This is a genomic window from Agathobaculum butyriciproducens (assembly GCA_003096535.1).
GTDB classification, from domain to species: Bacteria; Bacillota; Clostridia; order Oscillospirales; family Butyricicoccaceae; genus Agathobaculum; species Agathobaculum butyriciproducens.
This window is the reverse complement of sequence record QEKJ01000012.1, coordinates 1-57,671: the sequence shown is the minus strand read 5'-3', so window position 1 is coordinate 57,671 and position 57,671 is coordinate 1. Positions and strand designations below refer to the sequence as shown.

The following is a 57,671-nucleotide window of genomic DNA, read 5'->3' as shown; positions in this document are numbered from 1 at the left end:
CGTTAATTTCATAAAAATACCTCCTGTTATCGAATCAGATACCGTTTGCAGCTGGACCAGCCGATCATGCCCGAGGCAAATCCGGACAGACCGCACGGGAACAGCAGCACATACGGCAGAGAAAGCGGGAAAAACAGCACTGCAGGAATCAGCAGCAGCGCATTTACGCCCAGCCCCAGCACGGTCATGCCGGGACGGAGCAGACACAGCAGCCACGCATTTTTCGCCGCTGCCGCAAACGGGATGTCCACCGCCGCCTGTACTGCCCAGAAATTCTGGAAAAACGCAGCCGTGACGCAGAGCTGCAGCATGCCCAGCAGCGCCGGGAAAAATCCGTCCGCCGTTACCAGCATCACGCCCATCCACAGCAGCGCAAGCTCGGCCAGACCGCACAAAAGATTGCGCACCGTATCCTGCCGCAGCGCCGCACGGAAATCGGTCCACACGTCGTTCGGCACATCACGCGCCATATTGACCGTACAGCGCGCCATGGCGGCTCGAGCCGCACCGAAGGTCACGACCGGCAGACAGCACAGCAGAAACAGTACATTCAGCTTGACGAGCTGCCAGAACTCCCGCGCAAGGGTCTCTCCGACCCATGCGGCGCCGGTTTTTTCCGGTGCATCCTTGGCAACGCCCGGACCTTCCTTCAAATAGGATGGACGAAACACAGATTTTCCTCCTGTCAGAACGCGATCGCGCGTTCGGTCTGCTTATCGAACAAATGGATGCGGCTCATATCCACAGCCGCGGTGATGGTGTCGCCCGCATGAATCGGCTCACCGGACGGCGTACGCACGGTAACGGACGTACCGTCACAGGTGCAGTGCGCGTAAATCTCCGCGCCCATCAGCTCGGCAATATCCACATGCATGGTGAGCGTATGCGCCGTATTCTGCGTAAACTTTTCACCCGAGGTGTGCAGATTCTCCGGACGGATGCCGAACACGACCGTCTTTCCGACGTACTCACTCAGCGCATCGCTGCCCGCAAAGTGCAGGCTCTGGTCCGCAAAGGTCAGCTTGTAGCCGTCCGCATCGCGTCCCAGCTCGGCGTCCATGAAATTCATCTGCGGCGAGCCGATAAAGCCCGCTACGAACAGATTGCACGGATGGTCATACAGCGTCTGCGGTGTGTCCGCCTGCTGAATCTCGCCGCCCTTCATAACAACAATACGGTCGCCCATGGTCATGGCCTCGGTCTGGTCATGCGTAACGTAAACAAAGGTCGTATCCAGCTTCTGATGCAGCTTGATGATCTCGGTGCGCATCTGGGTGCGCAGCTTGGCATCCAGATTGGACAGCGGCTCATCGAGCAGGAATACCGCCGGGTCGCGCACCATCGCACGTCCGAGTGCGACACGCTGCCGCTGGCCGCCGGAAAGCTGCTTGGGCTTGCGGTTGAGCAGATGCTCGATGTCCAGCACCTTAGCCGCCTCGTGCACTTTGCGGTCGATTTCGTCCTTAGGTGTTTTTCGCAGCTTGAGCGCGAATGCCATGTTCTTGTAAACCGTCATATGCGGATAGAGCGCGTAGTTCTGGAAAACCATCGCGATATCGCGGTCCTTCGGCGCTACATCGTTCACCTTGCGGTCACCGATGTACATTTCGCCGTCCGAAATCTCCTCCAGACCCGCGATCATGCGCAGTGTGGTCGATTTACCGCAGCCGGACGGTCCGACCAGTACGACGAACTCCTTATCCTTGATCTGCAGGTTCAGGTCGGAGATAACCTCGATATCACCGGGGTACACCTTCTTGATGTGATTCAAACTAATGCTTGCCATGTAATTTCACCTCGTTTATTCTTTGACCGAACCCGCGGTCAGGCTGGAAACGACCTGCTCCTGGAAGATCGCAAACACGATGATCGAAGGAATGACCGCAATGGTAACTGCGGCAAACAGCGCCGTGTAGTTAAAGCTGAACTGGCTGGTAAAGTAGCTGAGCGACAACGGCAGCGTGCGGGCACTCTCGCTGCTGGTCAGGATCAGGGAGAACGTAAATTCGTTCCATGTATTGAGGAAGCACAGCACAGCTGCGCTCGTAAGACCGCCCTTGGCGCACGGCATCATGATCTGGAAGAACGTGCGCAGGAAGCCCGCACCGTCGATGTAGGCGGCCTCCTCAATGGCCTTGGGGATAGACTGGAAGGCGCCGCGCAGGATGAGCAGGCTCATCGGCATATTCAGTGCGGTGTTGACCAGAATCAGACCCGCCTTGGTATCATACAGACCCAGATTGTTGACCACGCTGTACACCGGCTGCAGCAGTGCCGTCATCGGAATGACGAGCGACAGGCTGAGCAGCATGTACAGCAGCTTATCGCACGGAAAGCGGAACCGCGCAAACGCGTAGCCTGCCATAGCGAAGACGAGCACATTGAGTACCGTCGCGCAGCAGGTGACGATCACGCTGTTGCCGAAGAACTTGAAGATCGGCGCCATATCCAGTGCGGATTTATAGCCGTCAAACCCGAAGTGCGTCGGCAGCGAAATGCCGTTCGACAGGATCTCCGCATTCGTCTTGAACGAGGACAGGATGACCCATATGATCGGGAACAGCGCAACGACCACGCACAGCGCCATAAACAGATATTTGAGCACAAAGCACAGGCGTTCTCTGCCGGTCATTGCACCGAAGCTGGTTTTCATTTGTCGAACGCCTCCTTAGTAGTCTTCTTCGTTGACGCGCATCGCTTTGTTGATGAGCGTCATGCAAACGACACCCGCGATGACGATGCAAACGCCGATTGCATTCGAGTAGCCGTAGTTGTTTTCGTTCTTGTACACGCTGTACAGCATGAGCGGCAGGTTCATGGTAGCCGAGCCGGGGCCGCCCTTGGTGGTGATGTAGATCAGGTCGAACATCTGCAGCATATAGGTTGCCGCCATGACCATGGTCGTGCCGATGATCTTGCGCAGCAGCGGCAGCACAACGAACATATCGGTCTGGAACGAGGTCGCACCGTCCACTCGGGCCGCTTCGAGCACCGAATCGTCAATGGTCAGCGCCTCGGCGAGCACGAGCGTCGTGGTGTAGCCCGCAAACAGCAGCCACGTCATGGTGACGGACGGGAACGCCGTTGTGGTATCCATCAGCCAGTTATGCGTCAGGTTTTCCAGACCAACAGCCTTGAGGATGGAGTTTACAACACCGTACTGCGGGTTGAAAATATTGAGGAAGATCATGCCCATTGCGGCGTTGGAGATGATATTCGGGATCATATATGCCGTACGGACAAATTTCCAGCCGCGCGGCTTCTTGTACAGCACGAGCGCCAGGATAACGCCGATGGAGACATGAATAATACAGTGGATCAGAATCCAGACGACCGTGTGGCCGCACGCCTGCCGGAAGGTCGCATCGCTGAACAGCTGTGTATAGTTCTGCAGACCGATGAATGTCATCGAGTCGCCCGTCAGCCGGTAATCAAACAGCGAGGAAACAAACACGATCACCAACGGAACAGCATAGATCAGCAGGAACAATGCGACAGCCGGAAGCAGGAACACCGGCAGCCAGCCCTTTTTACGTTTCATAAAGCGGTTTCCTTTCTTGTTGAGGAGAAAAACAGGGACCCGTTTTTGACGGGTCCCTGCGGTAAACAGTTTACTGGTTCTTCGCTGCAGCATCCGTCAGCGTCTGGCAGAAGCCCTTTGCGTCCAGCTCACCCGAAGCGAGCAGCGGGAGCTGCTGGCTCATAACGTCGAGCAGGTTGGAGTACATCGTAGCCTGCAGAGTATCCGAGCGCTTTTCACCCTCAGTGGTTGCAAGGTCAAGGAACTCAGCAAGCAGCGGGTACTTGTCCTTTGCGGTGTCGGTCAGCTCTACCGTGTTGGAGGCCGGAACCATGCCCTGCATCTCCATTGCAGTCTGCTGTGCCTCAGCCGAGGTAAAGAACTTGACCATCTCAATGGCAGCCTCTTCTACCTTCGGGTCGTCCTGCTTGGTAACGATGTAGCCCTGAATCGGTGCATCGTATACGAAGTTGCCCGGGAACAGCGCTACGCCGACCTTATCAGCGAAGCCTTCCTCTGCCATGGAGGTATCGGAGAAATCACCGATCATCCACGGGCCGTTCGCCAGCATTGCGGTCTGGCCGGACAGGAAGTTGTTTGCAGCATTCTCATACTTGCCGCCGATTGCATCCTGCGTGGTGTAGTTCTGGTACATCTTCTGGATTTTCTCGGCTGCTGCGATCATTTCCGGCGTGTTGTAGTCGGTCGGGTTCATGGTATTCATGAACTCCAGGCCTGCGTCGGACTCGGTGCCAACCATAGCGCCCATCCACAGCTGGGTTACCCACGCAGAATCTGCGGTATCCATGGACAGCGGGGTGATGCCGGCTGCCTTCAGCTTGTCGCACTGCTGGAAGAACTCGTCCCAGGTCTTAGCCGGCTCGGTGATGCCTGCCTGCTTGAACAGATCCTTGTTGTAGAAGTAACCGATAACCTGACCTTCCATCGAGGAAGCGTAGATCTTGCCGTCGCGGCTGTTGGTAGCCAGCGCGGTATCCGAATACAGTGCCTTCCAGTCTGCATCAGAATTTACCGCATCGGTCAGGTCAACTGCCAGATCCTTGGCAACGACCATATCAAGCAGATTGTAGCCGCCGCCGTAAATAACCGGCGGGAGATCGCCCGTGCCAAGCTGTACCTTGATCTTGTCGATGTAGTTCTGATCGCCCGGAACGTCTTCCTTCTTGATCTCGTACTTGCCTGCGTACTTCTCATTGAATTCCTTGATCAGTTCATCGCATACCGGAGCGGACGTATTCGTGCCGCACTGGGCCGTCGGATAGTTGATGGTGATCACACCGGAGCTGTCACCGCTCTGTGCAGAATCATCCTTCTTGCTGCCGCAGCCGGTCAGTGCACCGGTCAGCAGCGCACCTGCCATCAGCAGGGAGAGGATACGCTTTGTTTTCATGTGGGGTTCCTCCTCTTTCTCTCCTTACGGCATTTGTTTCATTCAAATACCGCTCTGTGTTTTGTTGTATTTATTATACCCGAGGAGCAGTCTGCCCTCAATGCAGTAAACCGGTCAAAACATATGACGATTTTGCTTTTCGTTCACACGCTCTGCACTCCTCTTTGAAAACATAGGATTATTTTGCGCCAAAACAGGATATTTTTTTCTAATGTCGCTTCTCCCCTTCCGGATGGTACACAAAGCGGTCGAATTGTGGTATATTTAGGGTAACTCCGCAGCTCCATTGTATGGTGCTGCCCTTGTTTGATTCGCAGAATCTCCCGTGAGGTGTATTGTATGGCAAAACGCAAGATCTCTCTTATCGGGCTGGTCGTTGTGATGATATGTGTTCTGGTATTCGCACCTGTTGTCACCGCCGGCATCTATTTTATCCATACCGTATCCGGTCAACTGCAGCATACCGCCAGTGAGACAGTTTCCATGTATCTGAACGAATTCACTGACCGCACCGACCGCATGATGGAGACCCTGCGGGATGGTGTGTACTACCTGACCTCGGACAGCGCCGCCCAGCAGATGATGAGCAGCAGCGAACCGCTCACCCAGATCCAGATTCTCCGGCTGGAGCAGAATTTCAGCCGCGCATTCTCGCTCGGCGATTCGCTCAACCCCGATGTGGTCAGCGCCATCTACCTGATCAAAAATGATCAATATGTGCCGGTCTACGGCGGCAACTACTATTTGAATACCTCGTGGCGCGTCCGGCAGATGTACCAGACGCACGAGGACTGCAACTCCGCACGCACGCTGTACACGCACTACACCATCATTGGATACGCATATATGATCGTCGATTTTGTTGACCTCAACACCATGCAGCCGCTTGGCAAAATCATCGTGGAGCTGAACATCGACAAGCTGCTCTCCACGCTGTCGCTGAACCAGCTTTACCCTTCCACTGTCGTCATTTTCAGCGGTGCTCAGGGCAAACGCATCGGCTCTCTGCAGACCGACCTGTTCCGCGAGAACGTGGATATGAACAAGTGGTATCATGCGTCCAGCTCACTCCGAAAAAGCCGTGAGCGCGTGGATATCTATATTCCAAACGCCGAAATCCTCGCCGGTGTGCGCCAGAGTACGCGTGTGTATTTTCTCGTCTGTGCTGCCATCCTGATCCTGGCCCTGCTGCTGGCCGCCACCTGTCTCATCCTGCTGCTGCGTCCTCTGCGGCAGATGCTGCACACCATCGGCAGTATCGGCAGTGGTGATTTTTCCGTGCGCATGGATGAAACACCATACACCGAAACAACCGCTATCTCGCATGCCTTCAACGACATGGCCGACCGGCTGGACACCCTGTTTCAGGAGGTCTATCAGCGCGGTCTGCTGCTGCGCGATGCAGAGATTCATCAGCTGGAGAGCCAGATTCAGCCGCACTTCATCTTTAATATTCTCGAGCTGATCAATGTCCGCTGCATGGTAGCCGGTCAGCCGGCCATCTGCACCACGGTGCAGAATCTGGCGCAGCTGCTGCGGGCAAGCGTTGTCAACCATGGCAAGCAGATTATCACCCTGCAGGAGGAGCTGGATTCGGTAAAATACTATCTTGCCCTGCAAAAGGAACGCTTTGAGGAAAAGCTGCAGTATACCGTCGATGTGGAGGACGACAAGCTGCTCGGCTGCTACCTGCCTAAGCTGACCATTCAGCCGCTGGTAGAAAACAGTATCGTACACGGACTCGAACCCAAGCGTCACGGCGGCTGGGTGCGCGTCAGCATCTGGGAAGAGGAGGACGCCGTGTACATCCGCGTGTACGATGACGGCGTAGGCTTTGACCCGTCCGCCATCCCCCAGCCCGGCAGCGACGACAAGCACCACACACATGTTGCGCTGCACAACATCGAGCGCCGTTTTCAGCTGCTGTACGGCGAGCCCTACGGCATGTCGATCAAATCCGAACCCGGACACGGCACGAGCATCGTGCTGACGCTCCCCATCATCACCGCACCGCCCGAAAAGGAGAAAGACCTATGCTGAAAGTTATGATCGTTGACAATGAATCCGCCATCCGCAAGGGTCTGGTACACTGCATCCACTGGGGCGACCTCGGCTGTGAGATTGCCGCACAGGCAGACGACGGCATGATGGCGCTCGAGCAGATTCCGGTCATTCAGCCGAATATCGTTATCAGCGATATCCGCATGCCCGGTATGGACGGTCTTGAGCTTGCCGAGATCATCGCCCGCGACCATCCCGGCATCAAAGTCATCATTTTGACCGGCTATCCGGATTTTGCCTACGCGCAGCGTGCCATCCAGTATCATGTGGTGGATTTTGTACTCAAGCCGATGACGGTAGAAAACCTGACCAATGCCATCGAAAAAGCCAAGGCCGCCATAGCGGAAGACCGCAGCAGTCAGGATCTGCAGGAGAAGCTCTCCACGACCTCGGCGCGCAACATAGAGCTGCAGAAGAGCATGCTGCTGCATGACCTCATCCACCGTGTTGCATGCTCGCAGCTGTATGTGCTCAACCGCCTGGCTCAGCTGAAAATGGACCTGCGCAGCTATTTTGTACTCAAGCTGCATATTACCTCGCTGTCCGAGGAAGCGCTGACCGAGGAAGAATACAACGAGTATCTCAATCAGTCGCAGGAGATTCTGTCTGACTGTCTATCCTCCTACCAGCATTACTACATTGCCCGCGGCACGCAGGACTGCTTTGTGGTCATCTGTGCCGCCGGGGAAGCGCCCATTACCGCATTATGCAGGGAAGCGGTGAATATTGTCGGCAGTCTGGCACATTTTCTGCTGTTTATCGGTATTTCCAACTGCAATGACAATCCCATCTGTCTTGCCGACGCCGCCGATGAAGCCGCACAGGCGGTGCGCTTCACCGTCTTCACGCCCGACCATCCGGTGACGCACTTCGCTGAGCTCAGCTCGTTCCCGCAGCAGCTGACCGACGAAATCTTTGAAATGCTCTCTGCCCTTAAATCTGCGATGGAGCTGCGCAATCCCGCCGACACAGAGCAGCTGCTCGACTGCATTTTCGCCTATGCGGACAGCAACAAGCTGCCGCCGGATACCGTGCGCAATATCTGCGTATATATTCACCAGTTCGGCATGGAGCTGCAGTTTCCCGGAATGGCCGGACATTCGCTCGAGGGCGGCAGCATTTCCTCGCTCAAGCGCATTATGGAGACCAACTCCATCGCCGAGATGGAATCCTGCACCCGCGCACTCGTGCAGCAAACGCAGGACATGGCGCAGAGCAGCGCCGCCAGCGCAGACCATATCGTTTCCTCGGTGCAGGCCTATATCAGCGCACACTACGGTGAGCAGCTTTCGCTCGACCAGCTTGCCCAGCAGTTCTATCTCAGCTCAAGCTATCTCTCGCGCCTGTTTAAGCGCGAGACCGGCACAACGCTGACAACTTATCTGCAGAACGTGCGCATCGAAGCCGCAAAAAATCTGCTGCGCACTACGGCGCTCAAAAGCTATGAAGTTGCCGAGCGGGTCGGCATTAACGATCCCGTGTATTTCTCACGCATATTTAAGAAGATCACCGGTCTCAAGCCGAAGGATTACCGTCACAGCGTGCAGAACGAATCATCCGTATAAACGGAAAGAAGCGAAAACCGCTCCGGCACGCATCCCATCAGAACCTTTTCCGCAATTCTCAAAATGATCTGCGTGCCAGCAAATCGGTTGCATTTTCCGTACCTTTACTGTATAATATATAATCAAATATATTTAATTATCAATAAAATTCATGGCAATACCGCATGATCGAACAAGCGTGATCTGCGAGCAAATTCCACAGCCGGATCCGTCGCGGTACTGCCTGTATAAAGGTAATCAGGAAGATGAATACAACTTGGGAAACACACAAATTTGAGCACTACATATTCAGCCTTTTGCTGGCAGTGGAAGTCATTATGTCCTTTACATTTTTAGGATATGTGCACATTCCGCCGATTTCCATTACCACGGCGTATATCCCTATCATCATTACCGCCTGCCTGTTTGGCCCGGCCGAGGCTTCCCTCGCGGGACTGCTGTTCGGTCTTGGCAGTCTGTATAAGGCTTCCGCGACCTATGTCATGCCTGCAGATGCGGTCTTTTCTCCGTTTCGGAGTGATTTTCCCATTGGAAGCATACTGCTGAGTGTCGGCACGCGTGTGCTGTTCGGTTTTCTGCTCGGCTGTCTGTTTCAGCTGACACGCAAAAGCAAACGAAAGAATCTGTGCAAGCTGCTCATCACAATCGCGGCACCTAAGCTGCACGCGCTTTTAGTTTATACTGCGATGGGGTTGTTCTTCCCCTCTCTCGGTTTTAATTTTTCATCAATCTTTATGCTTGAAAAAAGCGACCTCATCATCCTGCTGTTCTGTGTTGCGGTCGTTCTGGCGATTGACAAGCTGTATCACAGTTCCTTTATCCAGACCTATAAAAAAGCGGTCAATGAATACGAAAACACCCCGTACTGGTCTCCGAAGATTGGTTTCGTGCTGGGGGCCGTAAGTACGTTTATCTTCTGTATGGCGGTCCTCTCGACCGTCTACTTCTCCAGCCGTATGTACTACATGCTCGGGCAGCACGGCATAGATGTCACACAGGACATCCATCGGGATATTCTCCACCTGCAGGTGCAGTTTTTGACTGCCATGCTGGCGCTCAACTTCATTCTGCTCATCCTCATCCTGATGGTCTATCGCTACATGAAATTTCGTGAGTACACCGGCGAGCTGGACTTCCTGACCGGCATTATGGGCCGCAGGCTGTTCCTGCACACCTGTCTCCGCAGCCAGAAGTCCCACGCCGGATCAGCCGGCTGGTTTCTGGTCTGTGATCTGGATTATTTCAAGCACATCAACGACAAATACGGCCATTCTGTCGGTGATGAGGTCCTCAAGCAGTTCGCCGAGCATCTGCAGAACACCTTTCGTTTCTGCGGCTCTGTCGGCCGTATCGGCGGTGACGAGTTTGCCGTAATGCTCGATATAAATCTGTCGCCGGACCAGCTAGAGCATCTGCTGACGCAGTTCCTGCGCGATATTTCCGGTATTCTCGAGCAGGTCACGGTCAGCTGCAGCATCGGCGCGTACCGCTTTGTTTTTCCGCAGGAGATCAAGCACCTGCTTACCGAAACCGACCGCGTGCTCTATCAGGCCAAGGAGAACGGCCGAGCGTGCTTCGTGATAGAGGATTCGACTGAAAAGTAAATTACAAAAGCCCGCACAGCGTAAAGCAGCTGTGCGGGTTTTTGTGTCTGTTCGATGAAAAATACATGTAAATTCATGCAGCTGCACTCCGTTCTGTCAAAAACGTGCTGCAATGGGTCAAATGAAAACGACAGCATTTGTCGTTGTTGGATGCTTCGCACGAGCAGATTGCCCGCATGGACGGCCTGATCAAAAACCTGGTCGAACCGGCACGCAGTGAGGAAGATCTGCCCGCGTCCGCCGTGGCCGAGGTGCCGCTGAGTGAAATCGTGCAGACCTGCGTACAAACCTTTATCCCGCTTGCAGAATCGAAAAACAAAGTATGAAAAACGAGGTACATGCCCTCGGTTTTCATGCATTTGTGCCGTACATGCTATTTCATGCGCGCTGCCGCGCGGCAGCGTCAGCATCGTGAAAACGGACTTTCTTAACAAGCTGAAACGGAGTGCAAACGCACTCCGTTTTACTTTCGATTTTAGAAAGGCTGTGTATAACTCCAGGTGCCGATACCGAGCGGCGAGAACGCAAGGTAAACCGCTGCAACACAAATGAGAATCAGTGCGGTGGCAACCCAGCGATACTTCCACGGGGTAAGATCGACAGCGCCGATGTCCTTCTGCACCCATACCTCCGGATGCTTTGCCTTGTTTCGCTGATTGAAAATGAACATGACCAGCAGCTCAACCGGCAGCAGAACAAAGACAGCGTACAGATAATGGAGCTTGCTGTTGAGGAACAGCAGGAACGAGCCGTAGCAGACCACATGCAGCACCAGAATGACCTTTGCGCTGTATTTCGGCAGGTGTTTGAAGAAGAAGCCGCCGAATACGGCCGTCAGAACCGGCAGTGCAATCAGCATTACGAGGGAATCCAGGAAGGTTTTCAAGCCTGCCGGGAAGAAGTAGATCAGCGGACCGACGATGGTGGTCAGTACCGCGAAGATAATGCCGACATTCTTGCCGACCTTGACGAGTTTTTCCTCGGAAGCGTCCTTGTCGATGAATTCCTTGTAAATGTCCATGGTAAACATGGTATCTACCGAGTTCAGCACCGAGTTGAACGAGGACAGGATCGCACCGAGCATTACGGCTGCGAAGAAGCCCATCAGCGGAGCCGGAACAACCTGCGAAACCAGCTGCGGGTACGCTTCGTCCATCATGGATACCTGATCGCCCTGCAGCTCAAACAGCGCATACGCGATAACGCCCGGCAGCGCAAGGTACATAAAACCGATAATTTTAAGAAACGCGCAGTAGAGAGCACCCTTCTGCGCTTCCTTGAGGTTCTTTGCAGCAAGTACACGCTGGATGAACGACTGGTGCGTACACCAGGACTGCAGACCGAGGAAGAACAGACCGGTAAATACGGTCGGCCACGGAACCGCAGGCGGCAGAGAATCCGCCGGAGCGATGGAGTTGAGCATGTCCGAATGGTTTTCGATCAGGAAACGCATACCGTCGATAACCGACAGACCGTCACCGCCTGCCGTTTTGCCGAGCACGCTCAGTGCGAAGAACGGGATCATGAAGCCGCCGATCAGCAGTCCGATGCCGTTTACGGTATCCGATACGGCTACGGCTTTCAGTCCGCCGAAGATCGCGTAAATCGAGCCGATGACACTGATGATGATACACAGAATGATGACTGCCTGAAACTTGGTTACGCCCAGAATGCCGGATACGTTGAAGATATTCTCAAATACCAGCGAACCGGAGTACAGGATAACCGGAATCTGTACCACAATGTACAGCAGAATATACGCGATGGAGAACCACAGCTTCGTGCTGCGGTCATAGCGCAGACCGATCAGCTCCGGAATGGTGGTAATGCCGCTTTTCAGATAACGCGGCGCCGCAAACAGCGCCAGCACGATACAGCACGGAGCTGCTACGATCTCGAACGCCATCGGGCTCATGCCCACGCTCCAAGTCTGGCCGTTTGTGCCGACCAGCTGCTCTGCCGACAGGTTGGTCAGCAGCAGCGAACCTGCGATAACAAAGCCCGGCAGTCCGCGTCCGGCCAGAAAATAGCCGTCTGCGGTGCTCTGGTCATCGCCCTTTGTTTTTACATACGAAATGACTGCAACAAGTATCGTGAAACCGATAAACGTCGCCATAGTCCAAACCATTGGAATCCCCTCTTTCACACGGTCCCTCCACCGCTCTAATTTTCCATATTTGTAATTTAATTCTCAAGGCAACACCGCACAATTAAGACTGCGGTGCTTTGCGGAAATTTTGTGTCCTGACTTTGTTGCAGTTTCACGGTAATACATCAAGTATTACCGCCAAACTGTGTCTCGTCAGTACGCAAAATTTACTCGCAAATCACTCTTGTTCAATTATGCGGTATTGCCTCAAAAATGCGCATAGTTAGGGCGGGCGCATGTGTCGAACTCTGCGTCCGCCCTGTCTATAAACTGTTTATGCTGTCAAATGTGTGTTTGAATTACTCCCACAGGCCCTTGGACTTCATGTCGGAGACGTACTCGTCGATATTGGAGGAGTCGATAACCTTGGAGCCGGAGTCGATGAAGGATTCAACAGAGCCGCCCTCAAGTACGGTAACTGCTGCTTCAACAGCCTTGTAGCCCATGTCGTAGCCCATCTGAGCGATGTCGATGGTCAGAGAGCCGTCCATAACTGCCTCGATGGCAGACTGGTTGCCGTCAAAACCGCACAGAACGGTATCTGCGTAATTGGTGTTGCCGGAATCCTTGATAACCTTTGCAGCTGCAAGCGCCATGTCATCCGCGATGGACAGAACTGCGTCTACGCCGTTCGGGTACTTCTGGATAACCGCCTCCATAGCGGCTGCTGCCTTGTCCGGCATGGTGTCGGTGTACTGCACTTCGAGCACCTGACCGCCTGCGGCTTCGATCGCATCGCGGTAGCCGCGCAGTCGTGCTTCATGGGTCTCGTCGCCCTGTACGCCTGCAATGATAACCGCCGTCGGCTTGTCCTTGCCGAGTGCCTTGCAGGCCTCAGCAACCGCCTTGCCGCCGTTCAGCGCTGCGTCCTCGTTGCCGGTGCCAACGAAGCATGCCTTCTTATCCGAGGTGAAGTCGGTATCGAGTGCTACGACCGGCTTGGTCGCGGTATCTACCAGCGTTGCGGTAGAGGTGGACTGCTGCGGAGCGATAACAACGGCGTCAATGCCCGGGTTGCCGAGTGCAGTCTCGATCATGTTGACCTGCTCATCATACGAGGTAGCCGAGGTCGGAGACTGGATTTCGACGTTTACATTGTCGTGCTCGCTGCCGTAAGCGCGCGCACCGGCAATAACCTTGTTGAAGTGACCGTCCGTATGCTTTACGATAACGGTTACGTTGTAGGCATCATCGGAAGCGGTGGAGCCGCTGTCGCCCGTGCTGCCAGTCGATGCGGACGAACCGCAGCCTGCCAGCATGCCGGCACACAGAGCACTCGCTAACGTCATTGCTAAAAGCTTCTTTTTCATAGTTCAAACACTGCCCTTTCTCTTCTTCTCATATTGATTTTCTTTCTTCTCTACAGAGGGTGGTGCTGGAATTGCGAAAATGCTATGGACTTAAGGCAACACCGGACAATTTGGTAGGAGCAATTGTTCGGTGATGCCGCACCAATTACTGGCTGATGGTCTGGCGCAGCGCGTCGATCGAGGTGTTGACACCTGCATCAACGGTCATGGTCAGGTCTTCCATCTCGAGGGAAACGTCGCCGTCGTAGCCCATCATGTGGCAAACGGAGAAGAATTCCTTCCACCACTGCAAATCCTTGCCGCAGCCGACCGCAACGTAGTTCCAAACGCGGTCAGCGGACTCGGTAACCGGACGTGGCTCCAGAATGCCGTCGGTGTCAGCCAGACCACGCTCGATACGGGCATCCTTGCCGTGAACGTGGAAGATGCAGCCCTTCAGAGCGCGTGCAGCCGCGATCGGGTCCGCACCCAGAACCATCATGTGGGACGGGTCGAGGTTGATGCCGAGCATCGGGTCGGTAGCTTCACGCAGCTTGAGCAGGGTCGAAGCAGACCAAACCATCGTGCCCGGGAACTCCTCGATCGCGATGTGCTCGATGCCGCACTTCTTGCAGTGTGCGATGAACTCGTTCCAGAACTCGATCGTTACCTTCCACTGGTACTCATACGCCGGAGCCATAAAGTCCGGCCACGAAACGGTAGAGGTGATCCAGTTCGGGGTGGTGTCGGTTTCGCTGCCTGCCGGCAGGCCAGCCATAGCAACGATCTTCTTAACGCCCAGCAGACCTGCCAGAGTAGCGCAGTCGTACATGGACTTCTTGTATTCCTCGCCGGTCTTGCTCGGCCAGAGCGGGTTGCAGGACGTGTTCAGTGCAGAAATACGCATGCCGCGCTTCTCGAGCTCGCCCATGAATTTCTTGCGCTTGCCTTCGTCAGCAAGCAGCTCCGCGGTGTTGCAGTGCTTGCGGGCACCCCAGCCGCCTGCGGTCATCTCAACTGCGTCGATACCGAGAGACTTTACCTTATCGAGCATGTCCGTGTAGGACAGATCAGCAAAAACATCAGTGCAAATTGCGAGTTTCATATAAAAAACCTCACTTTTCTTCCTTTTTTATTGTAGTAGAAATCGTTGGAGCGATTTTTAGAGAGAGAATTTCAAGAGTATGTTATATAGGAGGGAATTTTTAAGCACCTTAAAAGGTTACCGCTGCCCGCCTTACGGAAGGCAGCGGTACAGAGAAAAGAAATGAGAGAGTATCTTAGTTTAGATGGAAATCGGGAGACTTACTTGAAATCTACCCATACGCCGCCCTTGTCAGCGGACTCTACGCACTTGGTTACCCAGCGGATGCCGTCGATGCCGTGCTCCAGATCCGGGTAAACCAGATTCTTGAGGGTTTCCTCATCGCCACGGTTCTTTGCATCCATTGCGATAGCAAAACGGGTGTACAGGTTGCTCCAGGACTCGATCAGGCCGGTGTAGTGCAGAGCACCCAGGCGCTCGTACTCGAGAGCTTCCGGATTCAGGTAATCCATTGCACGAACCAGCGTCTGACGCGGCTGACCCTGTACTTCGTAGTACAGCTCATCCGGATGCATGTCGTTCCACTCGAGGGAAGCCTTGGTGCCGACAATGCGGATGTGCTGGCTGCTCATGTCGCCTGCGTTAACCGCAGATGCCCACATACGGCCAACTGCGCCGTTCTCGTAACGCATCAGGACGTAAGCATTGTCCTCCAGCGGTGCGCGGGACTTGATGAAGCTCTGGCGGTCGCACAGCAGCTGCTTCAGCTTCAGCTGCGGGCAGATCAGCTCGGACATGTAGAAGGTGTGAGTGGACAGGTCGCCGAGTACGAAGGACGGGCCGGACTTTGCCGGATCAACACGCCACTTCTGACCCTCAGCCTGCTTGTCGCCGGTCGGGTCGCAGGCGAAGCCGTGTGCGTAGCGGAGGTCTACCATAGTAACCTCACCGATGTCACCGTTCAGGACCATGGAGCGCATCTGGCTCAGCAGGTCGAAACCGGAGAAGCCATAGGTTACGCAAACGATCTTGCCCTTTTCCTCAGCTAGCTTCTTGATCTCCTCGCCTTCCTCAACCTTGAAGAACAGCGGCTTCTCGCAGATTACATGCAGGCCGGCTTCCAGAGCTGCCTTGCAGACCTCAAAGTGCTGGAAGTTCGGGGTTGCAATATCAACAGCCTCGATGCCGTCCTCGCGCTTTGCTTCCTCAGCGAACATGGTCTTGTAATCCGGATAGAGGCGTTCCTCATCCATGTTCAGGTTCTTGCCGAAGTCTACGCAGCGGGCGAAGTCCAGGTCGAACGCTGCAGCCTTGAGTACGAACGAGGTGTTGTCTCGCATAGCACCCAGACGATGCTTGTAGCCAACGCCGGAAGTGCGGCCGCCGCCTACGATACCCCAACGGAACGGACGATCAATTTTCTTTTCACCGATAAACATAATGTTTTCCTTCTTTCTTTGATTTGCAAAAAAGTGTTTGATTCTGTTTTTGTACTGCTAATTTTGATGTTTTGTGAAATACATACAATAAATTCGATTTATCTTTGTTTATTGTATCTATTCCCTAACTTCTGCCCTAAGTATAAAATGTTTTATGGATATATTCAATAAGCGTTTCTGCCGTAAAGTTCATCAATCCTGCTTTCTGTGAGAAAACACAGAAAACCAGTTCATCAATCCTGCTATTTCGTTCACGGATTCTATGAGGGCAAAATAAGGAAGGAGAAGAGTATATGCAAAGTGTTGATCCCGGCATCCGAAGTGAGTCGGTTTGTTTTCCGTTTACGCCGTCGCAGACCGCGAGAGAGCTGCTGTTTTACCCGACATGGTGCGGTCACTACTACTGCACCGCCAACTATTTTATGAAGCGCGACAGTTATCCGCCGCTGCTCATCGCCTACATCCGCAAGGGACGCTTCCGCGTGGAGTACCACGGTGAATTCCATGTCGCCGAGGCCGGTGACATACTGCTGCTCGACTGCATCGAGCCGCACTACTACCACGCCGAGGACGGACTGGAGTTCGTTTACATGCACTTTGAAGGCTCGAACGCGCGTGAGCTGTGCCGCCGCATCACCGACCGGCACGGCTGGCTCATCCGCCGCGATAACAACACGCTGATCGGCAATCTGCTGTACGACATGGTGCGCTTTTACGATGAGAACGGTGTAGAGACCGACATGCAGCGCTCGGCACGCATCTACCGCATGTTTGACCTGCTGCTCTCGCCGAGTGCCGCCGAGCAGTCAGCAGATACGCCGGTCGAGCAGGCCATCCAGTACATTCGCTCGCATATCGGTCAGCCGATTTCCGTGGAGGAGCTGGCGTCTACCGTGTGCCTGAGCGCATCCTATTTCGCGCATATGTTCAAGCGCCGCACCGGCTTCTCCCCTGCCGATTATGTAATCAACTCGCGTATTGAGCGTGCAAAAGTCCTGCTTGTGCGCACGCAGAAGCCGATTGCGGAAATCGCCGAGGAGGTTGGCTACTCGACCAGCGGCAGCCTGATCAACCTGTTTGTTAAGAAGGTCGGTACGTCACCGCGGCAGTACCGTATCCGGCATATGTCCAAAGCGATTGATGCGGTATGCAAAACCGATGTGCCGTTCATAGATACAGATGTACCGGAGCTGTAACCGTGCAAATATGCAAAAAGACGCACATCGCAAGATGTGCGTCTCAGTCTGTCAAAAAGGTCCTATTCCTGCAATTTAAATAATTCGCACGCCAGTGCGCGTTAAAAGGTTCACGGTCTGTTAAGACAACACCGCATAACGAGAACCACAGCTTCTTGCGCAGACTCCGGTCGCGCTGCTGCGGCGCTTTGCTGAAATTCCGCGCCCTGACTTTGCTGCGCTTTCATAGTAATACATCAAGTATTACTGCAAAACCGAGCCTCGTCAGCACGCAAAACCTGCTCGCAAATCGCCTTTTGTCTCATTATGCGGTGTTGCCTGAAAGGATGAAATGCAATAGATTTGTTCTGTTTTACAGTTCCTCGACCGACACGATGCCTTTACGCTTGCCGACCAGTGTCATCAAACGGTTTACCGTACAGCTGCGCGGCAGGCGCAGTGTGAAGATGGCGCAGGCATTGTGCTCCTCGTTTTCCGCCGCACGGGTGATCTGGATATTCAACACCTTGACATTGCAGCCGCGGTAGAGTTGGAGCACATCGTCCAGACACGTTTTATCCTCGTATTCCATATACACATTGATCTCGGGAACGTGCTCCAGCACACGGTACTCCAGCCGCGAGAACACCTGCTCTGCCAGCATGATAAAGCCGGTGGCCAGAATGCCGCCCTCATAAAAGCCGCCGCCGAACGCCAGACCGATGATGGCCGAGGTCCACAGTCCGGCCGCCGTTGTCAATCCCTTCACATTCTGCCGCTTGGTAACGATGATCGTACCGGCGCCAATGAAGCCGATGCCGGCAACAACCTGCGCGCCCAGACGCGCCATATCAGTAAAATAATGCATATTCAGATACAGATACTGACTGGTCAGCGTGGTGATCGCTGCACCGATGCAGATGAGGATATGGGTGCGGAAGCCTGCCGGACGACGCTTGTACGAGCGCTCGATGCCGATGATGCCGCCGCAGATAAATGCACAGGCGAGACGCACAAACACAGAGAGTGTGGTAACGCTGCGCAGACCGTCAAAAACAGATAACATATTGCCTTCCTCCCGTTACAGCTCTTCGATCGCGCACAGGCAATCCAGCCCGGCCAGTTCGGACAGCAGCTGCGTATGCGGTATTTTTTCATTCAGACGGATCGAAAAGATCGAGCTTGGATGCAGCTGCTCACCGCTCCGGTTGCGCTCGATGTCGATGTCATAGATCTGCACATTCTGCGCCTTCAGCTGATTGATGATCGTGCTGACATCATCCATCGAGTTAAACTCCAGATACAGATTGATGTCGCGCGCGTTTTCCTGAATGTATGCATCCACGATTGGGAACAGGCGGATGCTCAGAAAGATCATAGCAAACGCGATCAGTACGCATTCGTAAAATCCCGCGCCGACCGCAAGGCCGGTGCACGCTGAAGCCCACAATCCGGCGGCGGTAGTCAGTCCCTTGACCTGCTGACGACCGGTGACCAGAATCGTGCCTGCGCCGAGAAAGCCGATGCCGTTGATGACCTGTGCGCCGAAGCGGGAAACGTCGGTTTTCATACCGAGCTCGGCTGCAAGCGCCGACCACGGGCCGGTTACCAGCGTATACTCATACAGACTGAGCAGCACGGTCAGCGCCGCACCCAGACACACCAGCATATAAGTGCGGAAGCCCGCCGGACGGCGTTTTCGTTCCCGCTCCAGACCGATGCAGCCGCCGAGCAGCATCGCAAGGGCGAGCCGCAGCACGACCGATGCAAAATGAAATTCGCGAAGATATGCAATCGTTTCTGTCATGTTCTGCTCCTCCTCATTTCCTGCGGAAACCGTTACGCACACGTTTGCGCTGATGGTCGGTTTACACACCGTACTCCTTGGTATATATACAGTATAACACCGAATCAGGCAAAGTTTCATCCCTCACATTGTAAGAAGTATTTTGTTTATTTTTGTGTAATTTGTACATTCGCAAACGTTTGTGTATTTAATTATCACCGTATTATTATATATTAAGTTCTAAATATCTGCATTTGTGAAAATTTTTATTTTGATACGGCCTCTCCGAACTGTTTTTTCCCTTCCGCAGAGCGCAAATACCCCCATTCTGCACAGATTGTGCAGGACGGGGGTATTCGTTCCGTATCGCACGAACTGCGCCTGCACGCAGCACAAGGCGCTTCCGCCTTACATGGTCCCTTCCTCCTCCATTGCGCTGAGCAGCGGCGTTACCATCTGCTTTTTGCGGCTGACTACACCCGGCAGCACGACCGAATGCTCCCCGCATTCCTTGCGGAACGCGGTATGCACCAGATTCTTTGCGCCCCTGCCGACATAGAGCAGTTCGGTCTTTTCCTCGATGATATCGGTCAGCATGACAAACTGCATGGACAGTCCGCTCGTCTTGAGATAGTCCTCCATATAGTCCAGCATTTTATCCCGTATGCCGTTCAGCTCATTCTCGCTGACACTCGTGATCTGCGAAATGGCGATTTTTTTATTCTGTACCTGAAAGTACTTGAAATCCATGTGGAACAGCTCATCCATCGAACGGTCGCGCAGGCGCGAGCTGGAGCGAAACATCTCCGTTGCATACTCTCTGATGTCCAGACCTGCGATCTGCGCCAGCTCCTCTGCGGCGGCGCGATCGAGCGGCGTACAGGTCGGAGAACGGAACATCAGTGTATCCGATAGAATCGCAGAGCACAGCAGACCCGCGATTTTCGGTTCGATCGGCACATTATGCTCATGATACATTCCTGTGATAATGGTCGCAGTACAGCCGAGCGGCTGATTGCGGAAATAGATCGGCCCGCTCGTTTCAACCGAATCAATGCGGTGATGGTCGATGATTTCAATGATATTAGTCGAACGAATGCCGTCTGCCGCCTGATCCCGCTCGTTATGATCGACCAGAATGACCGACGGACGCTCCAGATCCAGCAGATTGCGCTGAGAAAACATTCCGATATACCGTCCCTGCTCATCCAGCAGCGGATAGTAGCGCATACGCTTTTTGGATACCGCGCGCTTTACATCCTCTACCACGTCATCGGGTTCAAAGGTGATCAGTCCCCTGCGGCGCATGACATGGCGCACCGGCACAGCCTGACTGACCACCTTGGCGCAGCTGTATGTCGTCAGCGGCGTTGCGATGATGGATACCTGATTTTCACTTGCCAGCTTGCGGATGGTACGCGAGACTTTCGCGCCGAGCCCGATAATAATGCAGCCCGCATTCATCTCAATGGCGCAGAGCTGACTCTCATAGCGGTTGCCGAGAATGACCATGTCATGCGGCCCGATATAATCCTCCAGAACATCCGGATTGGCTGCCGCAACCACCACGCTGCCCTGCTCGAACCGCTTTTCGATATCACCAACAATCAGCGTACCATCCAATACATCCACCAGATTGCGATAGCTTGTGCCGGCCTCCGCCAATGCGTTCGCGTCCTTGTCCTCCATATAGAAGCGCGCAATATCACTCAGCGTCAGCAGTCCCTTGAGATGACGGTCCTCATCGACAACGGCCAGCGTCTGAATATCATTTTCGTTCATGTAATTCCATGCGCGGTGCAGCGACATCTCCTCATCAATACCGGGGATCCTGCGATACTGTACATCGCTCAGACACGGCTCAAACGACTTGATATACCGCGGTGCTTTTACACCGAAGCGCTCAAGGACAAATTTGGTCTCTGTATTGACATGGCCTGCCCGGCAGGGGATATATGGTTCTCCGGTCAGCCTGTGCTTAAGCTCTGCATAACAGATCGCAGAGCAGATCGAATCTGTATCCGGATTACGGTGTCCGATAACAAAAACCGGGTTCATACTGTACCGACTCCTTTGTCTGAGAAATGACCGCGGGAACTGCTGTGGTTTTCCCGACGGTGTATGATTGCGGGTAAAAGGAAACAGCAGCACCGACCATGCCACTGATTCGGGTGCTGCTGTTCCTCCTCGGGAAGAAATAGGACAATACCGCATAATTAGGTATCGTTTAGATATGGTCAATCTGATTTTCCATGCGGATCATGCCGGAAACACCTGCCAGCTCCTGACAGAATGCATTCTGCGCGGACTCATATCCGTGCGGTGGAAAGCTTGCACGGAAGCTGATGATGTAGGTGTTATGCGGAGTTCTGCCAAAGGACAGATTAAGCAGCTTTGCGAAATGCCGTTCTGCCAGATGCGACAGCTCCACCATGATGTCACCCATGTGGTCACATTCGATCTGCAGATCCAGCTCCGGGCGTCTTCTGGTGCGGATTTTCTCCTGAATCCCGTCAAACGCCACCAGCGTTACAAAGGCAATCACCGTACCGACCGCCGTGAGCACATAGTATCCCATGCCGACCGACAGACCGAGACAGGCAACGACCCAGACACTGGCCGCCGTTGTCAGTCCGCGAACGGTAAATCCCTCACGCAGGATCGCACCGGCACCCAGAAAACCGATGCCGTTGATGACCTGTGCGCCCAGTCGCGCCGGGTCAGAGGGCGTTGTGCCGAATACCGCGATCGTCTGCTCATACATGATGCAGCTTGTCACCATGACCACGCACGAGCCGAGTGCTACCAGAATATGTGTGCGGATTCCCGCCGGATGCGAGGTTCGTGCGCGCTGCGCGCCGACGGCAAACCCGACGATCACTGCACCCAGCAGCCGCAGCACGATATCCACCACTGTAATTTTCCCCATTTTCGTTTCCCTCCTGTCTAAAATATTTGACCGCACCCTGCAATGGCAGGGTACGGTCAGAAAAAGAGAGAGAGATTGTTACGGTTACGTTCTTTTTCTTATTGCATCGTCAAGCGCTCTGCTCGATTTCGCTCCTCCAGATAATCTACCAGCTCCGGCAATTCCCGAATGATATGATCCGGCTGGTAAGCAGCATCTACACCGGCATCCTTCTGCGCCGACAGGAACGACTGGATCTGGATCGCGGCACCGAAATGCATTCGCTTTGCACCGATGATATCACGCGAGATCGTATCGCCCACATAGGCACATTCCTCCGGCTTCGCCTGCATCTGGCGCAGCGAGATCTGGAAAATAGACGGATGCGGTTTTCGGTATCCGGTCACGCTGGACAGGGTAACATCTTCAAAATAATCGCGGATTCCGTACTGCTCCAGCACATCGAACACCGAATAAAGCGATGCCGTATTGGAGATGACGCCCAGATGATACCCGCGTTTTTTCAGCTCCTCCAGTGTTTCCTTGACCTTCGGACGAAGCTCGCGGTGATAATAGGTCACTTCCCACATGCCGGCCAGCCGTTCCGCTACCTCCTGCAGCCTTTCACGGTTCAGATTGAAGTCCGCCATATAATACTCCGGCCAGATTTCCTCCGGTTTTTTCTCAAGTTCGTTGGATTCGCTCCATTGTTTGTAGGTACGGATACCGCTGTTCAGCTTGTTCCAGAAGGTAATGTCATTGCAGCCTGTACCCAGATCATGTTCATCGAGGAACGTCCGCAGCTCTCCGGTAACCGTGCGGATCGTCTGATCATTATACCAGATATCCTCGAGCGTTCCTCCCATATCAAATAATATAGTCTTAATCACGTTTACTCCTCCTTCTGCGGCAGTGCAAGGGAGGCACGAACCACATTGTGATCGCTCAGCTCCGGCTGTGCATACCGGGCCAGCGCACTGTCCGGCGCAGCAAAGCCGCAGTCTGCCGTCAGTGTAGAAATCACACTGCTGCAGTGCACGGTAAAGCCGCGCGGCAGCAGCCAATCCAGCTTCATATGCAGGCAGCCGCCTTCCGGCAGCGGTTTGCGCCGTGTGCAGTCCGCGCCGCCCGAAGCCTCCCGCCATGCATAGCCTGCTGCAGTGCAGTCCTGCAGAAGCGGTTCATACCGGTCGATCATTTCGATCGCCGCAGCCAGCTCCTCCGGCTCGTCACACAGATGACGAATCACCGCCTTGTCGCGTCCGTCAAAGGTATTGGTGTTGAGATCGCCGCCCAGCACAACGGGAATCCCCGGAAATACACGCTCGGCCTCCTGCAGCACAGCCTTCATCTGCTGCAGGCGTCCCGCGCCGCTCGTCCGGTTTTCCAGATGGATGGATACCGCGCCGACCTCCTGCCCCTGCACATCCAGCTTTGCAAAAACCGCATTGCGGCCGCCGATGCGCTTCTGTCGATCGTAATACCAGTTATACTGCTCCGGCAGGCGGAGCACCTCTGCCCACAGGATCGGCCAGCGCGAAAAGATCGCATTGCCGTGAAACCCGTGTGCAGCGTCCTTCAGTTCGACAAACTCCAGCCCGAACACATACTGCATTCCCAGCGCACGGGCGATCTCTGCGGCAGTATCCCGCTCACCCGACCGGGCACAGCCGCTATCCAGTTCATTGGCCAGGATCAGGTCATACGGCCGCAGCGCCGGGCATCCCCTGAGAAAATCCACCGTTTCGGCAAGGCATATGCCCCGCTCCATGTTGAACACCAGCGGATTCAGTTCTTTCTTCTGCGGCGCCGCACCCGCAAACCGGGTCACGATCTCCGCCTCAAAAAACTGAGGAATATCCCGCATCACCGCATCCTGCGATTCCTGCTCCAACCGTGCCGCAGATTGCAGCACGCATTCTTTTGTCAGTTTTTCCATACTGCTCCCCTTTACAGGCGGCGCGGCATCGGGTTTTTGCACAGCTTGAAATATACCGTCCACGATACTGCGTTGCCGACAAGGATTGGCATCAGGGTATACAGGAAGGTCACATACAGCATCATATTCCGAGCAGCAGGCTCCAGCTGGAACGCTGCGACCACGCACATGATCGTGATAACCGGCAGGCTCGCAAAGCTGTAAGGCACGATTCGCTTGTCCGGCAGCAGAAACAGGATGCAGCAGACCGCAGTGCCCACCACAGCGATCAGACCGCAGTGGATCCAGTTTTCTGCCATGCCTCCGCCGAGAGGCAGATGGTCATGCAGTACGCCGGTCAGCAGTGCATACATACCGCCGAATACCAGGCAGAACAGCAGGTCCACGAAAAAGCAGGTAACTGCCATCGGACTCTTGCGCTTGCCTTCCTTGGTTACGAATAAAGCCATTCTGTATGCTCCTTCCGCTTTTACTATCCGCGGCAGGCTTTTCAGCCTGCCGCGTCCGTATCGTTTTCTCTTTTGATTACTTAGCCAAGCAGCGTCCAGAAATCACGAACCGGGTTGATGTTCTCATAGATATCGGTAACGTTGAAATCAGAAACGTGCAGCTCGCTGTACGGGGTGGAACCCTCAGCCGGTTCGATATCATCGCGTACCGGCCAGCCGCCCAGCGTATTGAAGTACTTGTAGCCGGATACATCGCCGTCTGCGCCGCCCATCATGAAGCGGATCAGCAGCTTGGCAGCATTCGGATGCTCGCACTCGCCGACAACGTACAGGGTGTTGATTGCAGGGATACCGGTGGTCGGCTCAAGGTTTACAGGAGCGAGGCACCAGTTGTTATCTTCGTTCTTACGCAGCTTGGAGGAAGCGCAGAAGCCAACCGGCGGGTTGGTCTGACCCTTGGTACCTACAGCTTCCGCGATCTCGTCAGAAGAAGAGGTGAAGATGGGTTCGTTGTCATGCAGACGCTTGAGGAACTCATAGCCTGCGTTCTCGCAGCCGTCGGACAGCGTCAGCTCTTTACCGTACAGCTCCTTGTAGGAAGCAGCCAGCTGATCCGGAACATCGCCTACACAGAAACCGGTGATCCAGGAGCCCCATGCGAGGTTGTCCAGCGGGTTCTGCATCATGACACGGCCCTTCCACTCCGGCTCGGTCAGCTGCCAGATATTCGTCACCGGAGAACCGTCCGGATAGGCTTCACTGTTGTAGAACAGCTGCGTCAGCTCGACATACATCGGGGTCTGCGTCTTGGTGTACTTTTCATCAATGTGCGACAGGATATCTGCCGGCTTGTAGTTATAGAACTTGCGCGCCAGAATATACTCGTTGTACAGCGTACCGTCCTGATCCTTGATATGCACCACATCGGCAACGTGCTGACCGGCATCATACTCACGGGTGACCTTTTCCAGCAGCTCGTTGGTGGAAATATCGAACGGCTCTACTTCAATGCCGGGATACTTCTCCATAAAGGCATTGGCGACCTTGGTGATACGGGAGGAAATCGAATAGATGGTTACCTTGCCCTCTTCCTTCGCCTTCTCGTACAGTTCCTCATCGGTCTCATCCGTGTTGAAGATACCGGAGGACTCTTCCCACTCGCTCAGCTGGAGCGTGCCCGCTGCCGCTGCCTCATTCGGATCCTGCGCAGCATCGCTGCCCGGGTCCGTCGTCGCTCCGCCTCCGCCGCACGCGGTCAGCGAGAACATCATTGTTGCTGCCAGAATACCTGCTAAAGTGCGCTTGTGCTGTAACATTTGTTTTTCCTCCTTCAGTTTCCTCTCTTCTTTTCTTGTGAATGTGTGAATTGCTGGTATGGTGCTTATTCAACCGAATACTTGATGAGGTTTTCGGTTTTCTTATCAAATACGTTGATCTTGGTGGTATCGATCGACAGATAGACCACCTGATCCGGGTTGTAATGCGTAATGCCGAGTGCCTTGATGACCATGCTCACGCCGCCGACCTTGACGGTGACCAGAGTCTCGGAGCCGGCAGGCATCGAGGTGTAGATATGCGCTTCGATGTCGGACGGGGACTGACGCGAGGTGTTGATGGCAATCTGCTCCGGACGAATGCCGAGCACTGCATCGAACGATGCTTCCTGCGGCATATTCTCGTCCTTGAGATGATCGGCCGGGAATGTCATCCGGCCCAGCACGCTGTTTACTGTCAGACCGGAAGCGGAAACCTCTGCCTTGCCGTCAACAAAGTTGATGCGCGGGTTGCCGATAAAGTCTGCTACATACAGATTGGCGGGGTTGTTGTACAGCTCCAGCGGATGTGCCACCTGAATGATGATGCCTTCGCGGAAAATCGCGATCTTGGTGGACATGGTCAGCGCCTCGACCTGATCGTGGGTAACGTAGATCATCGTCGTGCCGGTTTCGGTGTGCAGACGCTTGAGCTCGCTGCGCATATCCACGCGGAGCTTTGCATCCAGGTTGGACAGCGGCTCATCCATCAGCAGCAGATGCGGCTCGGAAGCGATAGCGCGGGCGATTGCAACACGCTGCTGCTGGCCGCCGGACAGCTCGGACGGGTAACGGTCTACATACTGGCCGATCTGCATTCGTCCAAGGGCATCCTTGATGCGGCGATCTACCTCATCCTTGGGCAGCTTCTGGATATTCAGACCGAACGCGATGTTCTCGCGCACCGTCATATGCGGCCACAATGCATAGGACTGGAATACCAGGTTGAGGTCACGTTCGCTCGGAGGCGCGAAATGAGCCTCCGCAGCGTTGACGATTTCCTTGCCGTCCATGTGAATGGTGCCGTTCTGCGGCTTCTCCAAGCCGGATACTACACGCAGCGTGGTGGTTTTGCCGCAGCCGGACGGGCCGAGCAGCGTCATAAAGTCACCGTCTTCAATCGTGAGGTTTACATCCTTCAGAATGTGGTTCTTACCGTAGAATTTATCAATATGCTTCAGTTCAATTTTGCTCATTTTCCAAACTCCTTTTTTCCGGTTATACCATGCGGATCAACCGCCCATGCTCTTCGCCAGATCTGCGTCGCCAAAGATATTCGCCAGTGCGTATACCAGGAATACGATGGAGAACATGACGATTGCCACGCAGTCAGAAGCCTGCGGAGAGTTACTGTTCTGATACTGGAATGCCAAATACGGCAGCGTGGAGGTTTTCGGGGTCATCAGCAGGATGATCAGATCGAGTTCCTTCATAATGGAAACGAAGATCAGCATGAAGCCCGAAATGAAGCCGCCCTTGGAAAGCGGGAATACAATGCGGATAAAGCGCTTGAAGAAGCCTGCGCCTGCAATCTCAGCTGCTTCCTCCAGCTCGCCGCCGATCTGCAGCATATTGGAGGTGCCGGCGCGGGAAGCGAACGGCAGATGCTTGACGACCGAGGTAATGGTCAGCAGTGCGAACGTGCCGTACAGGGACGGAACGAGCGTTACGCCGAACAGCTGCTGCGGAGCGGAGAACATCGACAGGAAAATGCCGCCGAATGCGATGGACGGGATCAGATACGGAATGAATACCAGCTGCTCTACGACCTTGCCGTGCAGCTTGCCGCGGCCCTTGGCGCAGATATAACCGATGATCTGGCCGAAGATGGTGCCGAATACACCGTTTACAAACGTCAGCTTGAGGGAATTGATCAGCGAATTGATAAAGTTAGCATTCTTGAAGATACCCGGCTGACCTTCCATTACCGTTGCGATCGGATCGCCGATCCAGTAGTGCAGCGTCAGGTTGGACAGCGAGTAGTCGCCCTGCCGGAGCATAAAGGACTCGAGGATCAGCAGTGCGATCGGCATGATGATGCCGAAAACGAAGAACAGGAACAGCACGGCCGTGATCAGCGGCTTATGCTTGCCCAGACGGATCGGGGTGGAACGGCCGCCCTTGCCGCCGATGGTGGCGTAGGACTTGCGCGAGCCGATCAGCTTCTGGTTAACAAATACCGAGATCGAAGCGATGCAGATCATGATGAGTGCCATGGCAAACGCGGTCTGGGTATTCTGGGACTTGCTGTTCATGTACAGCTGGCTGGACAGGGTCACGAAATTGACCTTGGAGCCCAAGTAGTTGATAACGCCGAAGGTGCCGATCGCCTTGGAGAAGGTCAGGATAACGGCGGAAAGCATAGCCGGCAGTACCAGCGGGAAGGTGATCTTGCGGAGAATGGTCGCCTTGCCGGCGCCCTGGATCTCGCCCATCTCCTCCAGCTCGGAGTTGATGGAGTTCAGTGCTGCGGAAACCAGCAGATACGCATATGCGTAATAATGAAGCGAAAGCACGGTGATGATCGCGACCGGACCGTATGCCAGCCAGTCGGGAACATTGATGCCAAGACTCATCAGGAAGCCTGGCGCACCGCCGATGCGTTCGGTCTTGAACATGGTCAGCCAAGCCTGCGACTTACACCAGCTCGGGATCATATAAGGAATGATAACTGCCAGCGAGAAGAACGGCTTGAAGGGAAGATCCGTGCGGACCATCAGCCATGCAAGAACCGATCCGATCAGGATAGCGAAGAACGATACGCAGACACCGATCAGCAGCGAATTGAGCAGCGGCTGGAGCAGCATCTGCTTGGTCAGTGCGCTGCCGAGCAGGCGCTGCCAGTAATACAGTGTGAACGATCCCGCTGTGCCGCCCGCCAGTCGTGCATCCTTCTGTGCCAGCGTAAACGAGGTCGAAATCATATCCAGCAGAGGAAAAACGATCAAGTAGGTCAGCAGCACGATCGCAATCAGCACGATCAGGTTATACGGGTTGGTGACAACCGCCTTGATCTGGTTCTTTAACCTTCTGGATTTGGAGTAGTTCTGATCTTTTGGTTTCATTTCAGTTTTGCCCCTCCTTCAAATTCCGATTGTATTGTTCCACCGCGGTCACCACTTCGGGCAGCGAACCGATCTTGACATCCGGTTCATACCCCATGCCGCGGTACTTTTCGTCCTTGTGATAAATGCGAGGGTTATCGATCTGAATCATCAGCGGCCATCCGGCGTTCCGCACGCCGCGCACATCGCGGGAGATGGTATCTCCGACGTAAGCCGCCTGTTCTTTCCCGATTCTCATTTCGTTCAGCGCGATCTCGAAAATCTCCGGCCGCGGTTTGCGGATGCCGCAGACGCTGCTCATGGTGAGCGTTTCGAAATACTGATCGACGCCGTGTTCCTTTAGAATACGCGGTACGAAGGTCGTGCTCATAATGTTGGAGATTACACCCAGCCGATATCCGCGCTGCCTGAGAGCCTCCAGCGTTTCCTTCAGCCCCTCGCGTTTGACGATGTGCTTGCGGTATCGGTCGAACATGTAGCAGAGCTCTTCGCCCAGTCCCGCAAGTTTTTCTGCCGGAATGTCAAAGTCCTTCAGGAAGAACTTCTGCCAGATCATATCCGGCGGCAGCTCGATCAGTTCCTGTTCGGTATAGGACTTGTATGCTTTGGCGCCTGCATTGATGTGCTCCAGAAGCTGCTCCGGCGTTTCTGCTGTGTAAATATGATTCATATGAAGGAAGCACCACAGTCGGCGGATATAATCGCGGTCACTCTCCGGGGTAGCGTCCTGTGTATGTACGGTGCCTCCAATATCGAAGAAAACAGCTTGTATCATAACAACTCCTCTCGCTTCTCTTTTTTCTCTACTCTTGTACTCTTGCATTTTCATTTGCATCGCGTTTTACGCAAACGTTTTCATTTCTTGATTCAACCGTACCACTATCTCCCGGCTATGTCAATAAAAAATCACATTCTTCTATCAAAGTTTTATGATATTCACAATTTCAATCCAGGTGTTTTCGTTAATTATGCACAGTTGCTTTTCTCTCCGTATTCCCGTATACTGTAATCAACGCAAACGTTTCCGTAGAAATGAGAAAGAAGGATTCGTATGAAATATGATCTTATGCTGATCGGACCCGCCACTCGAGACATCAATATCGACTATACCGGTCAGGAAGTCCGCGAAATCGGCGGCGCTGTATTCTTCTGTGCATACGCTGCTGCAGCCGCTTCCGCAAACCTTTTCGCTTCAGTCAAGATCCATCCGGACGATACCGATGTACTGGATGCATTTCATCTGGACAGCGACCATATCGCCGTGCTGCCCGCCCAATGCACCACCCTGATGCAGAACACCTACTTCACCGCCGACCGCGAACGCCGCAAGGCTGAATGCCTGGCACAGTCGGATGCAATCACTCCCGATCAGATCCCCGATGTGGACTGCGGCCTGTATCATCTGGCCGGTCTGCTGTACGGCGATTTCCCCAACGAGCTGATCCCCGCGCTTTCCCAAAAAGGCAAGGTATCCGCAGATATTCAGGGATTTCTCCGACACAACGAAAACGGCCTGATGAACTTCCACGACTGGAAAGATAAGCTGACCTATCTCCCCTATTTCGATTTTCTCAAAACCGATGCGGCAGAAGCCGAGATCCTCACCGGTCTGACCGACCGCCGCGCCGCCGCCAAGCAGCTTTATGAATGGGGTGCCAAGGAGATCCTGATCTCGCACAACAACGAAATGCTGGTCTACGACGGCAAGGACTATTATACCTGCCCGGTCAAGGCACGCAATCTGTCCGGCCGCACCGGACGCGGCGATACCACCTTCGGCGCTTATCTTGCCAAACGCATGATGGGCGTTTCCATCCCGGATGCGCTGCTGTTCGCTACCGCAGCCGTTTCGCTCAAAATGGAATCCCCCGGTCCGCTGCAGGGTCCCGAACAGGCTGTCCTCGACTATATCAAGGAATTTTACGCCTGAGCCCATCCGGAACCGCTTCGACACCTGAAGCACATCTGATATTTTTCGCGCCTTCTGCCGTTATCCTTGTCTTTCCCCGGCAAATGCGGTATTATATTCTTACTAATCTACTATGGGAAGGAAGCGGCATCTATGCGACAGCACATTACCATCAAAGATATCGCCCGCATTGCCGGTGTTTCGACTTCTACCGTCTCCCGCGCACTCAGCAATTCGCCTGAACTGAGCGAGCAAACCCGCCAGCGGATCCTGGAAATCTGCCGACGGGAGGGCTACCGTGTCAATGCACTCGCACGCAGTCTGATCTGCAACAAAACCAACGTCATCGGCCTGATCGTTCCCGAGGTGACCAATCCGTTCTATGCCGAACTCTCTCTCGGCATCGAAACGCACGCACGCAGCCTCGGCTACAATGTGATCCTGTGCAATGGGCAGAATGACACCAAAGTGACCGAAGAGCTGTTCGGTTTTCTGATCAGTCATCAGGTGGACGGCATCATCCTCGCCAGTTCACAGCAGGATGCAGGAACCATGATCCAGAAATTCGCTCCCCGACTGCCCACCGTTCTGCTCGGAACACCGGCACTCGTCAGCGGCGATGAGGTCAACTCGGTCTGCATTGATAATCTGGCAGGCGGCCGTCTGGCAGCAGAGCATCTGCTGGAGCTCGGCCACCGTGACATTGTCTATCTGGGCAACCGCCCCAACAGCCTGACGCACCAGCTTCGTCTGCGCGGCTTTACCGAAATGATGGAAAAAGCAGGTATCACCCCGCAGGTCATCGACAATCCGCATGGTTGCTCCTCGATCGACATCGGCTGTGCACTCAGCCGGGAGCTGTTCGCAAACGGCTGTTCCGCCACTGCGATCTTCGCCTCGACCGATTCCATGGCGCTCGGCGTATTGCAGGCAGCAGACGAATACGGCATCTCTATCCCCGAGGATATTTCCCTGCTCGGCTTTGACAACATCATTTATTCCGCACTGCCAAAGATCGAGCTTTCCACCATCGATCAGCGCAAGCAGCTTCTTGCAGAAGCCACCGTTGATCTGCTCACGCGCATCATTGATTCGGATGAGCAGGACGAGTTCACGCACCGCATGATCCGTCCGACACTGGTTTCGCGCAGCTCATGCCGCGCACCAAAAAAGTAAATCCACAGCACTGCGCACCGACCGCCTTTCTCTCTTAGCCCTTTTATCACACACAATACACCAACAGGTCAACCGCAGCGCTGCTGATCGAGAATGCCGCAGAATCCTGCGGCATTCTCATACACAAAAAGGAGGAGCTTATGTACCGCATTGAAACCCATCTGCATACCACCTATATCTCTCGCTGCGGCTGGCTTGGCGCAGAGGCCATTATGAAGTATTATACCGCGTGCGGCTATGACGCGATCTGCGTCACCGACCACTATAACCGCGAATGCTTCGACTATGCCGAAATTGATCTGACCACCCCCGGCAGTAAAACGCAGGCGTTCCTGCTGGGCTACCACCGCCTCAAGCGCGAAGCGGAGAAGTACAATATCCGCGTGTATGCGGGTGCTGAACTGCGTTTTGACGAATCGGACAATGATTATCTGCTGTACGGCTTTCACGATGCCCTGCTGGCCGATCCGGATCGCGTCATGCGCGAGGGTCTGGCGGCCTTTGCCCCGCAATACCGCGCAGACGGCGCACTGCTCGTGCAGGCACACCCGTTCCGCAAAAAATGCACCCCCGCTCCGGCGGAATATCTGGACGGCATCGAGGTGCTCAACCTCAACCCCCGCCATGACAGCCATAACGATCTTGCGCTGGCTTATGCCAAGGAGCATCATCTCATCATGACGGCCGGCTCGGACTGCCACCGTCCCGGCGATCAGGGTACGACCGGTATTCTGTCCGACACCCTCCCCGAAGACAGCTTCGGTCTTGCAGATCTGCTGCGTTCGGGCAACTATACCATCATCCATCCCGAATGCACCGAGGATTGAGACAAAACGATACCATGTAAAAGCTGCTGTTGCTCCAACGCAACAGCAGCTTTTTTCTCATACATCGCGCCTTATTCTCAGTGTACCGCAAACGTTTTCCGGTTGTATTTTACCTTTTATTCTTCTTGTTTCGTGCAGTTTGCCTTTTCGATTGTTCATTCTGCATAAAAGTATTTTTATTTTATTGTATATTCCGTATACGTTTGCGCTTGTTTTGCACAAAATAATCTGGTAGAATATCATCAGTTAAAAAAACAAGACTGAATTGAGGTAATTGCAATGCGTAAGAATTTTTCCAAGTTTCTGATGAACACCGCTATGTTTGAGCTGTCCTGCGATCCCTGCACCGCTAAGCTGTTCACTGCAAACCGCACCAACCGCAAGTAAGCTGCTCCTCAGAAAACGCAAACTCCGCAAGCGAAAACGCTTGCGGAGTTTTTTCTGTTCCGGGCAGCGGCAGCCGTCGGCTGCGCCCCCGTTTATGGTTTATCTTTCAAAGGGTCATGCTGCAATGCGCTGCATGATGGTCGCCATCTCCGCGCGGGTGATGGTGGACTTCGGTGCAAATACCTTGCCCGGCTTGCCCTGCACCAGACCGGTCTTTGCACAGTAGGCTACGCCTGCTGCTGCCCAGTCGGCAATCGTGCCGCCGTCGGTAAACTGCTTGACGATACTGCCGTCTGCCGCGGTATCCTCACCGCTCAGCTTGCGCTGACGGGTCAGCAGCGTTGCCGCCTCCTGACGGGTGACGCTGCGGTCGGGCGAGAACTTGCCGCCGCCGACACCCTCCATGATACCGGTCTTTTCCGCCCACGCAATAGCCGTGCGAGCCTGATGCGTTACCGGAACATCGCTGAAGCTGTCAGTCAGCTTGGTCTTGGGCTGGCCTGCCAGATTATACAGCGCCTGTGCGACCTGTGCGCGGGTCAGTGCCTTGTTCGCGCCAAACGTATACGCCTTGTCGCCGGAGAGCAGACCGTTCTTGGTGACGTAATCCGCCGCCTTGTAGTACCATGCGTTCGCCGGAACGTCGGTATAATCGGTAACGGATTTGCCTTCGCGCAGGGTGTTGCGGATCTCGTAGCTGTCAACTGCCTTGAAGCTGTTCCAGTTGTCCTCGTCCTGCTTCTGGTAAGCGGTGCCCTTGATGGAATCCTCGTTGAACTCGATGATGGAGAATACCTGCTTATCCTCTTCATCGGTGTAGAAATCGGTGGAGTAGTCCGAACGAGCCGGAATGTACTCGTAGAACTTATTGCCTACCGTACCGCCGGTCAGATAGGTCGTGCCGTCGCCGGTGTTGACCTTGATATCGTTCTTCACGGTAGAACGGATATAGATATGGTCATGGCCGTTGAGGAACAGGTCAACGCCCATAGCGTCGAGCGAATACTCGCTGTCGTTGATGTAGTAATCCCGAACGTCCAGCGGATCATGGTTGGAGGTATACGGGCCTGCGTGCGTCATAACGATGCGCCATTTCTTGTCGGAAGCATCCAGCACGCTCTTGCACCACTGGAGCTCTTTCTTCATGATCTCGGCCTTCTGATCCGCCGGAGTGACTTCGCCGTTGAGGATAACGAAGATAGCATCGCCATATTCGAAGTAGCCCATCGTGCGGTCGAACTGCGGATAGCCGGTCTTTGCGCCCGACATATTGAAGCGCTGTGCGAACGATACGAAATTCCAGTCGCCCTTCATCTCGTGGTTGCCTGCAACGGTAACGGTCGGATACTTGGCGTAGTAATCGCCCATAACTTCAAAGCATGCCTCCCATTCGGTGGACTTATAGCCGTTCTGGGTGGTGTCGCCCGCGGAGATCATCAGATCCGGCTTCGGGCAGATCTTGAGTGCCTGGTCGATGGAGTCCTTGAAGCTCATGTAATTTTCAACAGATTCAGACTGCGGGTCCGAGTAGAAAATCACCTTAAAGCTCTTATCCGCTGCAGACTTCGGGGCGGTGAAGGATTTTTCTTCGCTCATAAACGAACCGCCGTCGCCTACGCGGTAAACATACTCGGCAGACGGTGTCAGACCGGTGATCTCCACACGATGTGCCGCCTTTTCCTTATAGCCTGCGGTTACGGATTCTACATAAGAGGTGCCGGACTTGGTTTCCCACTTGGAAGCACCCTTTACCTTGTACTGGATAACGGTCTTGGTGACAGCGGGGTCAGTCAGCCAGCTGAAGCGCAGACCGCCCTGCTTGGTATCCGGCGTAATGGTAATCTGGTCGGGTTCGCCCTTTACCTTGCCGTCATCAATATTCAGCACGATCGGCTCAGACTTGGTGTACGGCTTGGTTACGGTTTCCTTATCGGTCTTGACCTCGATGTAGTAGAACATATCGCCGGTCTTGTCGGTCGGCAGAGAAGCTGTGTAGGTACCGCCGGATTCCTTCATGGCAACAGCGGTATCGACCTTGGCGGAATCATAGCCGTAATACAGCGTCGCGCTCTGCACCTTGTCACTGGTGACGATGCGGGCAGAGACCTCGGCCTTGCCGTTATGCGGTGCGATGTTCAGCGCGCGGGAAATGATGCGCGTGCCGCTGACGGTGTAATCCACTGCGGGGAAGATGGAGGCATCATAGCCGCGCAGAACAGGCTGCTTGCCGGAGGAACTCCAGTCCCAGACCTTGCTCATATCCCAGCCGAGTGCTTCATAGGTGGCCTTGTCCTGCATTTTTGCAGCGGAAACGTCCTCCCACTTGATGGGCTGCTCGGTCGGCTCGTTGCCGGACAGCAGCGTGCCCTCCCATGCAATATTGTCGGTGATGTTGGTAGCTGCCTCATCATCGAGCTGGCCGACGATCTTGTCAACATCTGCAACGCCGTTGATAACGGTCTGTGCGGAAACGCTGTCCTTGAGCGTTTCACCGGCGTTGAACGAGCCTGCAATACCGCCCGCATGACCTACCGTGCCGCTCTTTGCGGTGGTATCGACCGTACCGGCTGCAAAGCAGCGTGCCAGATAGCCGCCGCCGTCCTGAATGCCGGCAACGCCGCCCGCATCATACGGAGCGGAAACGTCTGCGTTGATATAGCAGTCCTCAACATGACCGACGATCGGGCCTTCGCCCTCCTTCAGCTTGCCGCAGATGCCGCCTGCGGTGTGCGAGTTGGACAGATCCAGGCACTTAACCTCACCGGTGACAACGCAGCCGGTAATGGTGCCGTAGTTGACACCTGCCAGCGCACCGACGTTCTGCTGGCCGGTAACGTAGCAGTCAAGCAGCGCAACATCCTTGATGTACGCCTGATCGTCCTGATTGCCGACATAGCCGAACAGACCGGCGTATTTCTTCTCGTATTCCACGCGCAGTCCCTTGATGGCGTGGAACTGGCCGTCGAACGTGCCGATAAAGCCCTTATCTTTCTTGGATGCGATGGGCTTGAAGCCCTTGACACCGGACATATCGATGTCGGCGGTCAAAACATAGTGTCCGTCGCGAGGAGCGCCGTCCTTCCAGCTGCCGGACAGATAGAGCAGCTGGTCCGGGGTGGAGATCTCATAGCAGCCCGTCGCCTTGTTGTATACCGGCGGCGTGCCCTTGTCGCCTGCGGCCAGCGCCCCGGCGGGAAGCATCGTCAAAACCAGTGCTGCGGATATAGCTAAACTGAGTATGCGCTTTTTCATGTATCTCGGACCCTCTTTCTTAAAATTCTTTTTCTTTCTCGATTCTGCAGCGAAATCTCATTCCTCCTCCCCGTGCAACAGATTCGTGTGGTTATGCATTCCGTTTTCTTTTTCGCAAACGTTTGCGTAACTTGTACTTATAATTCTATCCCTGTTTCGTCAGAAAAGCAATCTCACTTCTCACCAATCTTTTCAAGCAAAAATTATGCATTTCTTCCTCAGCGCCGTGTCCGCTGCTGCGCGCAGAAAAGCTCCCGCCGGAACCGATCAACCGTTCCGACGGGAGCTTTACTGTAATTGAATTATCCCTGCCTGCGGGCAATGGCGCGCAGAGCCGCCGCCACGATATCCTCTGCAGTGAGGTTATACTGCTGCATAAGGAAATCCTGCGGACCGACCTGACCGAAGCGGTTCTGGATGCCGATGCGCTCCACCGGAACCGGATTCTTTGCGCTCGTCAGGTTGGTAATGGCAGAGCCGAGGCCGGTGCCGACCTGATGGTTCTCCGCTGTGACGATGCAGCCGGTCTCTGCAGCCGCGCGGAGCACCAGCTCCTCGTCAAGCGGCTTCCAGGTGTGCATGTCGATCACGCGGGCAGAAATACCCTTTGCTGCCAGCATTTCTTCGGCCTTGAGTGCCTCGTCTACCAAAATACCGGAGGCAATAATGGTCACGTCCTTGCCGTCACGCAGCGTAACGCCCTTGCCGATCTCAAAATCAGAGCCATCCGCGTAAACCGTGGTAAAGCCCTTGCGGATCAGGCGCATGTAGGACGGGCTGCCGCAGGCAGCCAGCTTCCTGGTCAGTGCCTTGGTCTGTGCAAAATCGCACGAGTCGATAACGACTGCGTTCGGGATGTTCATGTACAGCGCACAGTCCTCAAACGGCATATGAGTTGCGCCGTTGAATGCTGCGCAGACACCCGGGTCGGAACCGATGACATGCACCGGCAGCTCAGAGTAGCCCGCTGCCAGAAATGCCTGATCGAACATGCGGCGGGCAGCAAAGCAGCCAAACGAGTGCGCGAACACGGTCAGGCCGGTGGCTGCCATGCCGGAGGCAACGCCCATCGCGTTCTGCTCCGCGATGCCTGCGTTAAAGGTCTGGGCCGGGAACGCCTTCAGCAGCTTTCCGGTGTTGATGCAGCCCATCAGGTCGCAGTCGATATGCACCAGCTTTGGGTTCTCCGCCATCATTTCGAGCATGGCTTCTACATAGCCGTCGCGGTTGGCGCGGCTATCCTTTTCATGCTTGCCGATCAAAGTAAAACTCATTGTTTTCCCCTCCCTTACTTTTCGTTTTTCACTGCAGCCAGAGCGGCTTCGGATGCGGCAATCGCTTCATCCCACTGCTCCTTAGTCGGCTGCGAAGAATGTGCGCCGGACGGCTCGGCAAAGGTTGCTCCCTTGCCCTTTACCGTGTTCAGAATCAGGCAGGTCGGCTTGCCCTTGCACGCCTTCGCCTGCTCGAGCGCGCCCAAGATCTGCTCTACGTCGTTACCGTCGGCTACGTCGATAACGTTCCAGCCGAATGCGTCAAACTTGGCGCCGATACCCTTGCCGTGGCTCATAACATCGGCAACTGCGCCGTCCAGCTGACGGCCGTTGTTGTCTACGAGACATACGAGGTTATCCAGCTTGTAGTGCGCGGCAAACTGTGCGCCTTCCCAGATCTGGCCCTCATCGCACTCACCGTCGCCTACGGCAACGTAAACACGGCTCGGACGGTTCTGCACGCGGCTGCCGAGTGCGGCGCCGATGGCTTCGCTCATACCCTGACCGAGCGAACCGGTCGTCAGGTCAACGCCGATGGTCTTGCTGCGGTCAGTGTGGGACGGGAAATCCGTGTTCGGCTGGTTGAGCGTGTAGGCGCTCTCCATCGGGTAATATCCCTTGAGGCCGAGCGTTGCGTACATGACCGGGCCGCCGTGTCCCTTGGACAGAACGAACCAGTCGCGGTCCTCCCAGTGGGGATTCTTCGGGTCGATGTGCATGACCTCGCCGTACAGAACGGCCATTGCGTCCGCCATCGACATAGAGCCGCCAACGTGACCAAAACCGCGGGACGCGATCACCTTGAGCGTTTCCAGACGGATTTCCGTCGCAAACACACGCAGCTCGTGCAGTTTTTGCTTATCCATTGCTTTCCTCCTTGAAATTACGGTTTGCAGAACAAAACCCGCCCTTCCGCAATAAAAAGGACGGGTCTTGTCAGTTTTTATCGGTGAGGCTGCGTTTCGGGTCCGCCCTGCCGGTTAGACATACTCCATTTTTGACATGGAACCGCCAGAGCTTCTCCTGTGCCGCAGCTTTCACAGAAATTACTTGATTCTTGCGATCTTCTTCGCCAGTTCCTTCTTCATTTCCATGTTGGACTGACGGGCGATCATGATGCGCTGAGCCTGCGGAGAACCTGCGCCGTGCATGGACTCCGGCAGATAGCCGACTGCGGCGGTGCCCATCGTCATATTCTCGATCAGGCGCAGCAGGCGCATACGATCCTCGGTGGGCACGGAAGCCACACCCTTGAGGTACTTCTCGATGTAAGCGTGGGTTGCCGGGTTGCGGTAATCCGCCTCGGACGGCTGGGTTACCATGATGCCGCCGGCCAGATCCTGTGCCAGACGAGCGATCTCATACGGGAAGCGGGTGACGTTCTGCTTGCAGACGTTTGCCAGCAGCAGGTCGATCAGGTAGTTGCCGCTCTTGGTCTTGGTGCCCTGAGACGAGCATGCAATGCCGCAGCAGTACAGGGTTTCGTTCAGGTGGGTCATCTCGATGAGCTTGTCCTTGACATGAGAAGCCTTGGCCGAGCCCGCCATCTCACCTGCCAGCGCGGTAGCGCCGATGAGCACATCGCCAACGCCGACCTTGCAGCCGCCGTAGGACTGACGGTGATAGCCTGCGAAGCGCTCTACCATCATGCCGGCAAACTGGGTTTCGCCGTTGAGGAAGATCATGTCGTTCGGAATGAATACACGGTCGAAAATAACCAGAACCTCGTGACCGCCGTAAACCTTGTTGCCGACGTCGATGTCGTTATGTTCCTCGGTCTTGCGGGTGTCACAGGACTGACGGCCCAGAATCAGGGTGATGCCTTCCGCGTCGGTCGGGCATGCGAAGGAAATTGCGTAGTCCTCGTCGCCCTCACGCATGGAGATGGTCGGCATAACCAGAACATAATGGCTGTTCAGGTAGCCAGTCTGGTGCGCCTTTGCGCCGGTAACGTAAACGCCGTCCGCGGTGCGCTCGACAACGTGCAGGAACAAATCCGGGTCGGCCTGCTTGGACGGAGACAGACCGCGGTCGCCCTTAACGTCGGTCATAGCGCCGTCAACGCCCCAATCGTTGTTCTGCACATCGGTCCAGAACTTGACGAAATTCTCGTGGTACTTGGTGCCGCAAGCCTCGTCGGTCTCAAAGGTGGTGGAGTAAACCGCGTTAGCGGCATCCATGCCGACACAGCGCTGGAAGCACGCTGCGGTCTTCTGGCCGAGCAGGCGCTGCATCTTTACCTTTTTGATGAGGTCGTCCGTGGACTGATGCAGGTGGGTGAAGCGGTTTACCTTTTTGCCGGTCAGATTGGAGGTGGCTGTCATCAGATCTTCGTACTGCGGGTCCTCTGCCAGCTCGTACGTTGCCGCAAACGAGTTGAGCGACGGACGAACGATCGGGTTGTCCACTACGTTTTCAACCTTCTTGCCGAAGCTGTACAGGTTCAGGTGCAGCCCCCGCAGAGAGTCGATGTACTGGTCTTTTGTCATCATAATATCATCTTCCTTGTCCTTTTTCTTTCTTTGCAATAGGAAAAAGCGCCGATTCACCGATTTTTATAACATATTTGAGGAGACATGAAGGGAATAGTCTGATTTGTAATGAGAATAGCAGAAAAATCGGTTTTTCGGCGCATATCCACGAAATTATACGCTCAGCATCAGGCTTGTGATATAAACGCACCAGCCGGAGAGCATGATCAGCAGCAGCAAAATCACATGAATATAGGCGATTTGAAAACGGGAGAATGTCTTTTTCATCGTTATGACCCCCTGCTGTATGTTGCATTTTAATTGGTTACACCTTGAGTTTTTCACCGAAGCGCTTCTCGAATTCCTCGGCAAGTTCTTCGCGGAATTTTGGATGCGCAATGGCAATCAGACGCTTTGCGCGCTCGCGGAGCGTTTGACCGCGAAGCTGCGCCACGCCGTACTCGGTGACAATATAATTGACATCGCAGCGGCTAGTGGTAACCGGACCGCCGGTGGTGATGGTTGTAACAATCTTAGATGCAGACTCGTCCTTGGTGGTCGAGTGCAGCGCAATGATGGAACGGCCGCCCTTGGACAAGTTTGCGCCGCGCACAAAGTCCATCTGGCCGCCGATGCCGGAAATCTGGCGCAGGCCGATCGCCTCGGCACAGACCTGCCCCTGCAGATCGACCTCGACGCAGGAGTTAATGGAAACCACGTTGTCGTTCTCCGCGATAACCGCCGGATTGTTGCAGACATCCACCGGAAGCATGTTAATAATCGGGTTATTATCCACGAAATCGTACAGCTTGCGCGTGCCCATCAGGAAGGTGACGCTCACCTTGCCGACGTCGCGCTGCTTGCGCTTGCCGTTAATGTTGCCGTTTTCAAGCAGCGGCAGCACGCCGTCCGAGATCATCTCGGTGTGCAGGCCGAGGTCGTGTTTGTCGCCGAGGAACGAGCAGACCGCATCCGGCACCGCACCGATGCCGAGCTGCAGGCAGTCACCGTCGCGCACGAGCTCGGCAATGTACTTGCCGATGGCGCGGTCCTCCTCACCGATCCTGGGCGGCTTGGACTCGGGCAGCGGCTCCCACGAGCACAGGAAGCCGTCGATCTCGGAAACGTGCACAAAGCTCTCGCCATAGGTGCGCGGCATATTCGGGTTTACCTCAGCGATAACGGTTTTCGCAGATTTGACCGCCTGTGCGCCGTAATCGCACGACAGGCCGAGCGAAACGTAGCCGCGCTCGTCCGGAGGCGAGCAGGTGAACGCGAAAACGTCCACCGGCAGGGTGTTGTCGCGGAACATACGCGGTACGTCCGAGAAGAACACCGGGGTGTAGTCCGCGCGGTGCTCGGCAATGGGCTTGCGCGCCGGGCCGCCGACGAACAGCGCGTTATGACGGAAATGGCTCTCCATGCCGGGCTGCAGATACTCGCCCGAGCCGAGATAAACCATGTGAGCGACCTCCACATTGTGGAACTGCTCTGCCATGCGCGCCATCGTACGCTGAAAGATGATCGGCTCGCCTACCGCATGGCCGAATACCACGCGGTCGCCGTCATGGATCACACTGACCGCCTGTTCCGGGGTCATCGTGTGCTCCTTATAATACGTTCTCCAATCCATGCTTGTCCCTCCGCAGTTAAAATGCCTTGCGGTAAATGTCGAGCAGATCGTCCTCGGACAGCTCCACATAGTTGTTGCCGAGCAGGCGCTGCTGGGTTTCAATGACATTCTTTGCAAAGACCGGCAGCTCGTCAGCGGTTACTCCGTGTTCGTGCAGGGGATCCTTTTTCAATACCTCGTCCATCAATTTGTACAGGTTTTCAAGCGAAAATACCGGTTCTACGTCCAGTTCTGCACCCAGAAGTTCTTCCAGCTGATTCAGCTTTCCAATCGGCTTCTTTTCCTGGTACTTGCGCATGACATCCGCGAACATCAGCTGATTTGCCTGCCCATGCGGAATATGGTGCACGCCGCCGAGCGGATATGCCATCGCGTGAACAGCCGCGCAGCCTGCATGGCCGAACGCGATACCTGCGTAGTTGGAGGCGCGCAGAAACTCAAGTGCATGCTTCTTCCACGCATCCTTGCCGCCCGCTGCAACAGCGTCCTTCCAGCAGGACAGGATGAGGTGCAGCGCCTTGGCGGAGAACAGCTCGCTCAGTGCACACGCATTCGGAGAGAGATAGCTCTCCACCGCGTGGACCATCGCATCGATGGAAGAAGTCGCGAACACCGGATACGGCAGGCTGAGCAGCATACCGGGCACGAGCGCCGCCTCATCCGCGAACATCGCGGGCGATACCAGACCGACCTTGACACCCTTAGTGGTGCGGTTGATGATGGAAATGTTGGTAACCTCAGAGCCGGTGCCGCAGGTAGTCGGCACGATGATCAGCTCATGCTCCTTCTCGAGGTTTGCCATGCGGTCGTACAGATCGTCCACACGGTCGGTGGCCTTGGCAACGGTCAACACCTTGGCAATGTCGATAACGGTGCCGCCGCCGACCGCGATAATACGGTCAAACTCCTTGCCGCGCAGGTCGTCGAGGATGGCGTCAACCATAATGTCGGTCGGCTCACCGCCGCCAAACTTTTCCTGAAAACAGGTATGGCAGCCGAGATTCAGTGCCGCAATCGTCGGATTGTAAATATATTCATTCGTCAGAATCAGGTCACGTTCGCCGAGGTTTAATTCCTTCGCCAGCGTGCGGAAATCCATATACTCCGCGATAGAGGGAACGATCTTAAATGCTTTCATGCCGCTTGCCTCCCTTAAATGTCCGGGAAATACTTCGCGTCCGCCTTGGTCACCCACTCATACTCGGGTACAACGGTGGTCACGATGTTCTTGTCGTCCTGCAGACGGATGCACCACAGGTAATACTCCGCATAGCCGGGCGCAGCGGCCTGAGAGTGCGTTACATTTTCCGGCATGCCGGTCAGGTCGTTGTTCTTAACCTTGAAGGCATCGTCGCCATATTCTGCCAGACCGTAGCCGTTTTCCGGCAGGAACTTGTAGTAGTACAGCTCCGGCTCAACGTGCTGATGCGGCGGATAAGAGGACCACTTGCCGGGGAAATGCACCACTTCACCGATAAAGAAGTTGGTTTCCGGGCAGTTGGAGCGGTCAAAGAACGTGCGCACCAGACGGGTCGAGCACTCGTTCATCTGACCGGCGCCGCGCTCCTCGTTTGCACACAGGCAATCCTCCGGACGCAGCAGACGAGCCGCGAAATCGCGCTTGTTTTCCGTGCGGGATACTGCAATCTCCGCGTCACTCTCGGCAGAGATGGTCACTCTGGTATTCTGCGGCACATGCAGCAGGATCGCACCCTCATGGAACACGTCTTTGCGGGTAACGGTCTCGGAATTGCCGTTCCATGCGAAGGTCACGCTGCCGCTCATCAGGTCGTAAACAACCTCCTGCGCATAGTCGAAGTGCATCACATCGCCGGCTGCCATCTTGACCACGCCGAACTCCATGCCCATCATTTCCGGATGCTCAACTGCCGAAACCATGCCGTTATAGCCCTTATCGAAGGGGGCCTTGTGCGTATATTTCATAATTCTTGCTCCTCTTTTCTTTGCTCTATACCAGATTGCGTATCTATACCTTATATACAAGGAAAGCCGCCCGTCCGAAAACGGGCGGCTCATATTGAATCTGCGTTTAATTAGTACATGCGTGCTTCTGCCAGATGATCATCGATTCGCTTGCGTGCAGCCTTTACCTCATCAGACTTGGAGGTAGATGCCACGCCGATGTGCCACCAGGACTCGTAGCCCTCCGCCATGGTCTTGGGCAGAACCTTTGCGTCGATGATGCAGGAAACGCTTTCCTTCTTAGCATCCTGAACGGCCTTGCGGAATTCGTCCGGAGTCTTGGCGTAGAACGCCTTCATACCGAAGCCCTCACCGATCTTGCCGAAGTCGGTGTAGCAGTAGTCGCCGTCCAGCTTGCCGGTGGTCTCGTTGCGGTGACGCATTTCGGTCGCCAGAGAGCCAACGCCGTTGCCCATCTGCAGGTTGTTGATGCAGCCGAATGCGCAGTTGTCGAATACAACAACGGTGATCTTCGCATTCTCCTGCATTGCGGTCGGGATCTCGGAGTTGAGCATCATAAAGGAGCCGTCACCAACCAGAGCGTAAACTTCCTTGTCCGGCTCAGCCAGCTTGGCGCCGAACGCACCCGCGATCTCATAGCCCATGCAGGAAGCGCCGTATTCCATATTGTAGGAGTTCGGTGCGTCGGTGACCCACAGACGCTCGAGGTCAGCCGGCAGCGAGCCTGCTGCTGCAACCACGATTGCGTCGTCGTCTGCCTCCTCGCGGAGGATGCCGACTGCGTTGGACTCGGTGATGGTGCCGCCGATCTGGTCAACGAAATCGTTCATGATCTTCTCGGTCCAGCTGGGAACGCACGGTACGAACTTGCCCTCGCCGAAGCCCTCGCCCTTGTACTGAACGCCCAGAACGCGCAGACGCTCTTCTTCCCAAACCTTGCGGATATCCTGAATTTCGGTGGTGTAGCCGGACTTGTAGCCGTCTGCCTTGAGCTTTGCCATGATCGCTTCGAGAGTAACCTTTGCGTCGCCGATGCAGCGAGTTGCGTCCAGCTTTTCCGCGTGGAACTCGGAAGTATTGATTGCCAGAACCTTAATATCCGGGTTGCGGAACAGCACCCACTTGGAGCCGGTTACGAAGTCGTTGAAACGAGTGCCGACACCGATAACAAGGTCGCAGTCCTTGCAGAGTGCGTTCGCCGCCAGACCGCCGGTTACGCCGATGCCGCCGACTGCCAGATCAAACGAATCCGGCAGGCAGGAATGGCCGGCCTGGGTCTGAGAAACCGGAATGTTGAACGCCTTGCAGAAGTCCATTGCGGTCTGACCGGCCTCGGAGTAACGAACGCCGCCGCCTGCGATGAACATCGGCTTCTTGGAAGCCTTGATCATCTCAACTGCCTTCTCGATATCGTAGTCATCCGCTACGCGGCGTGCAACGTGATGTACGCGCTTCTGGAAGAAGTAATCCGGAAAATCGAAGCTCTCACCCTGTACATCCTGCGGGAGCGAGATAACTGCCGTGCCGCAGTTTGCGGTGTCGGTCAGGACGCGCATTGCATTGACCATCGCGCTCATCAGCTGCTCCGGACGGGAAATGCGATCCCAGTACTTGGCAACCGGCTTGAAGCAGTCGGAAGCGGACATGGACAGGTCGTTCGGAACCTCGAGCTGCTGGAGAACCGGATCCGGCTGACGGGTTGCGAAGTAATCGGACGGGAACAGCAGCAGCGGGATGTTGTTGATGGTAGCGGTCAGTGCTGCGGTTACCATGTTTGCTGCGCCAACGCCGATGGACGAGGTGCAGGCGATGATCTTGCGGCGGTTGTGCTGCTTTGCGTAGCTGATGGCGGCGTGTGCCATGCCCTGCTCGTTGCGGCCCTGGTAAACTCTCAGGTGGCCCGGATCCTCTTCCAGCGCCTGTCCGAGACCGACTACCATGCCGTGACCGAAGATCGTGAACATGCCGTCTACGAAGGGTTCCTCTTTGCCGTCCATCTCAATGTACTGCTGGTTCAGGAACTTGACGATCGCCTGACCGACTGTCATTCTGGTTTTGCTCATTGTGTTTTCCTCCTCAAATGCTTTACTCATTTCTTTCCTGCCGAGGCTCTTTCTTTTCGCTCCCGGCGGTGTTCTCTTTTGATGATTTAAGTTTAGCATTTGAGGGTTTGCTTTTCTTCTAACATCTTGAGGAATTGCCTTTTTTCTTATATTTTTACGTTACATACAAATATTTTCACATTTTATTATAGAATCCAGAACTTTTCTCTCCCCTATCGCATTATTTTCCGTGCCTGCCGCTCCCGCTTGCGGTCTGTGCTTTGCACCTGTTTTTTTAATATCTCGCTATCGGGCTGAAAACGTGGTATAACACCATTGCAAATTTTCATATTTTCCGTCCCATACAATAAGTAAAAATGTATATATCTCAATATTTTATAAAAATATGCAATTTTTCTCTTACTTTTATTTTTCGCTCACAGACTGTATTTTCACCGTTTTTTACAAGTTATTGCTGCCGTTTTCCGCGTATGCTGGCCGTCTGCGCCGGTCAAATTGCAGATTCTTGCTCAACTCTATGAAATACAAGAAGTTAGAAGAAAAACCGCGTCCCAGGGGCTACAATAGAATCATCAAAAGAAAGCCGAACTCAAACGGCGAAAGGAGCGTTCATTATGTTATTCACTATCATTTCTATTGCAGTCATCTTCGCAAATATGTACTTCACGCAGAGCGCGCTGCCGTGTGAACCGACGGCTCCCTCAGAATACGATTACCGCTAATCTCTCTAATTTCACACACATCTCCATTTCACCGGCGCAGCCGCCCTCTCTCTCGGCTGCGCCATTCTTCTATATGCTGTCGCCAAACTACAGTTTGGCCGACAAGAGGAACGGACCGTAGGCCGTTCCAAAGTCGTACGAAAGTTCCTCTCTATGGTCGAAACTTTCTCCCTCCAGAAGTCAAAAAAGAGTGATGCATGCTCCCTCTTTTTTGGCATTTGCAAAACAAATGCTATTAAATGCGCGCTAACGCGCGAATCAGCTGCAGTCGATTACTACTGCTTCTATTTGTAAGTAAGATAGAAAAAACACCGTGCAAAGCGTTACTGCTCTGCACGGTGTTTTCCGTTTTACGATTCCTTTTCTTCACTTTTTCCTTTTTCGCTGTGCGTGATGCTCTGCTTGAATGACTGCCGGAACTTGCCGGGCGGTGTGCCGGTGTACTTCTTAAACATGGCGTTGAAGTGACAGATACTGCTGAAGCCGAGTGTATCCGCAATCTCGGCGATTGGAATGCTGGTATTCATCAGAAAACCCTGCGCCTCACCAATCCGGCGTTTCATCACATACTGCATAGGCGGCACGCCAAACTCCTGCTTAAACACATGCGCCAGATAATACTCGCTCACGCGCAGTCGCTCCGCCACCATACGCAGCGTGATCGGCTCACAGTGGTGTGCATCCAGATAGCGCCGCACGCGGTGCGCCAGCACAGACGGCATTTCACGCTGCTGCTCCTGCTGGTGGATACGACTGCGGAGCAGGGAATCGGTCAGATTCAGCATTGCCTCTGCCAGACTGCAGCACACGGCATGCAGGTTTCCCGCATCGGCGCTGAGCAGATACAGCAGGTGCATGGTCTCGCCTACCTGCCTGGCAAGCTGTCCGCACGAGACAACCGGATACTCTCCTTCTGCAATCAGGCAGTTAGGCGGCAGACCTTCTGCATTGACATCGGTAATTGCGATGCTGTACGACCGGATCTGCCGCACCTGATCGGGTTCCTCGCCGTGCAGCACACCCTGATTGCAGATAACAATGTCGCCCTCTCCAATCGGGTAATACCGGTTATCCACCATGTACTGTCCTTGTCCGCTGCACACATAGAACAGCTCCAGACGGTCGTCGTGCATATGCGGAAGTATAGACTGCTGGTTGTTGTAATTGCGGTCGATCGAAATGCAGTTGAAGAATGTTCCGCTCAGTTTACGCGGCTTGTTTTCCATGTATGCTCCCTCCTAAGAATCACAAGATTACGAAAGCCTTCCCTCGATTTTCTTTCTTCCCCTCGGAAAATCCTGCTGTTTTTTCCACAAGAACACGATAACGCTCTCACAGACTTTATTTGTATAATAATCACAAGAAAAGCGCAAACGATTCAAAAACAGCAGTTTATATCGTTGTTTTATTCGGTATTTTTACATCGATCTTCTTTGTGTGCAATTATTATATAATTATTATATCATAAAAACACAGAAAAAAACTTCTAACATACTGCTTTTTGAGCAAGCGCGTCAATTCAGGTTTCAGAGTAAAAAAGGAGTGCAAGAAAAAATGGCAAACAAGGTAAGAATCGGTCTGCTGGGTGCAGGCAGAATCGGCAAGCTGCACGGCGAAAATCTGGCACATGCCGTACCGAACGCAGACCTCTACGCAGTGGCTGATCCGTTCATGAACGATGCGACCCGCGCATGGGCAGCGGACATGGGTATTGAGAAGTGCTACGATGATCCCGAGATGATCTTTGGCGATCCGACCATCGAGGCCGTGTTCATCTGCTCCTCCACCGCAACGCATGCAGACTTCATCATGCGCGCTGCGCAGACCGGCAAGCACATCTTCTGCGAGAAGCCGATCGACACCAAGCTGGCAAAGATCGAGGAAGCCCTCGCTGCGGTAAAGAAGGCAGGCGTTAAGCTGCAGGTCGGCTTCGTTCGCCGCTTTGACCACAACCACAAGGCCGTCCGCGATACGGTCGCTTCCGGCAAGCTGGGCAAGCCCAATCTCATCAAGGTCACTTCCCGCGATCCTGATCATCAGCCGATGAGCTATATCAAGGTTTCCGGCGGTATCTTCATGGACATGACCATCCATGATTTCGACATGGTTCGCTATCTGGCAAGCAGCGAGGTTACCGAGGTTACCGCTTACGGTGCAGCGCTCTCCGGTGCAGGCTACGAGGAATACGGCGATGTGGACACCGCCATTGTAATGATGAAGTTCGAGAACGGCGCACTCGGCGTGATCGACAACTCCCGTGCCGCACACTACGGCTACGACCAGCGCACCGAGGTTCACTGCGACCAGGGCTGCGTGCAGGTTGCAAACGATCTGAACAACACCGCCATGATCTCCTCTGCCGCAGGCGTCGAGGTTGCAAAGCCGACCTGGTTCTTCCTCGAGCGCTACAACAACGCATTCATCGCAGAGGCAAAGGCGTTCACCGATGCCGTTCTGAACGACACCGACACGCTGGTAACCGGTTTTGACGGTCTGCAGCCGGTCAAGATCGCCATGGCAGCAAACCTGTCCATGAAGGAAGGCCGTCCGGTCAAGCTGAGCGAAATCGAGTAATTTATCCTCGCATTACCACAAGCAAAGAGAAGAGAAAGAGTTAAGGCAAGCCGCCGCACCCGGCGGCGGCTTCCGTTTTCTGAGAAGAGAAAGAGGGGTTGCTCCTTATGAGTGAAAAGAACAACACTGCCTCCCTTGGCTGGGGAACCCGCATTGCCTATGGTTTAGGCGACACTGCCTGCAACGTTGTGTTCGGCATGATCACCGCGCTGCTCACCCTGTTCTATACGGATTACTGCGGTATTCCGGTCGTTACCGTCGGTCTGGTCATGCTGATCTCGCGTATTTTTGACGGCTCGTCCGACGTTATCATGGGCATCATCGTGAGCAAGACCAAATCAAAATGGGGTAAGGCCCGTCCGTGGATTTTATGGATGAGCGTACCGTATGTTCTGTGCGCGGTTGCGATGTTCTGTGTGCCGCACAGCAGCACAACCGTTCAGTTCTGGTACATTTTTGTTACTTATAACCTGTGCACCACCGTATGCTACACCGCAATCAACGTGCCCTACGGCACCCTGTCCACCATGATGACCCGCTCCTCGCACGAGCGCGACCTGCTGTCCGTTGTGCGTATGGCACTGTCTCCGATCGGCAAGATCATTGCCGTAACCTTTACTATGCCGGTCGTCAAGCTGTTCGGCAACGATCAGGCCGCCTGGATCAAGACCATGAGCATCTGGTGTGCCATCGCACTTGCTCTGCTCGTCATCTGTTTTGTTCGCTGCAAGGAAACCGTTAATTTTGAATCCACCGCACAGGAGCAGCCCAAGGTTCCCGCTTCCCGCGCGATTAAAGCGCTGCTTGGCAACCCGTATTTCTGGGCAACGCTCATTCTGTGGACTGTCACCTGCGTTCATACCACCATCATCGGCACCGACCTGCCGTACTACTGCAAATATGTTCTCGGCAACGATGAATGGTATTACAGCGTCATTTACACCTCCGAGATCGTCGCACTGATCGTTGGCGCGCTGCTGTGTCCGATGCTGCTGCAGAAATTCAACAAGCGCAATCTGTCGCTCGCCGGCTGTATCGTAGTTGTTATCGCCCATGCCCTCATTATGGTAAACCCGATGAGCTTCAGGTGGATTCTGGTAATGACCATCATCCGCTCGCTCGGTCAGGCTCCGCTGACCTCTCTGGTATTCGGCATGATGGGCGATGTTGTAGAGTACGGTCAGTGGAAGAGCCATCTGCGTCAGGAAAGCCTGATCTTCGGCGGCGGCTCGCTCGGCTTTAAGATCGGCACCGGCATCACCAGTGCGGTTATGACCGCCATGCTCGAGGGCGCAGGCTTCCTCAGCTCGGTTACCGGCGGTGCCATGCAGCCGACTTCTGCCCAGCAAATGATTTCCTCTATCTTTAGAATCGGTCCGATCCTCGTTTGGATCGTTGCCATTATCGTCCTGCTGTTCTACAAGCTGGATAAGATTTACCCCACCATTATGAAGGAACTCACCGAGCGTGAAGCGCGCGGTGAAATGTAAAGGAGACTGTCTTATGCTGAAACTCGGATATAACGAAGCAACCTGCAAGGAAAATTCCACGGTTGAAAACGACCTGCTGCTGTGCGAAAAGTACGGCTATGACTATATCGAGCTGCGCCTTGATATGCTGCAGGAGTATCTCAAAACCCACACCGTGGACGATCTCAAGGCTTTTTTTGCAAAGAGCCATATCAAGCCGTTTGCATTCAACTCCATTGAAAACATCAACTTCTGCACGCCGGAGGAGTGGGCAAAGCTCGTAGAGCTGTTTACCTTCGGCTGCAAGGTGGCACAGCAGATCGGCAATCCGTATATCATCGTGGTGCCGACTGTCACCAATGAGATCTGCACCAGGAACGAGAAGGAAATTTTCGACGACTCGGTGAAGGTGCTGAACGAACTCGCCGACATTGCCGAGCCGTACGGTGTCAAGCTGTCCTTCGAGCCGATCGGCGACAAGAAGTGGTGCGTCAACAGCGTACGTCAGGCGCTCGAGATCGTAAACGCCGTAAACCGCGACAGCGTTGGTCTGACCGTGGACTGCATCAATGTTTACCTGCACGACAAGTGCGCGGACGTTGATTTCATCCGCAAAATTCCCAAGGAGAAGCTGTTCGTGTTCCACATCAACGACTGCGAGGACCTGCCGCTCGGCATCCTCGACCACTGTCACCGTCTGATGCCCGGCCTGGGTGCCATTCCGGTGCAGGAGGTTGCTGATGCGGTACAGGCAGTCGGCTACGACGGCCCTGCGTGCCTCGAGCTGTTCCGTCCGGAATACTGGAGAATGCCTGCTGAGGATGTGATCCGCATGGGCGCGGAAACCACCCGTCCGTTCCTCGGTTAATTTTCCCGAATCGCAGATTAATTCCATATTCACACCCAAAGAGCACAGCCGTATATCAGGACCCGAAGGAGCTATGCGCTGACCCGAACGTCGAGGCGGTTGCCATCATCCCAATACTGCATCTCATGTTGAGACCGAAATCGTTGGTACCCGCAGCACGCTGCGTATCGCATCCGTTCCGACTGATTCTCCGGTCGAGGTTATGAGCCGGTACGGTATCTGCCGCGTGTGCTATACTGCATTCTTATTTCACATTCAATTTATTCTCTATTATTTTATATTCAAGTCTCCAAACAGAATACAAATATAATTTTCTCCGCAAAAGGACAGAAGGTACTTGGACCCTTCTGTCCTTTTGCTTTCCATCACCTCAGACAATCCTGCAAAGAACCCCAAAGAGCGCTCTTTTGAGCGCCCTTTGGGGTTATGGAAAGACCTTACTTTCGTCAGACCGATCGCACAATTTTCTTTATCGCAGCGTGAGCACTATCAGCACGACTGCCGACACGCTCAACACAAGGCCGATAATGCGCGTCAGCCGCGTTACGCCGCGGATGCTCATCGCGTGAAAGCTCTCAAACGAGGTGACCGGATACGGAAACGCGATAAACGTCAGTCCCGCAACAAGCTGACCGGCATACGCACCGATCATGCGCAGCGGACTGTCACCGCCGAAAAATGCACTGATAACAAATCCGATGCCGCCCAGAAAGACCAGAAGATACAGTGCGGTCTTGAATCGCTTATCCAGCTTGATATACTGTTCGGTCTTTTCCGCACAATCCGCACAGCACACCTCAAACGAGCGTGTGCGCACCTTTACCTTAGTCGGCTTTTCCGGCAGATCACCGCCGCAGTATACGCATTTTTCCTCCATAATGGTCCCCTCCTGCAAAATTTATTTCTGTCGGTAGGTCTGGAATGCCTCCAGCACCGAGCTGATCTGCTCGTCATTCAACAGCTTCGGCTCCTGACCGGCTGCCTTACAATTATAATAAAGCTGTGCGAGGAAGCCATGCGCGCTACCGCAGTTCTGAAGGAAAAGGGCATTTCCGTACAGCATATGCACGTTTCCACCCTCAAGCCGTTCACCGACCCGACCATCGTTGAGGCCATCAAGAAGAGCAAGTACGGCGTTGTTACCATCAAAAACCATCTGGATATCGGCGGTCTCGGCTCCGCTGTTGCTGATGTTATCGCGGAGAACGGACTGGGCAAGCGTCTGGTCAAGATCGGCCTGCCGGGCTATCCGCACGGTGCATCCCAAATGTACCTGATGAAGAAGTACGGCATTGATGCCATGCACCTCGTATCCGCTGTCGAGGATCTGACCGGCAAGAAGCTCGGCGGCTGCCCGCCCGATCGGGTCGCCGCACTTCAGCCCGCGATACGCGATTACGACTGCGCCGCATACCTCAGCGATTTCACCTATCTCACCCAGCCGTATGCAGGGGTGTGTGAAACGCTTGCGGAGCTGAACCCCGTGGCATCAAGAACGCCGTTCTGACGAATAAACCCAATGCCGTTGCCTGTGCGCTCATCGACCGATTTTTCGGTGATGCGATGGAACTGTGCGTCGGACAGACGCCGGAGACCATCTCCAAACCCGATCCGTACTCGATGGACCCTGTGCTCGAGCGTCTGGGCATACCGCGTGAGCAGATACTCTACGTTGGCGACACCGATGTGGACATGCAGACTGCACGCAACACGCAAACGGCAGCCGCTGCTGCCGCCTGGGGCTATCAGCCGCTCGAAATGCTGCTACCCTACCATCCGGAATTCATCGTCCGCAGACCGAAACAGCTGCTCACGATTTTTTAGGAGGAATTCATCATGTTTTCGGAAATGAAAAAAGAAATCATCGAAGCCGGTATCCTGCTCGACCGCTATGAACTGGTATCGCTGACCTGCGGCAACCTGAGCGTGCGCATGCCGACCGGCGAGATTCTCGTTACGCCGTCCGGCATGATGTACGAGAAGATGGTCGAGGATGATATGATCGTCATGGATATCGATGGCAATGTCATCGAGGGCACCCGCAAGCCTTCGTCCGACACACCGGCTATCCTGCATATCTTCCGCGAGCGTCCGGACATCAACGCCGTTATCCACACCCACCAGCCGTACGCAACTGCGGTTTCGCTCATTCCGGGTCTGACCGAGTTCCGCGTATGTATTACCGCACTGGCCAATGCCGCCGGCGGCAACGTGCCGATCACACCCTATTCGGCTGCCGGCTCGATCGATATGGGCATCGATACGGTTAAGTACGTCGGCAACGGTCATGCCGTTATCCTGTCTCAGCACGGCGTTATGACGGTCGGCAAGGATCTCAATCAGGCGCTTTACGCTGCGGTCTACCTCGAAGAAGCCGCAAAATGCTATCTGGCTGCCCGCGCGGCCTGCGTCAACGGCGAGATCAAGCAGATGAGCGACGCACAGATTCAGCAGATGGTTGACGTATTCCAGTATTACGGTCAGGGCACTGCCAAGATTCCGGAGGATCTGGTAAAGCGCATCGACTGACCAATCTCACACAAACTACCAATTCACTTAGTTAAAAAATTTCCAAACCAAACCATATCACCAACCCCCCTCTAATAAAATCAGGACAGAAGGTCTCTCGAGCCTTCCGTCCTGATTTTTTGATTTATTCTGTTAATTAATCGATCGGCGTAAATTCGCCAAACTGCTCGGTGCCGGTCACGATTGCCTTTCCGTTTTCGACCGTCACCACATAATTTTCCTCATAACTGTTATCCGAGTCGTCTATCTTCATCACATTGACATAATATCCGCCCGCCGGACGGCTTTCCACAAAATTGACGCGGCTGTTCGTCCAGCCGGTCGTCTGGCAGTAATTCAGCGCGGCCTGCGATGCCATATCCTCCGGCCGGGTCTTCTCCTGCTGTCCGCCTGCACTCTTTTCGTAATTCAGAATGGTATCCACATTCGCTTTTTCCGTGGCATTCAGCATATCGTTGGAGTACGCACTGTCCGCATGATACCACTCCGCCGAGGCAAAGAAAATTTTCCATTCATCCGTGGTAAAAGTATAGCCGTGCCGCGCATAAATCTCATTGCGCACGGCCGCAACCTCATTTTGCGTCAGCTTGGACAGATCATCCGTGGTAATGGTTTTCGTGTCCGTCGGCCACAGTTTATTGCTGCCAATTACGGTATCGGTCAGCGAAAGGTCGATAGACTTGGTCGCTGTGCCGTCGTACAGCATGTAGGTCGGCGCCGCCTGTTCCGCCGCTAGCTCCTGCTGAGTCTGCGCTGCCGCGTCATCGAACGTGCAATGGAACGTAAACGGCGCAATGCTTTCGTCCCAATCATCCGACGAGCCAGTCAGCGTGATGTCAAAATCCGCCTTTTCCAGTGCCGGGAAGGTGATGATGCCGGTCGTGCTCGCGCCGACCATCAAATCCGACTGCAGCTCTGGATAATCCGCATAAGAGTTGTACTCCCGCTCGAACTGCTTGCCGTTCTGCACAATTTTTGCGCTGGAATCGTAGATACTGAACGCCGCTGCACCGTTGTTCGTCACCGTAACCGCAACGCGTGTTTCCTTTTCCGCCAGCTCCACCGAGTCGACCGAAACCGTGTAGCCGCACTGTGTCTGCGCCGCTGTCTGCACCGTCGCGGTGTACAGCGTCGGCGCACAGGCCTCCTGATAAGTTACCACCTCTACCGAATCCGCAACGATCGCAGGCGCGATGATTTTGCTGCCCAGTGCGTTTTCGCCCTCGTGTTTACCGGAAACACTGCCCAAAATATGCACATAATCATCATCCTGCAGCTTGAGCGAGGTGTCCTTGCAGGCTACGATCGTGTTGCGCTCTCCGTTCTCCGGGTCTCCCCACATCTGGAAATACACGCCGTCGTCATCGTACTCTGGCTCGTTGAACACACGGCCGTACAGCTCGAGCGTGCGGCCCTTGAACGAATCCGGATCGCTGTACATCTGCGTGATCTCGTCCTCGCTCATCGGCGAGGTGTCGGTCGGGGTGCTTGAGCCGCAGCCGGATAACAGCAGCAGCATGGCAAGCAAACCGCAAATCTTTTGTTTCATGATTCTCCCTGCTTTCTTTTACTTGTTTAACAATTCCTGCATGTGCTGGCTTGCCTCCACGATCGACATACCGGCTACCGAATACGTTTCGTAATCCTGCCGGATTGTGTCCCGCGTGGTACTGTCCATCACGCGATAGCACTCGACCTCCTTCTCAAAGCCGTCCGAGGTTGTCAGCGTGCGCGTTCCGCTCTGGTAAGCATACACCGTCGTTGCACCCGCCTGCGAAAACGGCTTGGTCGTGATGAGCACATACTGCTCATCGCCCGGGTACACATTCATATCGATGTTGCCCTGCAACATCGACGGAATAAAGTCGTTCGTCACGTTGTTCGCCAGATACTCATAGGTACCGGTCAGCGACTCCTGCGCCGCGCCGATTGCCTCGCCCACTGCGCTGATGACGCTGTTTTTGCTGTTCGCGGCAGAGTTTTTCAGCTTATACTGCAGATAAAACGTGCGCTCCTCCGCCTTATCCACAGCACTTATCGCACCGGACATGCCGCCCGAATAGTCCGAACGGTATTTCTTGTCCAGTTCGTCCATCTTCTTCTGGTCGTCACAGATCTGATCCCACGCCGTGAGCACGTCCTTCATCTGCTCTGTCTCCGGAAACGCCTGCCTGTAGATTGTGAGATAACGGTCGAGCTGTGTGCGGTCGTCCTGTTCGATCAAATCCGGCAGCAGCCCCTGATAGTAGGCGTATACCCAGTTTTCCTTCACGTGGGAGAGCTTTTTTGCCGCCTTCTCGATTTTCTCCTTACTCAGTGCCTTCTCGATTTTCCGGTTGGCACGTTTTTGCTGACGTACCAGCTTTTTAGCAGCTTTCTCCTCCTGCCTTTGCTGCTTTTCTGCCTCCTTCTGCTGTTTCTCTGTCTCATCCTTCGCCGCCTGAACTGCCTCTTCCTGCTTTTTCTGTTCGGAGGCCGCCTGCTGTTCCGCCTGAGAAGTTGTTTCTTGCTCTACGGTTTTGTTTTCTGTCGCTTCAGATGTTGTTTCGGTGGCCTGCGATTCACCCTGTTCTGTTGGTACTGCCTCTGCTGATGTGGTCGTGCTGCTCTCGGGCGCTGTGACAACAGCCCATATTACGAACGCAATGCAGAGTGCCGAAATAATAAGTTTTGTCCACAGCTTCAGCTTATATTTCGGATATTTGTGGTTAAAAATCAGCCGTGCAACTGCTAATCCAATGCCCACAGCCGTGCCGAATGGAGGCATGACGAACAAAAGTATGATACTGATTGGCCAGCGCAGAATCAGCGGCAGTTTTCGCTCAGCAGACGATTCTGCTGACACTACCGCTAGTTCTGCCGATTGTTCCTGTTTTTTCTTAAAAAACATACGGTTTCACCTGCTTTATATTCATTCTGCACTGGATACCGTCCCTCCGGACGAATCCGTCTCTCCGTAAACCGCAGAGAACAGACCTGCCGAAATCAGCGCCGGTGCCTCCTTGCCGTTGATCTGCACCGAATCTACCTGGAACGTATCCCCGTAGATGCCAAACACAATGCGAACCTGTACCTGCTCGCCAGAATACGTGCAGTTTCCCTGAAAATCGACTCGCTCCTGCGTACCTTCCTCGTACGCCTTCCACTTGGGCGAGCCAAAGAAATTATCGAACGCATCGCCTACCGTAACCGTTGTGCTATACTGCGACAGATACGCATTACGCACCTTTGCCGTATCGTCCAGTGCCGGAGACAGCACAGCCATAGAATATGCCGCTGCAGCGATAATCAGCACTACGCTGATTATTAAGCCGTTACGCCGTGCATGTCTCATGCGCTTGTACAGCTGATACGGATTGACTGGTGCCGCAGGCTCAAAAATCTTGCGGATATACGCTGCCAAGCACATTGCCTCCTCGGTCTGCCGCATGTTTTTATTCAGCTTGCCGTTTGTTTCCGCCTGAACAGTCAGCAGCGTATCCTCTGTGTGAATGGTATACGTGCCATATCGTCCTGCAATGGAAGGCTGTCCAAATTCATCATAAAACAGATTGCGATTGTCCGGATACTGTAGTCTCTCCTTTAGCTTCTGATAAATGGCTTCATAATCCAGAGGTTCAGACAATTTGAACTGACTGCCGCCTTTTTTATACTGCCCGATCACATGGAAAGCGCGTCCCCAGAATGTCCAAACCAGATACGCTACGACCGCAAGAATCATAATTGCGCCTATCATACTAATTTCCTCCGTCTCTTTTACTGATGCTATTATAAAAGTAGACACGGAAAGGTAGAAAAAAGTCTTTCTGGGAGTTATCATAAAGACGAGTATTCTACCAGAAGGGAGACGGTCTT

48 protein-coding genes (1 of these 48 running past the window's edge) are annotated in these 57,671 nt (G+C 54.4%); 14 read left to right on the top strand and 34 right to left on the bottom strand.

All coding sequences use genetic code 11. The features are described from left to right. From C7386_RS09430 to C7386_RS09405, 6 genes are all read right to left on the bottom strand, one after another. Positions 1-12 carry the start of a family 4 glycosyl hydrolase gene (locus C7386_RS09430; RefSeq protein ID WP_110436266.1) on the bottom strand. The gene continues 1,356 nt to the left of window position 1, outside the view, so only the first 12 of its 1,368 coding nucleotides appear in the window; the start codon lies at positions 10-12; its stop codon lies beyond the left edge, outside the window. A 14-nt stretch (positions 13-26) separates the two neighbouring features. After that, a complete protein-coding gene (locus C7386_RS09425) occupies positions 27-671 on the bottom strand; it encodes a DUF624 domain-containing protein (RefSeq protein WP_165815525.1) in 645 nt (214 codons plus the stop codon). 14 nt (positions 672-685) lie between these two features. Then, on the bottom strand, positions 686-1,786 hold the full coding sequence (locus tag C7386_RS09420; RefSeq protein ID WP_110436264.1) for an ABC transporter ATP-binding protein: 1,101 nt from the start codon (positions 1,784-1,786) through the stop codon (positions 686-688). A gap of 15 nt (positions 1,787-1,801) precedes the next feature. Beyond that, positions 1,802-2,653 (bottom strand): carbohydrate ABC transporter permease, encoded by an 852-nt coding sequence (locus C7386_RS09415; RefSeq protein WP_110436263.1) that lies wholly within the window; start codon positions 2,651-2,653, stop codon positions 1,802-1,804. Between the two features lie 15 nt (positions 2,654-2,668). Next, a complete protein-coding gene (locus C7386_RS09410) occupies positions 2,669-3,541 on the bottom strand; it encodes a carbohydrate ABC transporter permease (RefSeq protein ID WP_116705387.1) in 873 nt (290 codons plus the stop codon). A gap of 70 nt (positions 3,542-3,611) precedes the next feature. Then, positions 3,612-4,931 (bottom strand): ABC transporter substrate-binding protein, encoded by a 1,320-nt coding sequence (locus C7386_RS09405; protein ID WP_116705386.1) that lies wholly within the window; start codon positions 4,929-4,931, stop codon positions 3,612-3,614. A gap of 339 nt (positions 4,932-5,270) precedes the next feature. Here C7386_RS09405 and C7386_RS09400 point away from each other — a divergent pair, with 339 nt between their 5' ends. The 4 genes from C7386_RS09400 to C7386_RS13480 all read left to right on the top strand — a co-directional run bounded on the left by C7386_RS09400 (position 5,271) and on the right by C7386_RS13480 (position 10,487). Then, positions 5,271-6,971: a sensor histidine kinase gene (locus tag C7386_RS09400; RefSeq protein WP_116705385.1), complete on the top strand. Its 1,701-nt coding sequence runs from the start codon at positions 5,271-5,273 to the stop codon at positions 6,969-6,971. Continuing rightward, positions 6,965-8,557 (top strand): response regulator, encoded by a 1,593-nt coding sequence (locus C7386_RS09395; RefSeq protein WP_116705384.1) that lies wholly within the window; start codon positions 6,965-6,967, stop codon positions 8,555-8,557. Before C7386_RS09400 ends, C7386_RS09395 begins: the two co-directional genes overlap by 7 nt. 296 nt (positions 8,558-8,853) lie before the next feature. Continuing rightward, the gene (locus tag C7386_RS09390; RefSeq protein WP_367575345.1) at positions 8,854-10,161 is read left to right on the top strand and encodes an ECF transporter S component; all 1,308 of its coding nucleotides are present in this window, start codon (positions 8,854-8,856) and stop codon (positions 10,159-10,161) included. 137 nt (positions 10,162-10,298) lie between these two features. Next, entirely contained in the window at positions 10,299-10,487 is a 189-nt protein-coding gene (locus C7386_RS13480; protein ID WP_165815524.1) for a hypothetical protein, read from the top strand. Positions 10,488-10,636: 149 nt separating this feature from the next. On the opposite strand, the gene C7386_RS09385 is transcribed toward C7386_RS13480, so the two are convergent. From C7386_RS09385 to C7386_RS09370, 4 genes are all read right to left on the bottom strand, one after another. Continuing rightward, on the bottom strand, positions 10,637-12,289 hold the full coding sequence (locus C7386_RS09385; RefSeq protein WP_116705383.1) for a solute:sodium symporter family transporter: 1,653 nt from the start codon (positions 12,287-12,289) through the stop codon (positions 10,637-10,639). Positions 12,290-12,609: 320 nt separating this feature from the next. Beyond that, positions 12,610-13,620, bottom strand: a complete 1,011-nt coding sequence (locus C7386_RS09380; protein WP_116705382.1) for a sugar ABC transporter substrate-binding protein — start codon at positions 13,618-13,620, stop codon at positions 12,610-12,612. Positions 13,621-13,765: 145 nt separating this feature from the next. Further along, positions 13,766-14,704: a sugar phosphate isomerase/epimerase family protein gene (locus C7386_RS09375; RefSeq protein ID WP_116705381.1), complete on the bottom strand. Its 939-nt coding sequence runs from the start codon at positions 14,702-14,704 to the stop codon at positions 13,766-13,768. Positions 14,705-14,904: 200 nt separating this feature from the next. Continuing rightward, on the bottom strand, positions 14,905-16,083 hold the full coding sequence (locus tag C7386_RS09370) for a Gfo/Idh/MocA family protein (protein WP_116705380.1): 1,179 nt from the start codon (positions 16,081-16,083) through the stop codon (positions 14,905-14,907). Positions 16,084-16,376: 293 nt separating this feature from the next. Here C7386_RS09370 and C7386_RS09365 point away from each other — a divergent pair, with 293 nt between their 5' ends. Continuing rightward, the gene (locus C7386_RS09365) at positions 16,377-17,279 is read left to right on the top strand and encodes an AraC family transcriptional regulator (protein ID WP_116705379.1); all 903 of its coding nucleotides are present in this window, start codon (positions 16,377-16,379) and stop codon (positions 17,277-17,279) included. Positions 17,280-17,631: 352 nt separating this feature from the next. Here C7386_RS09365 and C7386_RS09360 read toward each other — a convergent pair whose 3' ends face one another. The 11 genes from C7386_RS09360 to C7386_RS09315 form a co-directional block, all read right to left on the bottom strand. Then, positions 17,632-18,324 (bottom strand): MgtC/SapB family protein, encoded by a 693-nt coding sequence (locus tag C7386_RS09360; RefSeq protein WP_116705378.1) that lies wholly within the window; start codon positions 18,322-18,324, stop codon positions 17,632-17,634. A gap of 15 nt (positions 18,325-18,339) precedes the next feature. Next, complete coding sequence (locus C7386_RS09355; protein WP_116705377.1) at positions 18,340-19,065, bottom strand: MgtC/SapB family protein; 726 nt, start codon at positions 19,063-19,065, stop codon at positions 18,340-18,342. 387 nt (positions 19,066-19,452) lie between these two features. Beyond that, positions 19,453-21,102: a putative manganese-dependent inorganic diphosphatase gene (locus tag C7386_RS09350; RefSeq protein WP_110436255.1), complete on the bottom strand. Its 1,650-nt coding sequence runs from the start codon at positions 21,100-21,102 to the stop codon at positions 19,453-19,455. 169 nt (positions 21,103-21,271) lie between these two features. Further along, a complete protein-coding gene (locus C7386_RS09345) occupies positions 21,272-21,973 on the bottom strand; it encodes an MgtC/SapB family protein (RefSeq protein ID WP_110436254.1) in 702 nt (233 codons plus the stop codon). A 98-nt stretch (positions 21,974-22,071) separates the two neighbouring features. Next, entirely contained in the window at positions 22,072-22,842 is a 771-nt protein-coding gene (locus C7386_RS09340; RefSeq protein ID WP_158580885.1) for an HAD family hydrolase, read from the bottom strand. Between the two features lie 2 nt (positions 22,843-22,844). Then, a complete protein-coding gene (locus tag C7386_RS13475; RefSeq protein WP_165815523.1) occupies positions 22,845-23,891 on the bottom strand; it encodes an endonuclease/exonuclease/phosphatase family protein in 1,047 nt (348 codons plus the stop codon). A gap of 11 nt (positions 23,892-23,902) precedes the next feature. Next, positions 23,903-24,340 (bottom strand): hypothetical protein, encoded by a 438-nt coding sequence (locus tag C7386_RS09335; protein ID WP_116705375.1) that lies wholly within the window; start codon positions 24,338-24,340, stop codon positions 23,903-23,905. Positions 24,341-24,420: 80 nt separating this feature from the next. Then, complete coding sequence (locus C7386_RS09330) at positions 24,421-25,656, bottom strand: ABC transporter substrate-binding protein (RefSeq protein WP_116705374.1); 1,236 nt, start codon at positions 25,654-25,656, stop codon at positions 24,421-24,423. 65 nt (positions 25,657-25,721) lie between these two features. Continuing rightward, complete coding sequence (locus C7386_RS09325) at positions 25,722-26,849, bottom strand: ABC transporter ATP-binding protein (protein ID WP_110436250.1); 1,128 nt, start codon at positions 26,847-26,849, stop codon at positions 25,722-25,724. A gap of 36 nt (positions 26,850-26,885) precedes the next feature. Continuing rightward, positions 26,886-28,718 carry an ABC transporter permease gene (locus tag C7386_RS09320; protein ID WP_116705373.1) on the bottom strand — a complete coding sequence of 611 codons (1,833 nt, stop codon included), beginning with the start codon at positions 28,716-28,718 and terminating at the stop codon, positions 26,886-26,888. A gap of 1 nt (position 28,719) precedes the next feature. Further along, positions 28,720-29,493 carry an HAD family hydrolase gene (locus C7386_RS09315; protein WP_165815522.1) on the bottom strand — a complete coding sequence of 258 codons (774 nt, stop codon included), beginning with the start codon at positions 29,491-29,493 and terminating at the stop codon, positions 28,720-28,722. Between the two features lie 276 nt (positions 29,494-29,769). On the opposite strand from C7386_RS09315, the gene C7386_RS09310 reads away from it, so the two are divergent. The 3 genes from C7386_RS09310 to C7386_RS09300 all read left to right on the top strand — a co-directional run bounded on the left by C7386_RS09310 (position 29,770) and on the right by C7386_RS09300 (position 32,630). Beyond that, positions 29,770-30,648 carry a PfkB family carbohydrate kinase gene (locus C7386_RS09310; RefSeq protein ID WP_207655868.1) on the top strand — a complete coding sequence of 293 codons (879 nt, stop codon included), beginning with the start codon at positions 29,770-29,772 and terminating at the stop codon, positions 30,646-30,648. A gap of 132 nt (positions 30,649-30,780) precedes the next feature. Continuing rightward, the gene (locus C7386_RS09305; RefSeq protein ID WP_116705370.1) at positions 30,781-31,803 is read left to right on the top strand and encodes a LacI family DNA-binding transcriptional regulator; all 1,023 of its coding nucleotides are present in this window, start codon (positions 30,781-30,783) and stop codon (positions 31,801-31,803) included. Positions 31,804-31,943: 140 nt separating this feature from the next. Continuing rightward, positions 31,944-32,630 (top strand): PHP domain-containing protein, encoded by a 687-nt coding sequence (locus C7386_RS09300; RefSeq protein ID WP_116705369.1) that lies wholly within the window; start codon positions 31,944-31,946, stop codon positions 32,628-32,630. Positions 32,631-33,131: 501 nt separating this feature from the next. On the opposite strand, the gene C7386_RS09295 is transcribed toward C7386_RS09300, so the two are convergent. The 9 genes from C7386_RS09295 to C7386_RS09255 all read right to left on the bottom strand — a co-directional run bounded on the left by C7386_RS09295 (position 33,132) and on the right by C7386_RS09255 (position 47,602). Further along, a complete protein-coding gene (locus C7386_RS09295; protein WP_110436244.1) occupies positions 33,132-36,269 on the bottom strand; it encodes an S-layer homology domain-containing protein in 3,138 nt (1,045 codons plus the stop codon). 302 nt (positions 36,270-36,571) lie between these two features. Then, a complete protein-coding gene (locus C7386_RS09290) occupies positions 36,572-37,543 on the bottom strand; it encodes a transketolase family protein (protein WP_116705368.1) in 972 nt (323 codons plus the stop codon). Positions 37,544-37,557: 14 nt separating this feature from the next. After that, positions 37,558-38,409 (bottom strand): transketolase, encoded by an 852-nt coding sequence (locus C7386_RS09285; protein ID WP_110436242.1) that lies wholly within the window; start codon positions 38,407-38,409, stop codon positions 37,558-37,560. 180 nt (positions 38,410-38,589) lie between these two features. Further along, complete coding sequence (locus C7386_RS09280) at positions 38,590-40,035, bottom strand: 4-hydroxyphenylacetate 3-hydroxylase family protein (protein ID WP_110436241.1); 1,446 nt, start codon at positions 40,033-40,035, stop codon at positions 38,590-38,592. A 304-nt stretch (positions 40,036-40,339) separates the two neighbouring features. After that, on the bottom strand, positions 40,340-41,647 hold the full coding sequence (locus C7386_RS09275; protein WP_110436240.1) for an acetyl-CoA hydrolase/transferase family protein: 1,308 nt from the start codon (positions 41,645-41,647) through the stop codon (positions 40,340-40,342). A 16-nt stretch (positions 41,648-41,663) separates the two neighbouring features. Next, on the bottom strand, positions 41,664-42,785 hold the full coding sequence (locus tag C7386_RS09270) for an iron-containing alcohol dehydrogenase (protein WP_110436239.1): 1,122 nt from the start codon (positions 42,783-42,785) through the stop codon (positions 41,664-41,666). Positions 42,786-42,799: 14 nt separating this feature from the next. Further along, entirely contained in the window at positions 42,800-43,591 is a 792-nt protein-coding gene (locus C7386_RS09265; protein ID WP_110436238.1) for a 5-deoxy-glucuronate isomerase, read from the bottom strand. 110 nt (positions 43,592-43,701) lie between these two features. Beyond that, complete coding sequence (gene iolD / locus C7386_RS09260) at positions 43,702-45,654, bottom strand: 3D-(3,5/4)-trihydroxycyclohexane-1,2-dione acylhydrolase (decyclizing) (protein ID WP_110436237.1); 1,953 nt, start codon at positions 45,652-45,654, stop codon at positions 43,702-43,704. A gap of 1,072 nt (positions 45,655-46,726) precedes the next feature. Beyond that, on the bottom strand, positions 46,727-47,602 hold the full coding sequence (locus C7386_RS09255) for an AraC family transcriptional regulator (protein ID WP_110436236.1): 876 nt from the start codon (positions 47,600-47,602) through the stop codon (positions 46,727-46,729). Positions 47,603-47,930: 328 nt separating this feature from the next. Here C7386_RS09255 and iolG point away from each other — a divergent pair, with 328 nt between their 5' ends. The 3 genes from iolG (at position 47,931) to C7386_RS09240 (ending at position 51,287) form a co-directional block, all read left to right on the top strand. Continuing rightward, complete coding sequence (gene iolG, locus C7386_RS09250) at positions 47,931-48,950, top strand: inositol 2-dehydrogenase (protein WP_110436235.1); 1,020 nt, start codon at positions 47,931-47,933, stop codon at positions 48,948-48,950. A gap of 107 nt (positions 48,951-49,057) precedes the next feature. After that, entirely contained in the window at positions 49,058-50,440 is a 1,383-nt protein-coding gene (locus C7386_RS09245; protein WP_110436234.1) for an MFS transporter, read from the top strand. A gap of 13 nt (positions 50,441-50,453) precedes the next feature. Beyond that, the gene (locus C7386_RS09240) at positions 50,454-51,287 is read left to right on the top strand and encodes a sugar phosphate isomerase/epimerase family protein (protein ID WP_227108641.1); all 834 of its coding nucleotides are present in this window, start codon (positions 50,454-50,456) and stop codon (positions 51,285-51,287) included. 469 nt (positions 51,288-51,756) lie between these two features. On the opposite strand, the gene C7386_RS09235 is transcribed toward C7386_RS09240, so the two are convergent. After that, entirely contained in the window at positions 51,757-52,164 is a 408-nt protein-coding gene (locus C7386_RS09235; RefSeq protein WP_110436233.1) for an eL24 family ribosomal protein, read from the bottom strand. Between the two features lie 138 nt (positions 52,165-52,302). Between C7386_RS09235 and C7386_RS09230 the strand changes: the two genes are divergently transcribed. The 3 genes from C7386_RS09230 to C7386_RS09220 are packed head-to-tail and all read left to right on the top strand — an operon-like array spanning position 52,303 to position 53,816. After that, positions 52,303-52,794 carry a transketolase C-terminal domain-containing protein gene (locus C7386_RS09230; protein ID WP_110436232.1) on the top strand — a complete coding sequence of 164 codons (492 nt, stop codon included), beginning with the start codon at positions 52,303-52,305 and terminating at the stop codon, positions 52,792-52,794. Continuing rightward, positions 52,776-53,111, top strand: a complete 336-nt coding sequence (locus C7386_RS09225) for an HAD family hydrolase (protein WP_110436231.1) — start codon at positions 52,776-52,778, stop codon at positions 53,109-53,111. The genes C7386_RS09230 and C7386_RS09225 overlap by 19 nt, the downstream gene beginning before the upstream one ends. A 12-nt stretch (positions 53,112-53,123) precedes the next feature. Next, on the top strand, positions 53,124-53,816 hold the full coding sequence (locus tag C7386_RS09220) for a class II aldolase/adducin family protein (RefSeq protein ID WP_110436230.1): 693 nt from the start codon (positions 53,124-53,126) through the stop codon (positions 53,814-53,816). A gap of 136 nt (positions 53,817-53,952) precedes the next feature. Here C7386_RS09220 and C7386_RS09215 read toward each other — a convergent pair whose 3' ends face one another. The 3 genes from C7386_RS09215 to C7386_RS09205 form a co-directional block, all read right to left on the bottom strand. Beyond that, positions 53,953-55,365: a YARHG domain-containing protein gene (locus C7386_RS09215; RefSeq protein ID WP_110436229.1), complete on the bottom strand. Its 1,413-nt coding sequence runs from the start codon at positions 55,363-55,365 to the stop codon at positions 53,953-53,955. 18 nt (positions 55,366-55,383) lie between these two features. Next, entirely contained in the window at positions 55,384-56,661 is a 1,278-nt protein-coding gene (locus C7386_RS09210; RefSeq protein ID WP_165815521.1) for a cell envelope integrity TolA family protein, read from the bottom strand. Positions 56,662-56,727: 66 nt separating this feature from the next. Continuing rightward, positions 56,728-57,552 carry a hypothetical protein gene (locus C7386_RS09205; RefSeq protein WP_110436227.1) on the bottom strand — a complete coding sequence of 275 codons (825 nt, stop codon included), beginning with the start codon at positions 57,550-57,552 and terminating at the stop codon, positions 56,728-56,730. Between the last annotated feature and the right edge of the window lie 119 nt (positions 57,553-57,671).

What these genes read in the sequence shown, in the direction of transcription:
- C7386_RS09420 (WP_110436264.1), bottom strand. Translation starts at nt 1,786, where the DNA reads ATGGCAAGCATTAGTTTGAATCACATCAAGAAGGTGTACCCCGGTGAT.
- C7386_RS09415 (WP_110436263.1), bottom strand. Translation starts at nt 2,653, where the DNA reads ATGAAAACCAGCTTCGGTGCAATGACCGGCAGAGAACGCCTGTGCTTT.
- C7386_RS09410 (WP_116705387.1), bottom strand. Translation starts at nt 3,541, where the DNA reads ATGAAACGTAAAAAGGGCTGGCTGCCGGTGTTCCTGCTTCCGGCTGTC.
- C7386_RS09405 (WP_116705386.1), bottom strand. Translation starts at nt 4,931, where the DNA reads ATGAAAACAAAGCGTATCCTCTCCCTGCTGATGGCAGGTGCGCTGCTG.
- C7386_RS09400 (WP_116705385.1), top strand. Translation starts at nt 5,271, where the DNA reads ATGGCAAAACGCAAGATCTCTCTTATCGGGCTGGTCGTTGTGATGATA.
- C7386_RS09395 (WP_116705384.1), top strand. Translation starts at nt 6,965, where the DNA reads ATGCTGAAAGTTATGATCGTTGACAATGAATCCGCCATCCGCAAGGGT.
- C7386_RS09385 (WP_116705383.1), bottom strand. Translation starts at nt 12,289, where the DNA reads ATGGTTTGGACTATGGCGACGTTTATCGGTTTCACGATACTTGTTGCA.
- C7386_RS09380 (WP_116705382.1), bottom strand. Translation starts at nt 13,620, where the DNA reads ATGAAAAAGAAGCTTTTAGCAATGACGTTAGCGAGTGCTCTGTGTGCC.
- C7386_RS09375 (WP_116705381.1), bottom strand. Translation starts at nt 14,704, where the DNA reads ATGAAACTCGCAATTTGCACTGATGTTTTTGCTGATCTGTCCTACACG.
- C7386_RS09370 (WP_116705380.1), bottom strand. Translation starts at nt 16,083, where the DNA reads ATGTTTATCGGTGAAAAGAAAATTGATCGTCCGTTCCGTTGGGGTATC.
- C7386_RS09365 (WP_116705379.1), top strand. Translation starts at nt 16,377, where the DNA reads ATGCAAAGTGTTGATCCCGGCATCCGAAGTGAGTCGGTTTGTTTTCCG.
- C7386_RS09360 (WP_116705378.1), bottom strand. Translation starts at nt 18,324, where the DNA reads ATGTTATCTGTTTTTGACGGTCTGCGCAGCGTTACCACACTCTCTGTG.
- C7386_RS09355 (WP_116705377.1), bottom strand. Translation starts at nt 19,065, where the DNA reads ATGACAGAAACGATTGCATATCTTCGCGAATTTCATTTTGCATCGGTC.
- C7386_RS09350 (WP_110436255.1), bottom strand. Translation starts at nt 21,102, where the DNA reads ATGAACCCGGTTTTTGTTATCGGACACCGTAATCCGGATACAGATTCG.
- C7386_RS09345 (WP_110436254.1), bottom strand. Translation starts at nt 21,973, where the DNA reads ATGGGGAAAATTACAGTGGTGGATATCGTGCTGCGGCTGCTGGGTGCA.
- C7386_RS13475 (WP_165815523.1), bottom strand. Translation starts at nt 23,891, where the DNA reads ATGGAAAAACTGACAAAAGAATGCGTGCTGCAATCTGCGGCACGGTTG.
- C7386_RS09335 (WP_116705375.1), bottom strand. Translation starts at nt 24,340, where the DNA reads ATGGCTTTATTCGTAACCAAGGAAGGCAAGCGCAAGAGTCCGATGGCA.
- C7386_RS09330 (WP_116705374.1), bottom strand. Translation starts at nt 25,656, where the DNA reads ATGTTACAGCACAAGCGCACTTTAGCAGGTATTCTGGCAGCAACAATG.
- C7386_RS09325 (WP_110436250.1), bottom strand. Translation starts at nt 26,849, where the DNA reads ATGAGCAAAATTGAACTGAAGCATATTGATAAATTCTACGGTAAGAAC.
- C7386_RS09320 (WP_116705373.1), bottom strand. Translation starts at nt 28,718, where the DNA reads ATGAAACCAAAAGATCAGAACTACTCCAAATCCAGAAGGTTAAAGAAC.
- C7386_RS09315 (WP_165815522.1), bottom strand. Translation starts at nt 29,493, where the DNA reads ATGATACAAGCTGTTTTCTTCGATATTGGAGGCACCGTACATACACAG.
- C7386_RS09310 (WP_207655868.1), top strand. Translation starts at nt 29,770, where the DNA reads ATGAAATATGATCTTATGCTGATCGGACCCGCCACTCGAGACATCAAT.
- C7386_RS09305 (WP_116705370.1), top strand. Translation starts at nt 30,781, where the DNA reads ATGCGACAGCACATTACCATCAAAGATATCGCCCGCATTGCCGGTGTT.
- C7386_RS09300 (WP_116705369.1), top strand. Translation starts at nt 31,944, where the DNA reads ATGTACCGCATTGAAACCCATCTGCATACCACCTATATCTCTCGCTGC.
- C7386_RS09295 (WP_110436244.1), bottom strand. Translation starts at nt 36,269, where the DNA reads ATGAAAAAGCGCATACTCAGTTTAGCTATATCCGCAGCACTGGTTTTG.
- C7386_RS09290 (WP_116705368.1), bottom strand. Translation starts at nt 37,543, where the DNA reads ATGAGTTTTACTTTGATCGGCAAGCATGAAAAGGATAGCCGCGCCAAC.
- C7386_RS09285 (WP_110436242.1), bottom strand. Translation starts at nt 38,409, where the DNA reads ATGGATAAGCAAAAACTGCACGAGCTGCGTGTGTTTGCGACGGAAATC.
- C7386_RS09280 (WP_110436241.1), bottom strand. Translation starts at nt 40,035, where the DNA reads ATGATGACAAAAGACCAGTACATCGACTCTCTGCGGGGGCTGCACCTG.
- C7386_RS09275 (WP_110436240.1), bottom strand. Translation starts at nt 41,647, where the DNA reads ATGGATTGGAGAACGTATTATAAGGAGCACACGATGACCCCGGAACAG.
- C7386_RS09270 (WP_110436239.1), bottom strand. Translation starts at nt 42,785, where the DNA reads ATGAAAGCATTTAAGATCGTTCCCTCTATCGCGGAGTATATGGATTTC.
- C7386_RS09265 (WP_110436238.1), bottom strand. Translation starts at nt 43,591, where the DNA reads ATGAAATATACGCACAAGGCCCCCTTCGATAAGGGCTATAACGGCATG.
- iolD (WP_110436237.1), bottom strand. Translation starts at nt 45,654, where the DNA reads ATGAGCAAAACCAGAATGACAGTCGGTCAGGCGATCGTCAAGTTCCTG.
- C7386_RS09255 (WP_110436236.1), bottom strand. Translation starts at nt 47,602, where the DNA reads ATGGAAAACAAGCCGCGTAAACTGAGCGGAACATTCTTCAACTGCATT.
- iolG (WP_110436235.1), top strand. Translation starts at nt 47,931, where the DNA reads ATGGCAAACAAGGTAAGAATCGGTCTGCTGGGTGCAGGCAGAATCGGC.
- C7386_RS09245 (WP_110436234.1), top strand. Translation starts at nt 49,058, where the DNA reads ATGAGTGAAAAGAACAACACTGCCTCCCTTGGCTGGGGAACCCGCATT.
- C7386_RS09240 (WP_227108641.1), top strand. Translation starts at nt 50,454, where the DNA reads ATGCTGAAACTCGGATATAACGAAGCAACCTGCAAGGAAAATTCCACG.
- C7386_RS09235 (WP_110436233.1), bottom strand. Translation starts at nt 52,164, where the DNA reads ATGGAGGAAAAATGCGTATACTGCGGCGGTGATCTGCCGGAAAAGCCG.
- C7386_RS09230 (WP_110436232.1), top strand. Translation starts at nt 52,303, where the DNA reads ATGCGCGCTACCGCAGTTCTGAAGGAAAAGGGCATTTCCGTACAGCAT.
- C7386_RS09220 (WP_110436230.1), top strand. Translation starts at nt 53,124, where the DNA reads ATGTTTTCGGAAATGAAAAAAGAAATCATCGAAGCCGGTATCCTGCTC.
- C7386_RS09215 (WP_110436229.1), bottom strand. Translation starts at nt 55,365, where the DNA reads ATGAAACAAAAGATTTGCGGTTTGCTTGCCATGCTGCTGCTGTTATCC.
- C7386_RS09205 (WP_110436227.1), bottom strand. Translation starts at nt 57,552, where the DNA reads ATGATAGGCGCAATTATGATTCTTGCGGTCGTAGCGTATCTGGTTTGG.